44 protein-coding genes (1 of these 44 only partly in view) are annotated in these 57,671 nt (G+C 58.9%); 16 read left to right on the forward strand and 28 right to left on the reverse strand.

Annotation, left to right across the window (positions count from 1 at the left end; all coding sequences use genetic code 11):
- Nucleotides 1-496 precede the first annotated feature (496 nt).
- Complete coding sequence (locus tag BLP99_RS15720) at nt 497-1,210, reverse strand: NYN domain-containing protein (RefSeq protein ID WP_007987547.1); 714 nt, start codon at nt 1,208-1,210, stop codon at nt 497-499.
- A 173-nt stretch (nt 1,211-1,383) separates the two neighbouring features.
- Between BLP99_RS15720 and BLP99_RS15725 the strand changes: the two genes are divergently transcribed.
- A complete protein-coding gene (locus tag BLP99_RS15725; RefSeq protein WP_092180827.1) occupies nt 1,384-2,772 on the forward strand; it encodes a hypothetical protein in 1,389 nt (462 codons plus the stop codon).
- A 745-nt stretch (nt 2,773-3,517) separates the two neighbouring features.
- Here the strand turns inward: BLP99_RS15725 and BLP99_RS15730 are convergent.
- Together BLP99_RS15730 and BLP99_RS15735 are read right to left on the reverse strand one after the other, a co-directional pair.
- Nucleotides 3,518-4,741, reverse strand: a complete 1,224-nt coding sequence (locus BLP99_RS15730; protein ID WP_092180830.1) for a hypothetical protein — start codon at nt 4,739-4,741, stop codon at nt 3,518-3,520.
- Between the two features lie 134 nt (nt 4,742-4,875).
- A complete protein-coding gene (locus BLP99_RS15735; protein ID WP_092180833.1) occupies nt 4,876-5,982 on the reverse strand; it encodes a DUF2971 domain-containing protein in 1,107 nt (368 codons plus the stop codon).
- A 706-nt stretch (nt 5,983-6,688) separates the two neighbouring features.
- Here BLP99_RS15735 and BLP99_RS15745 point away from each other — a divergent pair.
- The 5 genes from BLP99_RS15745 to BLP99_RS15760 all read left to right on the forward strand — a co-directional run bounded on the left by BLP99_RS15745 (nt 6,689) and on the right by BLP99_RS15760 (nt 12,754).
- A complete protein-coding gene (locus tag BLP99_RS15745) occupies nt 6,689-7,780 on the forward strand; it encodes a hypothetical protein (protein WP_256327863.1) in 1,092 nt (363 codons plus the stop codon).
- A 259-nt stretch (nt 7,781-8,039) separates the two neighbouring features.
- Nucleotides 8,040-10,106: an ATP-dependent nuclease gene (locus BLP99_RS15750; RefSeq protein ID WP_256327864.1), complete on the forward strand. Its 2,067-nt coding sequence runs from the start codon at nt 8,040-8,042 to the stop codon at nt 10,104-10,106.
- A complete protein-coding gene (locus BLP99_RS26630; RefSeq protein ID WP_256327865.1) occupies nt 10,103-10,528 on the forward strand; it encodes a UvrD-helicase domain-containing protein in 426 nt (141 codons plus the stop codon). Before BLP99_RS15750 ends, BLP99_RS26630 begins: the two co-directional genes overlap by 4 nt.
- Before the next feature lie 72 nt (nt 10,529-10,600).
- A complete protein-coding gene (locus BLP99_RS15755; protein WP_256327866.1) occupies nt 10,601-12,091 on the forward strand; it encodes a UvrD-helicase domain-containing protein in 1,491 nt (496 codons plus the stop codon).
- Nucleotides 12,092-12,304: 213 nt separating this feature from the next.
- Nucleotides 12,305-12,754, forward strand: coding sequence for an antitoxin Xre/MbcA/ParS toxin-binding domain-containing protein (locus tag BLP99_RS15760; RefSeq protein ID WP_092180841.1), 450 nt, complete (start codon nt 12,305-12,307; stop codon nt 12,752-12,754).
- Between the two features lie 601 nt (nt 12,755-13,355).
- Here the strand turns inward: BLP99_RS15760 and BLP99_RS15770 are convergent.
- The 4 genes from BLP99_RS15770 to BLP99_RS15785 form a co-directional block, all read right to left on the reverse strand.
- Nucleotides 13,356-15,470 carry a hypothetical protein gene (locus BLP99_RS15770; RefSeq protein WP_092180933.1) on the reverse strand — a complete coding sequence of 705 codons (2,115 nt, stop codon included), beginning with the start codon at nt 15,468-15,470 and terminating at the stop codon, nt 13,356-13,358.
- Nucleotides 15,457-16,974 (reverse strand): tyrosine-type recombinase/integrase, encoded by a 1,518-nt coding sequence (locus tag BLP99_RS26425; RefSeq protein WP_176776511.1) that lies wholly within the window; start codon nt 16,972-16,974, stop codon nt 15,457-15,459. The genes BLP99_RS15770 and BLP99_RS26425 overlap by 14 nt, the downstream gene beginning before the upstream one ends.
- Before the next feature lie 11 nt (nt 16,975-16,985).
- The gene (locus BLP99_RS15780) at nt 16,986-18,236 is read right to left on the reverse strand and encodes a tyrosine-type recombinase/integrase (RefSeq protein ID WP_092180847.1); all 1,251 of its coding nucleotides are present in this window, start codon (nt 18,234-18,236) and stop codon (nt 16,986-16,988) included.
- Between the two features lie 621 nt (nt 18,237-18,857).
- Entirely contained in the window at nt 18,858-19,742 is an 885-nt protein-coding gene (locus BLP99_RS15785; RefSeq protein ID WP_256327869.1) for a pirin family protein, read from the reverse strand.
- Nucleotides 19,743-19,878: 136 nt separating this feature from the next.
- Here BLP99_RS15785 and BLP99_RS15790 point away from each other — a divergent pair, with 136 nt between their 5' ends.
- On the forward strand, nt 19,879-20,778 hold the full coding sequence (locus tag BLP99_RS15790) for a LysR family transcriptional regulator (RefSeq protein WP_072391912.1): 900 nt from the start codon (nt 19,879-19,881) through the stop codon (nt 20,776-20,778).
- An 11-nt stretch (nt 20,779-20,789) separates the two neighbouring features.
- Here the strand turns inward: BLP99_RS15790 and BLP99_RS15795 are convergent, their stop codons facing one another.
- Nucleotides 20,790-21,722, reverse strand: coding sequence for a LysR substrate-binding domain-containing protein (locus BLP99_RS15795; RefSeq protein ID WP_092180850.1), 933 nt, complete (start codon nt 21,720-21,722; stop codon nt 20,790-20,792).
- A gap of 453 nt (nt 21,723-22,175) precedes the next feature.
- Between BLP99_RS15795 and BLP99_RS15800 the strand changes: the two genes are divergently transcribed.
- Nucleotides 22,176-23,081, forward strand: a complete 906-nt coding sequence (locus tag BLP99_RS15800) for an MBL fold metallo-hydrolase (protein ID WP_092180853.1) — start codon at nt 22,176-22,178, stop codon at nt 23,079-23,081.
- A 54-nt stretch (nt 23,082-23,135) separates the two neighbouring features.
- Here BLP99_RS15800 and BLP99_RS15805 read toward each other — a convergent pair whose 3' ends face one another.
- Complete coding sequence (locus BLP99_RS15805; protein WP_092180856.1) at nt 23,136-23,924, reverse strand: EAL domain-containing protein; 789 nt, start codon at nt 23,922-23,924, stop codon at nt 23,136-23,138.
- 173 nt (nt 23,925-24,097) lie between these two features.
- On the opposite strand from BLP99_RS15805, the gene BLP99_RS15810 reads away from it, so the two are divergent.
- Both BLP99_RS15810 and BLP99_RS15815 read left to right on the forward strand, forming a co-directional pair.
- Entirely contained in the window at nt 24,098-24,559 is a 462-nt protein-coding gene (locus BLP99_RS15810) for a YqaA family protein (RefSeq protein WP_092180942.1), read from the forward strand.
- 330 nt (nt 24,560-24,889) lie between these two features.
- On the forward strand, nt 24,890-29,077 hold the full coding sequence (locus BLP99_RS15815) for a DUF5801 repeats-in-toxin domain-containing protein (protein WP_371128604.1): 4,188 nt from the start codon (nt 24,890-24,892) through the stop codon (nt 29,075-29,077).
- Nucleotides 29,078-29,138: 61 nt separating this feature from the next.
- Here BLP99_RS15815 and BLP99_RS15820 read toward each other — a convergent pair whose 3' ends face one another.
- The 9 genes from BLP99_RS15820 to BLP99_RS15860 all read right to left on the reverse strand — a co-directional run bounded on the left by BLP99_RS15820 (nt 29,139) and on the right by BLP99_RS15860 (nt 42,580).
- On the reverse strand, nt 29,139-29,858 hold the full coding sequence (locus BLP99_RS15820) for a response regulator transcription factor (RefSeq protein ID WP_072391894.1): 720 nt from the start codon (nt 29,856-29,858) through the stop codon (nt 29,139-29,141).
- 431 nt (nt 29,859-30,289) lie between these two features.
- Nucleotides 30,290-31,675: a TolC family protein gene (locus BLP99_RS15825; RefSeq protein WP_092180860.1), complete on the reverse strand. Its 1,386-nt coding sequence runs from the start codon at nt 31,673-31,675 to the stop codon at nt 30,290-30,292.
- Between the two features lie 3 nt (nt 31,676-31,678).
- Nucleotides 31,679-33,004: an HlyD family type I secretion periplasmic adaptor subunit gene (locus BLP99_RS15830; RefSeq protein ID WP_092180863.1), complete on the reverse strand. Its 1,326-nt coding sequence runs from the start codon at nt 33,002-33,004 to the stop codon at nt 31,679-31,681.
- The gene (locus BLP99_RS15835; protein ID WP_092180866.1) at nt 32,973-34,757 is read right to left on the reverse strand and encodes a type I secretion system permease/ATPase; all 1,785 of its coding nucleotides are present in this window, start codon (nt 34,755-34,757) and stop codon (nt 32,973-32,975) included. Before BLP99_RS15835 ends, BLP99_RS15830 begins: the two co-directional genes overlap by 32 nt.
- Before the next feature lie 252 nt (nt 34,758-35,009).
- Entirely contained in the window at nt 35,010-37,451 is a 2,442-nt protein-coding gene (locus BLP99_RS15840) for an efflux RND transporter permease subunit (RefSeq protein ID WP_072391881.1), read from the reverse strand.
- Nucleotides 37,452-37,494: 43 nt separating this feature from the next.
- A complete protein-coding gene (locus BLP99_RS15845; protein ID WP_176776512.1) occupies nt 37,495-38,532 on the reverse strand; it encodes a WD40/YVTN/BNR-like repeat-containing protein in 1,038 nt (345 codons plus the stop codon).
- A gap of 136 nt (nt 38,533-38,668) precedes the next feature.
- Nucleotides 38,669-40,030 carry a DUF1329 domain-containing protein gene (locus tag BLP99_RS15850; RefSeq protein ID WP_072458908.1) on the reverse strand — a complete coding sequence of 454 codons (1,362 nt, stop codon included), beginning with the start codon at nt 40,028-40,030 and terminating at the stop codon, nt 38,669-38,671.
- Nucleotides 40,031-40,048: 18 nt separating this feature from the next.
- Entirely contained in the window at nt 40,049-41,707 is a 1,659-nt protein-coding gene (locus BLP99_RS15855; RefSeq protein ID WP_092180872.1) for a DUF1302 domain-containing protein, read from the reverse strand.
- A 105-nt stretch (nt 41,708-41,812) separates the two neighbouring features.
- Nucleotides 41,813-42,580: a coniferyl-alcohol dehydrogenase gene (locus BLP99_RS15860; protein ID WP_072431245.1), complete on the reverse strand. Its 768-nt coding sequence runs from the start codon at nt 42,578-42,580 to the stop codon at nt 41,813-41,815.
- 272 nt (nt 42,581-42,852) lie between these two features.
- Here BLP99_RS15860 and BLP99_RS15865 point away from each other — a divergent pair, with 272 nt between their 5' ends.
- The gene (locus tag BLP99_RS15865; protein WP_092180875.1) at nt 42,853-44,688 is read left to right on the forward strand and encodes a sigma-54-dependent Fis family transcriptional regulator; all 1,836 of its coding nucleotides are present in this window, start codon (nt 42,853-42,855) and stop codon (nt 44,686-44,688) included.
- An 18-nt stretch (nt 44,689-44,706) separates the two neighbouring features.
- Here the strand turns inward: BLP99_RS15865 and BLP99_RS15870 are convergent, their stop codons facing one another.
- The 5 genes from BLP99_RS15870 to BLP99_RS15890 all read right to left on the reverse strand — a co-directional run bounded on the left by BLP99_RS15870 (nt 44,707) and on the right by BLP99_RS15890 (nt 49,358).
- Nucleotides 44,707-45,378 (reverse strand): TetR/AcrR family transcriptional regulator, encoded by a 672-nt coding sequence (locus BLP99_RS15870; protein WP_072431246.1) that lies wholly within the window; start codon nt 45,376-45,378, stop codon nt 44,707-44,709.
- Nucleotides 45,371-46,300, reverse strand: coding sequence for an alpha/beta hydrolase (locus tag BLP99_RS15875; protein WP_092180878.1), 930 nt, complete (start codon nt 46,298-46,300; stop codon nt 45,371-45,373). Before BLP99_RS15875 ends, BLP99_RS15870 begins: the two co-directional genes overlap by 8 nt.
- Nucleotides 46,301-46,320: 20 nt before the next feature.
- Entirely contained in the window at nt 46,321-47,763 is a 1,443-nt protein-coding gene (locus BLP99_RS15880; protein WP_072431247.1) for a coniferyl aldehyde dehydrogenase, read from the reverse strand.
- A gap of 308 nt (nt 47,764-48,071) precedes the next feature.
- Nucleotides 48,072-48,803 (reverse strand): tRNA (adenine(22)-N(1))-methyltransferase, encoded by a 732-nt coding sequence (locus BLP99_RS15885; protein WP_083526349.1) that lies wholly within the window; start codon nt 48,801-48,803, stop codon nt 48,072-48,074.
- A gap of 213 nt (nt 48,804-49,016) precedes the next feature.
- Complete coding sequence (locus BLP99_RS15890; RefSeq protein ID WP_092180881.1) at nt 49,017-49,358, reverse strand: YajG family lipoprotein; 342 nt, start codon at nt 49,356-49,358, stop codon at nt 49,017-49,019.
- Between the two features lie 247 nt (nt 49,359-49,605).
- Between BLP99_RS15890 and yghU the strand changes: the two genes are divergently transcribed.
- Entirely contained in the window at nt 49,606-50,445 is an 840-nt protein-coding gene (gene yghU / locus BLP99_RS15895; RefSeq protein ID WP_072391854.1) for a glutathione-dependent disulfide-bond oxidoreductase, read from the forward strand.
- Between the two features lie 112 nt (nt 50,446-50,557).
- Here the strand turns inward: yghU and BLP99_RS15900 are convergent, their stop codons facing one another.
- From BLP99_RS15900 to BLP99_RS15920, 5 genes are all read right to left on the reverse strand, one after another.
- Nucleotides 50,558-50,965 carry a VOC family protein gene (locus tag BLP99_RS15900; protein WP_072391851.1) on the reverse strand — a complete coding sequence of 136 codons (408 nt, stop codon included), beginning with the start codon at nt 50,963-50,965 and terminating at the stop codon, nt 50,558-50,560.
- Nucleotides 50,966-50,988: 23 nt separating this feature from the next.
- Nucleotides 50,989-51,414 (reverse strand): YciI family protein, encoded by a 426-nt coding sequence (locus tag BLP99_RS15905; protein ID WP_072391848.1) that lies wholly within the window; start codon nt 51,412-51,414, stop codon nt 50,989-50,991.
- A gap of 188 nt (nt 51,415-51,602) precedes the next feature.
- A complete protein-coding gene (locus BLP99_RS15910) occupies nt 51,603-52,043 on the reverse strand; it encodes an HIT family protein (protein ID WP_072391845.1) in 441 nt (146 codons plus the stop codon).
- Nucleotides 52,044-52,295: 252 nt separating this feature from the next.
- Nucleotides 52,296-52,793 carry a lipocalin-like domain-containing protein gene (locus BLP99_RS15915; protein WP_092180884.1) on the reverse strand — a complete coding sequence of 166 codons (498 nt, stop codon included), beginning with the start codon at nt 52,791-52,793 and terminating at the stop codon, nt 52,296-52,298.
- The gene (locus tag BLP99_RS15920) at nt 52,790-53,614 is read right to left on the reverse strand and encodes an SDR family oxidoreductase (protein ID WP_072391838.1); all 825 of its coding nucleotides are present in this window, start codon (nt 53,612-53,614) and stop codon (nt 52,790-52,792) included. The genes BLP99_RS15915 and BLP99_RS15920 overlap by 4 nt, the downstream gene beginning before the upstream one ends.
- A gap of 96 nt (nt 53,615-53,710) precedes the next feature.
- On the opposite strand from BLP99_RS15920, the gene BLP99_RS15925 reads away from it, so the two are divergent.
- The 4 genes from BLP99_RS15925 to BLP99_RS15940 form a co-directional block, all read left to right on the forward strand.
- Nucleotides 53,711-54,607 (forward strand): LysR family transcriptional regulator, encoded by an 897-nt coding sequence (locus BLP99_RS15925; RefSeq protein ID WP_072391835.1) that lies wholly within the window; start codon nt 53,711-53,713, stop codon nt 54,605-54,607.
- A gap of 260 nt (nt 54,608-54,867) precedes the next feature.
- Nucleotides 54,868-57,045 carry a type VI secretion system Vgr family protein gene (locus tag BLP99_RS15930; protein WP_072431251.1) on the forward strand — a complete coding sequence of 726 codons (2,178 nt, stop codon included), beginning with the start codon at nt 54,868-54,870 and terminating at the stop codon, nt 57,043-57,045.
- 16 nt (nt 57,046-57,061) lie between these two features.
- Nucleotides 57,062-57,520, forward strand: a complete 459-nt coding sequence (locus tag BLP99_RS15935; RefSeq protein WP_072391829.1) for a DUF6484 domain-containing protein — start codon at nt 57,062-57,064, stop codon at nt 57,518-57,520.
- A 12-nt stretch (nt 57,521-57,532) separates the two neighbouring features.
- Nucleotides 57,533-57,671, forward strand: the 5' end (the start) of a protein-coding gene (locus BLP99_RS15940) for a DUF2169 family type VI secretion system accessory protein (protein ID WP_072458905.1). Its footprint extends 977 nt past the window's final position; only the first 139 of its 1,116 coding nucleotides appear in the window; it begins with the start codon at nt 57,533-57,535; the stop codon falls past the right edge of the window.

Here is a 57,671-nt window from a genome sequence, read left to right on the forward strand (position 1 = left end):
TCCTGCGGTGGCTTTCAGCGTCCTCCTGGACAATGCTCCTGCCTCCGTAGCTCTCAATGATCTCTAAAACATCATGCAGTAGTTCAGGCGCACCGTCCTTATAGGTGAGGAGGGTGGTCAACTCCGTGTTTTTGTTGATTGCTCCTGCCGTGAGGTTCGCACTGCCAATCAAGACCTCCCAACTGTCGTCTGTCCAGAAAGCAAACACTTTGGGGTGGCCCCCCCCGAGGTTGCAGAACGAATCTGACTTGGTCGAACTCTACAAATTCATCAAGAACATCGGGGTGGGTCTGGTAGAAATGTGTGCCTATCACTCCGGTAGCTATCTTGGACTTTGCCTTCACCAACGCTGTGAACACGTCCGTTCCGGTAGACGCCCATGCGGTGCCGAAGCTGATATGGTCGTAACTGTTGATCAGTCTCAGCAGATTGGATTTGAGTGCTGTGTTGGTGGAGATCAGTTTCACTGGGCGGTATTCCGATATGGAGACTGAGGCTATTGATTATTCAGCCGAACGTGGATGTGAGTGATTTCCCCATCCGGTATTTCTTTTATTTCGATGTAGTCCTGAGCACGTACAAGCGCCCCCAGCTTGGCGAAGCCATAGTTCCGGGCATCGAAAGAGGTATGATTTTTGGAGATGTAGCCACCTACTGCTCCCAGCGGCGCCCAGCCGTGATCTCGAGCCTTTTCTTCAATGGCTTGGCTGAGGATCTCTTTAAGGTCAGGGAGGTTATCCATGGCCAACGGTGCTTCATCTTGGGCAGGTTTTTTCAACACTTCGAAGAAAATGAATTTGTCGCAGGCGCCGATGAATGCCTCCGGCGTTTTGCGTTCGCCGAGCCCGTAGACTTTCTTGCCCGCCTCCCGCAGCCGGGTTGCCAGGCGCGTGAAATCACTGTCGCTTGAGACGATGCAGAACCCATCCACGTTGCCGGCATACAGCAGATCCATGGCGTCGATGATGAAGGCTGAGTCGGTGGAGTTTTTTCCTTGGGTGTATGCGAACTGCTGCATTGGTTGGATGGCGTGCTTGTGCAGATGGTTCTTCCAGCCAACCAAGTTTTGAGTTGTCCAGTCGCCGTAAGCACGTTTGATCGTAGCGGTACCGTATTTCGCTACTTCCTCCAGGAGCTCTTTGACGACGGACGAGCTCGCGTTATCAGCATCGATGAGTACGGCGAGACGAAGAGAGTCAGGTAAGGCCAAGGTGATTTCCTTTTCGAATGATGGCTTGTTGCCAGATATTAGATGCAGAATCGCCGAGGCGTCTACTTAGATCTTGCCGTCTCTTTGGCGGATACCTCGGAGTTGAAGTCCTACTGAACAAAAACGTCTAGACTAAGCGGCATCAAAGGAGCACAAGATCAGGGGGCACTGAAATGGATGAGTCAAACCAGCTGAAAATCAGCCTCGATCAGCTAACTCGTGTCGAATTTGCCATTGACGACAAAGTGGCAAAGTCTTTGTTCATTCGATTTCCCCGCGAACGGCGTGGCTTGGAACTGGCCGCAACTCTCCTTGCAAACATCAACGCGGACAGAGATAAACTCGATGTTGTGCTGGGTCTTCAACAGGTACTCATCTTCAAAATTGCAGAATGTGACATCCGTATTGCTCGCCTTCAGAAAGCCCAGCAACGCATCCCACGCATCTTGGCAAAGCCAGAGTTTCGATCGGGCGGCCAAGCGATCAAGGCTCGCTCCAGCATGCTCAAGAGACTCCGAAAGGGCATCATGGGGAGGATTAAGGAAGTCCGTCATCTAGCCTTTTTATGGCGATGCTTCGGTGATGGGATCGCCTCCGTGTATCAGAGCCAGCACGCCCTAAGGCACCTATTGTACGACGATCAGTACGCGGTCAAGCCGACTGCCGGTGCTCTCTATGGTAAGGAGGGTTTCGGGCACGAATATGCAATGCTCCAGAAAGGGATAGGGATGGGTGTTCCCGTCGTCATGTCCGATTTGACCAATATCATTCGACACGGCGACCTCTGCGCGCTAGCAGGCCCGGATCCATTCCCCCTAGAGCTGAAATCATCAAGGCTCACAGGGAGCAGGGTTGCCAGACAGGCTGAGCAATTAAATCTGATTACCAACTTCTATAAAAAAGACGAGGCCAAAGACTTCCGGGGAATGAAGCGAGTCATTCGCACAGAGGGTGTCATTGATGAGGTTGATCACAGAGAGTTCCTCAACGTAGGTATGCACCAGGCGTTAGTTTCTGGATTCTGGAGTGAGTCACCTGAGCCGGGGCTCCGCTATATCTGTTACCACACGGCCTTGGAAGAAAATCCAGAACGGGTCATGAAAGAGATCGACATTTGGAGTACGCCCTCAACATGGGTGATGCCATTGGGGCCCGATATCTCCTGGCTTCCAGCATACCCATTCACGTTGTCCATGCTGCCGCAGAACGCAGTCTTATTCATGCAGGAAGCCATCGCGGTTGTTGTCCTGACCGATCTGGAAATCACCAAACGGTTATTCAGAGACCAAGGGGTTCACTGCGTCTGGCTCATGGATGGCACCCACGCTATGCAAATCTGCGTCGATCCGAACGATCTTATGAAGGGCGCCTATAGAATTAGTGAGTGCTTGTTTCAGCGTGTCTCCACCGAGTTTTTGTCGATTTCATGGTTTGTAAGGGAGCGATCCCGCATATTTAATATTGATCAACTGGCAGAGGTCGAACTTAGCGACCTTGATCCGGGTGAAATAATTTCCGAGCCGATACCGGGTTGGGCGGAGGCTCGTGATTTTTACGGGTAGAAAAACGCTTCCGGAAAAGGACAGTATCAGCAAAACCGAGCGTGTGGCGGATATGGTTTGTCCCTGAGCTGGTGGCTCACGGCACCTTCCAAAGCCTCAATTCTGAGGCTCAGAGATCTCTAGGGAAGCGGACCTGTTCAAACGGTAAAACTTTTCACTTCAAAGAAGTTGTCATAGTCGATTGCTTGGAAAGGGATGGGGCACTTGATATGGGCAGCCATCGCACTTGACATTATAAGCACCTTGGCAAAAGGCCCATTATCCTTATTGCTGTTGAGAGAGCCAACGGCAAGGTAGAGTATGGCCTTTACGATATTAAACAGGTCGCAAGGTCTAGTATTCTGAAAGGGATTTTAATGGCGCTGGGGCAGTTCTTGGCAGAATAATTATTGACACAGTTATGTTCTGGAGCTGTTGTTTATCCCCGGCGCGCTCTATTATGCATACCGAGACGTCTTAAGATTCCAGGGGTACTGCGCCGGACGATATTGGTAAATGACCTGGCAGCCCATGGTATCGTTGTCCGATAGCTAGTACTGTGATCGTTAGTCGTTCCGTACTCATGGGCCACGCTCATTTTTAATCGTGGGACATCACCCTGGATCGCAAGGGAGCAGGGCGCTTCCGGAGCCTGATCGAGTTCACCAGTGCTATTACATAGTCCAGCCTGTGAGCCCGATCGTGTGGGTTTGAGAAAGCGCTACGCTGGGCTGTAGACGGTTGTGGTGCCAATCCTAGCTAGTGCTCAATAAGAATTCAAAGTACCGTCCTTTTCGATGCACTTTACAGCAAGCCAGCGTATGACTGGAGAAATCCTTCTTAGTGATTGGGATTCAGCAGTGTAAGGCTCGAACGTTGGCGTTAGTTGCCCTTTACGGGTCTTCTTTGAATGTACTACTGCGCATCGAATTTCGTAAAGCCAGCGAGCTAGGTCTTTACCTGCGCCTGCGGTGGCATCATACTTACTAATTTTGATGCCTGAAGATGTTGGCAGGTCAGATTTGATGAAGGTGTTTTCTTCAACGCCTAGGCTCCCAATGAATCCGATGATTTCCTGATCTGTGAGTAGCAGTTTCACTACGCATTCTAACTGGAGTTTTTCTGAACGAGCATCTTCTCCAAGGATACGAGGGGCTTCTTCAAAATAGTATTCCAGTACGTTGTAGAACCCCACAAAGCTCTTAAGTGCGTTTAATTCATGCAAGCCTGAAAAGTAGTGTGACAGCATGACGGGGTTGTGGAACTTTGTCGCAACAATACGCTCAACTGGGAGAGAGTGGTCACCGCGCCAACCTAAGGAAGCCGATTTTGCCTGCTCAGATATTTGACTAAGGGATATATTGGCAAGCGCCATGGCTGAGTCATAGTCAAGTAAGCTCAATTCAGGTTTTACCACCCTCATTTTCCCCATGCAACCATCGCGGCCGGCGCTCGGCATTATTATTGCCATTACCTTTTTCTCTAGCACGCCAGTAACTTTATCTATGTAGCTGTACAAGCAATCTTTAATGTAATTTCGCCCTATGTCCCAATCTTGAAGGTCCACCGAATCCTCTGGATTAATAGCTTCGATAGAGTGCACAGCCTCGTCATTTAAAACGTCTGCAACAAAAACTTTTGTCAGTCCGCGATCTGCAAGTAAGTAGTGGTCGTGCGCATCATCCTGCCAGAATTTGCCTTCTAAAACCTTAAAGCTCATGCGAGATTCAGGGTGATTTTTGCTATATTCGAAGAGGTAATTGTCAATCAGGAATTCTATTTTCTCATCAGATAATACGTCTTGTTCAGTCTCAAATCGAACCTTGGCAACGGAGTCTAAGTGATCCAAATAATAAAATGCTTGTGCGGTAAGAGCGGGCTCACCATGTACGACGGGGTGAATGATTGCAGGAGTAGTCAGCCCTGTGCATACAACGACCTTGCTTAGCCCAATTCCGTTTTCAAGTTGAAGTAATCTATTAATAGCCACAAATGAGTCCTCAGGAGATACCTATCTAGGCCTGCACGGTATTTTGCCAGGCCCAACGTAGCGATTATCCGTTTCAGTTAAGAGCGCGCACCTGACTGATTGGCCGTGCCTAGTTTACAACCTAGGTATGAGCATCATTTGGAGGGTTGAGCGATGTTAAGAGTCTTTAATCGATTACTAAGCTCTACATCGCTTAGCGTACTCCATCCATCTGCAGGACGATTGCAGAGGTAATCGGCACCATCTGTGACCTCAACCGTACCCCTGCTAGTTAGTTCTGTATTAAATGCCAAGAACTTCTCGCACCCAGCATGCAACCTATTATGCCTTAATCCAGATAGAATTTTATTTTTATACTCTGCGTTGCATCGAGGGCCAAAAATCACTCCTTTGATAGTTGTGTAATCGTGATGAAAAACCCTTTGCATTGGTGACTCTGGGACTTCCTCCCTCATAGCCAGAAAGCGTGGATGATCAGTTTTGGTAATTAGGAGTCTAGATTCCTCTTCGTAGTCCCAAAATGAATTTTTCTGGATAAGTGAAAAGATTTTTGCCGCTACGCCATCCATAGCGCTTTTAAGGATCGGGATAGCTTTCTCAGAGTCCAGATAGCTTACTGGCAGGAGTTTATGCGCTTCCCATTTCTTTGAGCTTGGATGAGCCTGAAGATCAATTTTTCCATCGTGATCGTCATAAATTAGTGCGCACCCTTTAAAACCATCTGCGTAATGAGCCCACATCTTCGGCTCAAGCGCCTGCTTGGAAAATGAAACACTATAAAATGTGTTATTATGCCCACCACTCAGCAAAGCCGTTAAGGTTAATATGCAGATTTTAGCACGTGCTTCATCCGAATTTTCTTGAATGAATGCAAATTTTGAGTTTTTATCGCCGCCCTGCCAAAGAGCGGAAATAAAGATTTTAGCGAGCTCACTCTCTTTTGCTCTTATAACTTCCAAGATTGATGCGGTTGACTTGAAGCTCACATCCTTGAAAAGGCTTGCCAGTTGGGTAATAAGTTTTAAATCCCGAACATCAACATGATGGCTCATGTTCCAAGCGTCGTCAGCTTGCGGGCGCTGTAAAAGTTTGGACCAGAGCTCTATATCATCTTCGAAATAGTAAACGCCCATAAGATCATTGGGGTCATTCAGCTCATGGCTTGCGGAAAAGTACAATTCGTTATAGCGAATTGCGCTCTCTAGGCGAGCGCCAAGCCTGAAATATTTAAATACGGCCATATTCAAATCCTTTGAAAACACATGTGCAAGCTTTGTAGCGAAGAATCATTATGCCATCATAGGTTATGATTGTCTTCTGACCACCGCTTTGGGAATCCTACCTTAGGTTCAGGGAATGGGACTGTTGGTAAGTACAGCGCCTAGTCAGCGAAGCCCAGATGGCCAATGATAGGTACAATTGCGTATCGATCAGTCATGAATACTCGGGAAGTTCCTGTGGGGCGTTTCACCCTCAAAGAATGGCCCCGTTGGCCTGTTTAGAGCAGTGCGGATTTCTAATTGACCAAGGAAGGCCGAATGGAGTACATCGAAATGCATGGCGACAATCGGTGCGATTGGAACTACCTGCGGAGTTGACGTATCCATTTACTTCCTGTCTTGAATAAGGTGTCGGGCTGGTCAGAGCAAGTGATCAACAGGTTGCGGAGCGTCTCGAGCCTGCATGGCCGCGAACAGCTCGTCGAGGAGTTGGAGCCGATGGGCTTTGGTCTGCGATGATACTTGCCCCCCATACACACCTGCGGAGGCATGCGGATCGGCAGGCTCCCATCGAAAGCAATCCCCAGCTAATCAGCTTGCAAATCAATATGCCACCAGCGCATCTTCAAGTCGCTAGTTTGTGCTCTAACCATGCGTGCGGGGGGATATGGCGGTAGTTTTCTTTCTACCTTGGGCATCAGTCTCCGAGGAGCTTCGGATCGCAGACATGCGCCTGACCCCTTACGAAAGGGGACAGCGTCCCGGTGAGCTGTTGGGCATCCCGCAGGCAGCTTTCGACGGTGTCCTTGGGAACTACGGCGACCGGGGATTCGGCTCCCAGCCCTCCCTGCCGATCCATCAAGCGACGCTCATCATCTGGGACGATGACATACTAGGTCTGGACGCAGCGGATGACCAGCTGCAGCAGAGATTGGTTCAGGGCTCCTATTTCGCATTCTCCGCATTGGCTGGCCGGACGCTGTGCTCATCGTCTGGTTACTACAACGCGGACACACTCCAGATCGTGGCGCAGCGATTTGATGTCGGTTCACCGACTCACTCCTGTATCACCACTCGCCGGCGTGACGGCGGAACGCAGAACATGTTGGCAGGGAGTGCGGGGCTTAAATTCATTCGGCCGTACCACGTCGACAACCGCGCGCGCATTTCGCTCGACATTCCACTGTTGGAAGCACTGCTCAGGCTACCTGACGGAGAATTGAAGCAACGCGTCGATGGAGCGATCGTGGCTTTCCTCAGAGCCAACACCGATGCACCGTCCATGGATGAGCGATCGGAGCTAATTCTGATGAGGGTTGCAATGGACACGCTGCTGGGCGTTCCTCATGACAAGGCCGCCTTCCGCAGGGCCGTCAACGAACACTTCGACGAGCTCCCGAGCCCGCCGATTTGGCATAAGGGGCATTTGGACGAGTCCTGGTGGCGCAAACACTGGGACAGCAACGTCAGTCGTCCGGTCGACGCCTGGGTTCATGATTTCAGTGCTGCTCGTAACGCCGCTGCTCATGGCCCCATCAATGGTCAGAAGGGAAGCATCTGGCCTCGCCATAATCACCTCATTTTCTCTACCTGGCTGTTGCCCCTGATCGTCAAGAAACTGCTCGCCCAAGCAGGGCTTTACGAGTTCACTGCCGAGGACAAGGTCGCACGGGCCGGCTTTGAAGTATTCCTGGCCCACGATCTGCTGGCGTTCACCGACAACGATGAGAACAAAGTTTGGTGGCAAATAGCTGAGTCCGAGCTGTTTTTACCGCTCTTCGCGGAGTGGTTGCGCCGGGCCTGTGAGCCAAGCGACTGAGATTGGCGCGGTATGACCTGTGCGATCTGTCACACAAGTTCTGATGTCGCGACTTTGCTTGAGGCGGAAAACTATACAGCTGCTACCAAAGGCTGGCTTTTGCTCACTTTCAGCCGGTCAGGTAGAAATCGGCCGAATCGTGTAGCTCACACAGGCTTTTCATGGCATATAGCTAGCGCATCCAGGGATGGGGTGGCGCCAGTCAGATTTGCTCTGGACGAGATCGCTCCCTGCAATAAACCAAGATGGGAGCAGCTCTGTGTACCTTTCTGCTTTGAGGATCGAGAATTTCCGCCAGTTCGGCCATGCCAATCGTGCACTGGATATCCAGTTCAATGAAGGGGTGACTGCTCTCGTTGGTGAAAATGATGCCGGTAAAACCGCCGTAATCGATGCAATCCGTTACGTTTTGCAAACCCGGGATGCGGAATATCTTCGCCTGCAGATTGAGGACTTTCACATCGCAAACGATGGCTCACAGGCGGAGACCATCACCCTAAGATGTACCTTGGAAGGACTGAGTCTTCCTGAACTCGGTGCTTTTGCTGAGTACGTGACCTACAAAGATCGCGTGGGGCGGCTGTACGTTCACTGGTCAGCCCGCCGCGTTGTCGCCTCTGCCTCAACCCGCAAATGGGTCGATATCTCGGTTCGTTCGGGTGCAAATGGAGAAGGCCCGTCTCTGGACATGGGTGTACGGCAACTGCTGGCCACCGCATACCTGAAACCGCTGCGCGACGCAGAGCGAGAGATGTCCCCGGGCAGAAACTCCCGGCTGTCCCAGGTACTGAGTAGTTTCCCCAATATTGACGCCGGCAGTTCATTCGACCTCGCGGCGCTTCCGGCTGACCTCGCTGACGCTGAAGCTCTCAGCATTGCCGGCATGGGCGATTTTCTTCGCCATCTGGTGAACAGCCACGCCACCATTGTCTCCGCCCAGAAGGAGATCAACGACAAGTACCTACGCCCGCTATCGCTCGCTGGCCAGCCCCTGACGAGCCGCATCGGTTTCGGGGAGGCCGGAACGGATCCCGCCAAGCTCAAGCAGATCCTGGAGCGCCTGGAGTTGGGGCTGTTGGATCACGCCACAGGTGAAGCCCGTGGTGTTTACGGGCTGGGCTCGAACAATGTGCTGTTCATGGCCTGCGAACTACTGCTGCTGGGTAAGGAGCCTGACGGACTTCCGTTGCTCCTCATCGAAGAGCCAGAAGCGCATCTGCACCCGCAGCGTCAGCTCCAATTGATGGAGTTTCTTGAGGCCGCGGCCCAGCCATCTACAGGCTTGAGGCCAGTTCAAGTCATCCTGACCACGCACAGCCCCAACCTGAGTTCGAAAATCCCCTTGCAGAACCTGGTGCTAATGCAGCGGCAACAGGCCTTCTCGCTCGCAGAGGAACAGACCTGCTTGGCAGCTGATGATTATCGCTTTCTCAGTCGTTTCCTAGACGTGACCAAGGCGGGCCTGTTTTTCGCCAAGGGCTTGCTCGTCGTAGAAGGCGATGCGGAAGCCATTCTGCTGCCTTCGCTTGCGCGACGGCTGGGCAGGGATCTCACCAAACACGGCGTATCGATCATCAACGTAGGCGGTGTGGGGCTGCGGCGTTACTCAAAGATCCTGCAGCGCAAGGATACTTCCAAGGGCGAGATCACCGTGCCCACGGCATGTATCACCGACATGGACGTGATGCCGGACTGCGCGCCCGAGATTCGGGGCCTAAAGGGGGTGAAGGGTACAGAGTGGCCAGACATCGCCAAACGGCGCTGGCGCGCCATGAAAGACTTTGGATCCACCCCTGCGGATGTTGAAAAGGGCCTCAATGAACATCGCGAAAAGCGCGCCGAAAGTGATGGGCAATGTGTGCGAACGTTCGTGGCCGACCACTGGACGCTCGAATACGACCTGGCGTTCAATGGGCTCTCGAAGGAAGTCCATCATGCCGCGTTCTTGGCCATCCATGAGGAGAAGATCGATGGCGGCACGGAAACCAAGGCCAGCCTGCTGAAGAAAGCGCAGACAGCATTCAATAAGATCCAGGCCTCCCATGCCACCGAGGAAGCCCGTTGCTCAGCGATCTACAAGCTGTTCAACAGGGGGTCAAAAGCAATCGCGGCCCAGCACCTGATCGACTTTATTGACCAGCGCTTCGATGACCACACCCTGGACGCCACCAAGCTGCGGGGCCTGCTGCCCACCTATGTTGTCCACGCGATTGAATATGCGACCAGGGGCTCTGCCTTGACCGCCACCGGTCCGGTTCACCCGACGATGCTACCCGCCGCGCCAACCCCAGGGGCTGCGGATCCGCTGGAAGAGGGCGCCAAATGACGCTCAGCCAACTGGTTGCCCCCATTACCGACGCCGATGTGGACTGGGTCATCGAGTTGATGGGGCTGGAGGCGCTGGACGAGCCCCGTCGCAACTTCTTGAAGTCCATGGACACCCTGGACGTGGCGGCGTGTCCCGGTAGTGGGAAGACGACCCTAGTCGTCGCGAAGCTCGCCATCCTAGCCCGTCACTGGAATAGCCGCATCCAGGGGATCTGCGTGCTCTCGCACACCAATGCCGCACGGGAGGAGATAGAGAAGCGCCTCGGCGGCACGGAAGTGGGGCAGCGGCTGCTGCGCTTTCCTCACTACATCGACACCATCCATGGCTTCACCGGCCGATTCCTGGCCTCGCCTTGGTTACGCTCGAAAGGAATTGCACTGCAGGCCGTTGACGATGAGGCCACCCATAAAGCACGCTGAAGGGAACTGACGTACCGCGAACATTTAGGTGCACAAGCCGCCTTCGAGAAAAAATTCAAAAGCCTTCACAGCTTGCGGATCCGGTCTGCCGAATTCGACCAGCCGCTCGGTGAAGAGGACATTGGGTTTGCACCACATACGGCGACCTACAAGAGTGTGGTGAAATCGCTCAGTGGCGCAGCCAAGGCCGGCTACTTCTGCTTCGACGAGTTGTTCGTTCTGGGCCACGCCTTACTCGATCAGGAGGAGGGAGTGGGTGCCGCATTACGCCTGCGCTTCCCATGCGTCCTGATCGATGAGATGCAGGACACTCAGCCTGACCAGGCTGGCGTGCTTCAGCGGGTTTTCCCCCACGATGATCCGGACGTTAGGGTCATTCGCGTCGGCGATCCAAACCAGGAAATCTTCGAAAAAAAGACGCCGTTGCTAGATCCCTTTCCCGATCAGGGGCGTCAGTTGGAGATTGCCAGCAGCTTCCGCTTTGATCAGGCCATTGCATCGATTGCCAACCCATTTGCCTATGTCCCCATCACAAATGGTTTGATAGGCCTTCGTGCCCCGCGTGCCCCAGACACTGTCCCTAACACGATCATCGTTTTCCCAGACAAGGATGCGACCGGGGTGCTGGACGAATTCGGCAAGCTGGTGCTGAAACATTTACCAGCGGATACGCGCAAGGCTGGTGTGTTCGCCGTCGGCGCCGTGCACCGGCTTGAGAACTTCAAAGCGAACCAGTACCCAAAGGCCCTGGAGCATTACTGGCCAGCCTATCGGTCTGATACGACCAAGTCTTCGTTCAAGCCCCGCACGTTCGCGGAAGGCGCCCATATCGCCCGGCGTTATGCGATGAAGGAGCCCACAGCGTATTCGGCCGTTGAACTGCTGGCCTCGTGCCTGATCAACCTCGGCGAGTTGGCGTTTCCAAACAGCTCAGTGCGACTGAGAGGCCGACACAAAACCTCAGTGGAGGAAAAGCTCACGACTAGGATCAAAACCTTCGCCCAGTACCGCGAGTGTCTCCAGCAGATCCTGTTCGTATCGTCTGAAATCACGCAGCAGGATTGGATCGCGGTCATATCCCCGAAACTCTTGCTGCTGGCAGCCGTGCTCTATGACTCCGAGGGTGTGACGGTTGACCTCCCGGGCCGCCAATACCTTGTCTGGGAGTCTGCCCCAGCAGCCACTGAGGTCGGAGAGAGCGGAGGATCCCTGGTCAACACCTACCGATTCCAGGATGGGGCCGACGGCGTCGATATCCGGATGTCATCTATCCATTCGGAAAAGGGTAAGACCCACGCTGCGACGTTGATTCTGGAGACTTTCCGGAACAGCCACTTCATTCAGAAGCTCATGCCGTGTCTTGAGGGAAAAAAAGCAGGTACCAAACGTCCCCAAGAGAGCACTAAGAAGGACATGATGCTGATGTACGTGGGGATGACCCGGCCGATTCATATGCTGTGCCTGGCCATACGTCAGAGCTCACTGGGGGAGGGAGCCGCAGGCGAAAAGCGGCGGGCAGCGCTCAAGAATGCCGGGTGGTCGATTTTAGAGCTGACTGCTTAAAACCATGTGTCCAAGCACGGCTGATTGCTAACCCTGGGGGCAAGGGCGCAGGTATTCGACAACCGGGCTTTGCAGATCCCTCTAGAGGATAGAACTCAAGTGCCTCAAGGGCTACGGATGAAACACTTTGGGTGATTGATGCAGATGTCAACTTCTTGCATCAAACCGTGACCGTCACGCATCATGTGGTATAGCGATCTCAGGAGATTCGCCATGCGAGCTGAAATTCTTCGTGGCTCTGGATACTCAGCGTACCGTGTGCGCCTTGAAACCTTGCTAGATATTTCTGTCTTGGCCAGTGATATGGATATTCACAACTGTATTACACAGGGTTTTCCTGCAGCCCGACTGGTGAAGTTGACTGAAGACGGAACGGTGTCGCAGATCGAACGCGACCAAATTATCCGACCGCGAACGCTAAAGAGTCGCATCAACCGCGATCAGCTCCTGACAGTTGAGGAGAGTGATCGCTTCTTTCGCGTCGCGCATATCCACGCTATGGCCGATGCGGTGTTTGGTGAGTACGACAAAGCCAAGCTTTGGCTCTCAAAGCCCAAGGTGCGATTCGACGGCCTGGCTCCAGTGCAGATGCTGAATAGTCAGCAAGGCACAAGCCAGGTTGAAGATATGCTGCTGCAACTCGCAGAGGGCTTCATGCTGTGACCCTACAATCAGGTCAGCGGGTGGAGGCATCTAAGTAAGGCCTGCCTGGTTGGATGGCTAAAGCGGTAGGGCGTGGAATGGTAGCCGAGTAACCCATACCGTAATGTATAGTCGTTAGAAACCTGTGCCAGCTTGTCCTAGGGCAACTCAGCTGATCATGCCGTAATCTGTAGTCGATGACCTGGCTAGGTAGATTTATGAGTGTTCCTCAGCGGTGCCATTATCGACTCGACATCCAGCCCGCTAAGTAGGCAATTGTGCGCTATTGCCGAAAGGGCTTCAAAAAGCTGGTCTCGCTGTCTCACCAGAACTGCATTTTCCGTCTTAAGACTTGCAATACGCTCCTCAAGGCTCCTGCGTCGACGGGCACCGTCTGGGTCTCTCCCGCTTTCCCTCAGTTGTGCGATTCGCGCAGACTCGATTCTGCTTCCACGGTCACCTCCTAGCGTAGCTCGGCTTGTCAGGCCCAGCCGGCGCTGCACCTCGGGTCGGGAAATGGGAGCGAGCTCCACTCCTGAGCTAATCATCTGGGCGAGGAGGGCGTCTATTGCCTCATCTAGAGTGCCGCCCCGCAATATCTGTCGTCTCGCCATAGTCGCCTCTAGTCATCTGAAACCGAACTGTGTCGTTTGTCCGTATCTGCAACTGTCACAGGATGCCCATCTGGAAACACGCGTTGCACACCTACATTGGTATCGCGTGCAAGGACGGATTTTAAATTGTTGAGCTTGTCTTCCTGGTCTGCCAGCCATACATCGCTGCCTGCCTCTCCGGCACCGGCATCGCGCATAACGGTAATTGCGGTCGTCAGATTCTCGGCTTGTTTCTCAAGGTTGGTCCGCTCCGATGGTGTGCCCATCAGATGCAGATGCGAGCAGCCATTCCAACACTGAAGATGCTTAGGGCAGGGCGCTTGGGAGAAGTCGTGAATGCAACCTCCAAAGGGTGTCACGTGCAGCGCCGTTGCGTGTACGGTGAGGAATGCTTCTGCAGTGTTCGTGCCTTTATCTGATAGCAACGCATGGTAACTGTCGGTCAACGCACCCTGAATTTCCCCCTTCCTTATCCCGGCATGAAAAAAGTCGATGCGCTCCTGATAGCTGTTGAAAGCTAGAAATCCATGATGGGCTTCCGTATCTTCTTCAATGCTGGTGTGCTGATAAAATTTATTCTGTTCTAGCCGTTTTCGCCCCAAGGCCAAGGCTTGCTGAACATTGCTCATGCCAGTGAGATGATAGATGGTGTTACGCCAATGACGGGGCTGATGGCTCGTCAGGCGAATCGGAGCTCCATCCGCTTCGACCAATGAGCGACGCGCAAAGATCGATGGGTAACGAGGGTCTGCACCAAGAGCTCGGTTGATATCTCCTAGTGTTACCCTTCTTGGGACAGCGCGAAATACGTTTTCCTCACGCCCCCCAAAACGAAACTGGCCATCGAAGGCAATGGCGAGTACCTCGCTGGTTTTGAGCACTACGCGGATCTTACCTCGAACATTTTCTGTGAGCGCCGCATGGCCGGTGAGTTTTGGGGCAATCAAACGCTCAATTTCACCAGCAACGTATCGTCTTGGTTTTATTTTTTGGTGCCGATGAACAGGTTCTTCGGCGTAAGGATGTATACCGTTTCGAGACAAATAAAGATGAAGGTTTCTACCGTATTCTTGTTCGTTGCTAAAGCCTAGCCACTCCATCACTTGAGTGTCTGAAATAATTTTTTCAGATGGATACGACCAGATTCGTCCTGAATTGTTTTCTTGCCATTCAGCAACTTTTCGCTGCTCTACAGTTAGTGCTTTCAATCGTTCAACCGCACGTCTGGCTAAATGGACATCGCTCTCAGCGAACCAATGAACACGGGACTGAAAGTGTTTCTCTGCAAAGTACCGAATTCCGCATTCAACGAGTGGGTTGCGATGGGCATCCAGCACCAACTCTCCCGATGTTCCTTTTATGGGACGTTCAACCCAGCAGTCATAGGGGATAACTGACACTTCGTTCCCACGCTGCCCCGTTGCGATCAATAAATCAATCACTCGCAGTAGAATCTCCTCACCGTCACTGACGGGATGATTTGTACACAGCGCATAGGCTTCCATCGCCTCGCGCGAAGGCAATTTATTGTCAGACTTGCGCTGCTTTACGGCACGATCAGGGTCATGCAGTGAAATATAATCGTGGCGAGCTTTCTCAGGCCGTGCTTCATGTTCAAAATGGATAGCAATTTGGGTTATTTGCAATTTATCAATTAAGTCAGCGATCACTTTTAGGTGCGAAATTGCATCGTAAAAATTTTTGTAGCCACTTGCACGAAGAAATTCTACGACACGGTCAAAATCGCCACGCGTCAATTGGCTCGGGTCTGACTCACTTCGTTCGAATAATGCATTGTACAAGCGGCGGGCAGCGATATTGTAGGCAGCCACCATCGAAAACTTTAATCCTCGGGTACGCTGCAGGTGCACGATTACGGCCTTGCTGAAGTCCTGAAAGAGCAAGGGGAGAGGTGCTTTCGGTGGCACGGGGTAGCCGTTTTGCTCGAGCGACTGCCGGTGCGTTTCGAAAGTAATCGTTGGAGGCTTTAATCGGTGTGGTAGCCAGTTCTCGACTGCCCACCGAGTGGATTCCCAAGATGCTTCAACAGGCAGGGTCTGGAAAATGGTTCGTTCCTGTTTTACGAATGCCTCAAGGCTCCGCCTGGCTCTAGAGTCTTTCATCATCTGCATCCCGCATGTGCTGCCTGCAACGTTCAATAGTTGCCGTCACCGCCAGAATGGTGGCCTGATGTTGCGCTAGTGGTCGATTCTGGCTTAGCTCACCGGCTTGCTCCGCCAAATCGATGAAGCGTTGAGCCTCTTGCTGCAGCGCTTCCTTCACCTGTTCATGGCGGCCATCGGCAAAGGGTTGAAATTTCTTGCAGGTATAGCAGGCATAGACAGGGTTGTAGGGGCAGTGCGCGTGGATGGGGAGGGCGCATGCCCCGATATCTCCGATGTATTGCATGTCGACAACGCCACGAACCTCCCTTTCGGTCGTCGTATTTTCGCGCTGCACAATTTCCCCGGTCAGGAGACTGTGCATGATGCGCTGATAGGTCGGACTCTTACCGAGGGCTCTCTCCTTGATGCGAGCGATATTAGGGGTGGCAGTTATATAAGCACGCGCTGCGACCGTGCTGTTGTGGCCAAGCAACTCGGCGATTATATTTGCTGGCGTCCCTTGATCCGCCAAACCTTGCCCAAGGTGGTGACGCAGTAACATGGTCACTTGGTTCGGTCGCTCTATACCGGCTTCGCGCAATTCGCGTTTGAGGCGATCACCGATCCCGATTACTGATAGTCGCTTTCCAGAAGAAGTGACAAGTAATGCTTTGCAGGCGTTGCCAAAGCGGTGCTGGAGCACTGAGATATGTTGTTCGATTTTCTCGCCCAACCGAGCGGTAATCTTGCGAGGTCGCCGTTCCGGTCGACGCTGGCCTACTTTCTTGGCCATCGGTAGCCAGAGGGTGTAATACTTGTCGTGGTCAGGGGGCTCAATGACTTCGAAATCGGTAATATCCAGTGAATGGAACTGAATTGCACGGGGTGCCAATTCGAATCCTAGGTGAAGAATTATATTAAGCTGAAAATCCTCCCAGTCGCCCCCTGCATCATCTCGATCAATTCGTTTAAGCAGATGTATTTCTTCGTCACACTCCAATCCGGATTGTGAAAGAAATATTCGGGAGTAAGGATCCACATGATCAGCCTTAATTTCTTTAATTAATAGGTAGGTTGCCCTATCAAAACCAGTAACCCCTCGATTTATCGCCCATCGATAGAATGTCCGGAAGAATATTAAGCTTTCCCTGAATTGCTTCCAGGTATTGATCGTCGATATTAGGTCTTGCTGCGTCCAAGGAAATTTCAGTGAAATATCACTCTCTGCTAGGCGACCAAATACCTCTGAGGCCTTAAACGCTGTCTTCGGTGCGTATTTCTCCAGCGCATATGCCATAAAGGCCTTGGAAATTTCCATTAGCTCCGGGTGCAGCTTGAGCGCAGACCAATCAACTTTCATCGCAATGCCGCCGTCGTACCAAGTCCAGACGCTTGAACGGGTATCTACATACCGCGGCTGATCATCGGTACGGGTTCGAATGGCGATCCGCGGCGGGCCTTGAAACTTGTAGGCATCCGATAGAGAGGAGGGCGCAATATTCTTACCAGCTGATTCATCCACAGCGAAACCCTTTAATCGTCTAAACGCTTCCAGGCCGCAGACGTCCGTTGGGCGTTGTGAACGCAGGCCGACTCGGCGAGATAGCGGCGTGCATAGCGACGCGGCATAACTGATGTGTCGGACCAGCCGCAGATACGCCGAAGCTCATCCATAGCCCGTTCCAGTTCATAGCCACGCTTCTCAACCAAGTAGGCTAAGAAGCGGTCGGCGAAGGTGTGGCGAAAGTCATGAGCGGAAAGTGTAGGCAGCAGTCCCGGGTAAGCCAGGTCGATGGTCAGAAACAGCCGATCAAGTACGCTGGATAAGGCTCTGATCGACAGCGGACGACCTCGGTCGGAGATGAATAGATAGCGGAATGGCATCTTCATTGGCTTACCGCCGCGTATGGGCCTCCGCTCATACTGTATATAGCGTTCATAGACCTCACACAGATCAGAGGAAATACCTATCGTGCGGCTGTTTGTCTTCAGGGCCGGTTCTTCGGCTCGAGGGTCGTCAGGATCCTGCTCACGATCAAGGATGCTGACATAAGCATGCTGGGAACCCTGATTAATATCGGTGGTGTACAGCTTCAGAAGTTCCCCTCGGCGCACGCCAGTCTCCAGCAGCAACTCGATCATTAGCCAATTGCGCAACTGCAACCGGCTCGGGAATGGATTATTTGGAGCACCTGGCCGGATCAGCTCCCGGATAATTTGGAGCTGCGCATCGGTCAGACTGCGGTAGCGCGTCTGGTTGGGGCGGAGATCAACAGTATGGCTCTCGAAGCGCCGCTCGATGGCCTCGGCGACATCAACAAACGCAGCGTCGATATCGATCAACGTGCTGGAACCTTGCCGGATGCGCGGGATGTAGCGAGTGGCGCACCAGGATAGATAGCGCTTCAGCTTATGCAGGTACTGATCACGCGTGCGCAAATCGATTGGGGGATGTGACGAGTCAACAACGCCGATTCGACCCACCAGATTGTCGGCCTGGCGGCTACTGATGAGCCAAACGGAATAGCCGTCCAACAAGGCCAGGATAGGCTCGAAGCGGCAGGCCAAGATCGTCTCGTCAGCATCCACTCCACGGCTCGCAGCGTAGAGATAGAAAGCCTGGATGGCTCGTACGTGGGCAACTGCGGTGTTGTAGGCAGAGTACCTGTACTTGAGCTGGACATAGAGGAATGGGACGAGCACAGGTAACGGTGCGGCAGCACCATCCTGCACAAGCAGTGGCACTCGTTGCCCTGAAGAAAAACGACACTGGATCAGCTTCAATGGAAAGCTCCTCACGCAGGTCGACTATGAACATCTCGAGCATAGCCCGTTTGTAAGCATCGAAGCTAAAAGGGGATCTGTGGAATCAGTACGTTATGAAACTCATGAACATTTATGACATGGCATGTGGTTTAACATAATATACATTATGCGTAACTATTTATTTCAGAGCCGGACCGCAACACCCGGTTTGAAACCCATCCCGTGAACAACCTCTGTAGCGTTTGTCTGGACCTCGGAAACATAACCCAGGAACCCAGGAACCCAGGAACCCAGGAACCCAGGAAGAGTTTCCTGGAAACCGCGCTCCTTGTGACAAGCGATCACGCTGACCAGTGTCCACCGTTACGGATAACGGTCTCTGGTGAACACATCGCGGTAACGCTCGAACGAATCTTCCGCTGCCCAGTGCCGCCGTTCTACAGATCTGCAGGCGCGGTATGAAGCCACTTCAACAGGTCGTGACCGTCAAGCTGTACTTGCGACTTGCCGATTGACTGAAGATGCTGGTGGGCCGCTCTGGGTGCATCAACGTCAGGATCTACCTTGGATGCTGAGATCGGGCACGGACATGAAACTCTTCAGCTGGATCTCCATACCGATCATTGAGCGACGCTTCTTTTACTTGAAGATCGGAACCGAGCCCGACCGGTTCCGAAGCTGTTCCTGCTCCCGCAGCCTAAGACCGATTTCGGCGATTTTCTGCTCGCCGGCGCGCAATGCCTCGGGGCTGGTGTGGACCGAGTAGTAACCGAGATGAAGATCGATCGGGTGCGCAATGGCTGAGCCAATGACAAACACCGCATCGCCCTCTCCCGCCGTGATGCGTATCGAAGCGCTGCCTGGCTCGAACACCACCATCTCTCCCGCTTCGACAACATCCGGCGATGTCAGTTGTCCACGGGCGACGCTCAGCCACAAGGCGTCATGGCCTGCTGGTGGGGTGTATTCCCAGCTGGTGCCTTCTGAGAGAGTAACCAGCAGGTAGTTGATACCCTCGGGGGCCCGAACCGGACTTCGGCCCCCCGCATAGTGGCCGAGAATGACCCGGGCTGGGCCCGCTTCAGGCATCGCAGCGGCCTCCAGGTATTGGCTGTCGACGGCCGCGTTCTCCAGGTCTGGAGGTAACGCGATCCATAGCTGAAAGCCCTGGACGCGTTCAGAAGTGCCGGCGCTCATCTCTTTGCCATGCCAGACACCGCCGCCGGCTCGCATCCATTCGACGCCGCCATAGGCGATTTCGCCGCTGCCGGACTCAGGATCATCAAAGTGCAGATTGCCTTCGGTGATGACCGTGACCGTGGCGATTCCTGAATGAGGGTGCATGGCCATCTGGCCGAGAAACGACCTGTCGCCTTCGAACAAGTCGAGGAATACGAAGGGTTTGATCAACTGGCCCAAGTCCGACGGGCTCATGAGCCGGACAATCGGCCCATGCTTGTGCCCCCGGGTGCGGTGAGTGATCCGACGGGAAACCATTGCATTGCCAAGCGCTGAAATACCCATGACAACTCCTCGAAGAATGATCGGTCCGCCCGTCCAAAGCCTGGCGGCGGCGTATGTGCAGTGATCATAAGGAATCGGCATTAAGCTGATTAGAGCCTACAATTGCTTTTCACTCGGCCATTTTTGGAGTAATCGAATGTTCGATCTGAACGACGTGGCCATTTTTATCCAGGTCGTCGAATCCGGAAGTTTCGCCGGCGGCGCACGGCGCATGGGCGTTCCGCCCAACACGTTGAGCCGGCGGATCAAGCAGTTGGAGGACACGATGGGCGTGCGGCTGTTACACCGTTCGACCCGCAAACTGGCACTGACCGATGCGGGCCGGGCGTTGTTCGAACAAAGTGCCTCCCAGATCGGAGAGCTGCTGGAAGTGAGCCGACGCTTTGCCGACCGCAGCCAGGAACCTGCGGGACGGGTGCGTGTGGCCGTGACGGCAGATTTCTTCGACGTGTTCCGCATGGAGTTCGTTGCCGGTTTCCTGGCTCAATATCCCAGGATCCAGCTGGATTTCCTGCTGAGTGACCATCGTGTCGACCTGATTGCCGAAGGCATCGACCTAGCGTTCAGATCGGGAATGCTGCCTGATTCCAGCCTGGTCGCACGCAAGATATTCATTGGTAGCCGCATGCTTGCCGCCAGCGCAGGTTATCTGGAGCAGCATGGATCGCCTTCGCATGTTTCCGAACTGAACCAGCACCTGTGCATTTTCCCTTCCAGCCCCTCAGGTCAAGCCACGTGGCGCTTTTCCGGGCCGGGCGGCGCCGCGGACATCGTGGTGACCGGGCGAGTCTGCGCAAACACCGCTCAGGCGCAATTGAAGGCGGCGGTCGCGGGCCTGGGCATCTGTTTCTTGCCGGGGCCCATCCTGCATGCCAGCTTGAGGAACGGAGCGCTCGTCGAAGTGCTTCCCGAGTTTCGCCAACAAGACATCGACCTGTACGTGGTCTATCCGAGTCGACGCCAGATTCCGTTGGCGGTAAGCACGTTTGCCGATCAGGCCGTCACTCATTTGCTCGAAGAAATGGCCTTCCAATAGCGGCTGGATGATCAGGCCACGGCCAAGGACAAGCAATACTCGGGCTGCCGCTCAAGATGTCGGGCGAAGCAGGAGCGCAGCCAGCGTTCTCGAGGATCGGCATGGCTGGTGCCCCGCCATGCCATTGCCAGATCGGGACTTGAAAGCTGCAGCGGCGGGTATTCAGCGCGCAGTCCATGGATCCGGGCCATCGCCTGAGCCGCGTAGTCGGGTACGACCGCAAGCATGTCGCTATCGACCAGCAGCGCGGGCAAGGCGCTGAACTGCGGGACCGCCAGCACGACACGGCGCCGACGGCCATGGCAAGCCAGGGCACGGTCCACATGATCGGTTACCTTTCCCAGGGCAGATACTGTCACATGGGGGCGCCGGCAGAACTCATCGAGGCTCATGGGACCTGCCGAGTCGGCGCATAGCAGCATCGGCTGCACCGGGCGCAGACTCCGGCAGTGAGCCCGGGCCGGTAGTTCCTGGGCTTGGCCGACACCCAGGGAAATGTCCCCGGCAATCAGCAACTGCGGCAATTGCCACGAATCCACCCGGCGTACCACCAGGGTAATGTTGGGGGCCTCAGCTCGAAGATGCTGCATCAACTGAGGCAGCAGTGCGTACTCCACTTCGTCACACAGCCCGACGTGAAAAGTCTCCTCGCTGGTGCGCGGATCGAAGGTCTGCGCGCAGCTCAGGGCCAGGGCAACACTCTCCAGCGCGGGCCCCAGATGGACATGAATTTCCTCGGCCCGCGCGGTGGGCTCCATCAGCCGTCCGGTCCGGATGAACAACGGGTCATCGAACATTGTCCGGAGCCGGTTCAGCGCGCTGCTGACAGTGGCCTGGCCGAGGAAAAGACGCTCTCCTGTCCGGGTGACATTGCGTTCGCGCATCATGGTTTCGAAGATCACCAATAAGTTGATATTGGCATGTCGCAGGTCATATCTGTTCATCTTATCCGCCGCCTGAGGAAGTTGATGTTCAACAGCCCTTATTTCGTCCCTCTATCGATGGGACTTTCGAGACGACCTGAGTATTTCAAGCGAGTACCTGCCAGTCACTTGTACATGGGTTCAACGGGGTCGTCCGTTGGGTATCCAGAATAATACTTGTGTATTGCCTCGCTCGTTTCCAGCCGAGGGCTCGGGCTCCGTCTGAGCCGAAGCAGTTCGGCGCCTGACACTTCTGCGGACGATACTTTCGTATGGTTCTGTCCAACGCATGAGTGATCGCCCTACACCCATGTAGAACTGTGCCTGGAAGTTTTCCTATCTAGCATTCACTCACGGCAGCCCACTGCAACTCCATAACGCATATCGCGGTTAACGGTGAGCAGCCTGTCGTGCCGAAATGCTCGAAAGGATCAATAGCCCTATCCCTCTAGATGAACTAACAGGAGAACGACCATGAGCACTTACCTGAACAGTTTCGCCCCCGACAGTGCCTTGCCGACTCAGGAGTTGGTGCCCTCGCGCTATGCCCTGCGCCTGGGTGAGATCGATGTGCTGGTGGTCAGCGATGGCGTGCTGCCGCTGCCGACCGAAACCATGTCCACCAATGCCGATCCGAGCGAGCGTGAAGCCTGGTTCAAAGAAATGTACCTGGGGCCGGACATGTTCGATTGGGCGCTGAACGTGCTGGTTGTGCGTAGCGGCGAACAACTCATCCTGGTCGATGCCGGCCTGGGCAACCAGTTCCCCGGTTTTCCCCGCGCGGGACAGTTTCCCAAACGCTTGAAGGATGCCGGCATCGAGCTGTCTGCCATCACCGATATCGTGATCACCCATATGCACATGGACCATATCGGTGGGCTGCTGGTCGATACGGTGAAGCAAGGCTTGAGCCCGAATGTGCGTATTCATGTCACGGCCACGGAAGTCGATTTCTGGAAGATTCCCGACTTCAGCCTGACCGAAATGCCTCAACCGGTGCCGGACGTCCTGCGCCGGACTGCCAACCAGTTCATTGCGCACTATCAGGATCGCCTGCAGACCTTCGAAGACGAGCACGAAATAGCCCCGGGCGTGGTCGCGAAACTCACCGGCGGACACACGCCAGGCCATTGCATCGTCTATGTGAATTCCGGCGGCGAACGCCTGACCTTTGCCGGCGACGCCCTATTCCCGGTGGCTTTCGATCATCCTGAATGGCACAACGGTTTCGAGCACGATCCGCAGGAGTCGGTCCACGTGCGTGTACGTCTGTTGCGAGAGGCAGCGGCAAGCGGAGAGCTGTTCGTTGCGACTCACCTGCCCTTCCCCTCGGTTGGCGGCACTGCATTCCGTTGGATTGCAGCCTACTGGGACTACTGAGAATCGACAGGTAGCTGACATTTGATCCTGTCGAACTGGCTCCCACTCACCTTTTCAATCGAAGACGCAGGTGGGAAGCCGCCCTACTTCAGGCCGCGCATACAGGTAGCCTTGCATCAGCTCGACCCCCAGGTTCAGGAGCTCGGCACTTTCTCCACGGGTCTCGATACCTTCAGCTATCACGGTGATCCCCAAGCGTTTCGCCACCAGGATGATGCCCTCGACGATGGCTTGCTTGACCGGGTCCTGATCGATGGTGCGGGTCAAGGCCATGTCGATCTTCATGACGTTGGGCTGGAACATGGCCAACAGATTGAGACCTGAATAGCCGGAACCGAAATCGTCGATCGCCGTGGTGAAACCCTGGCGTTCGTATTCCGTGAAGATGGACCTGAGGTGTTCCGGGTCGTCCACCCTTTCGCCTTCGGTCACTTCGAACATGAGCCGTTCGGGCGGGAAACTGGCCTGGCGGGCGGCTTCCAGCGTAGCGCGTATACAAGTCTCGGCCCGATACACCGCATTGGGCAGGAAGTTGATGCTCAACAGGCAGTCGGGAATATCGAGGATACCCAGCCTGGCCGCTTCCTCGATGGCCTTGACCCGGCACGCCTGGTCGAACCGATAGCGGTTACCGTCATTGACCAATCCCAGGATATGTGACGCCGATTCGCCATTGATGCCCCTCACCAAGGCTTCATAGGCAAACGTGGTGCCTGTGCGGACATTGAAGATAGGCTGGAAAGCCATGGTGAAATCAAACCCGAGTGCCACGTGGTCGCGGCATTCAGCACAACCGATGGATTTGAAGGGTCGAGAGGAAAATTGCTCGGTCATGATCATCATCCGTCGCGGTCACGGGACGTCCCTGCAGTTGCAAAGAACACTAGCCAACGCTTAGTGAATCGGCAAAGACCGGGTATTCTGAAATTTTGATCAGGATATGTGCCCAGTGTTCCAGCAATCGTGCCCATCCCCCTCCAACAGCGTCCATGGCAGGATCGGGCTCAATGCCTGAGCTGATGGCGTTATCCGGTTACTTCGGGCTGTTCTTCGCCGCCATGGGAGCCGCCACGCTGTTGCCCATGCAGTCGGAAGCGGTACTGGTCGGGTTGCTGTTGACCGGTCAATACGCGACCTGGGCACTGCTGGTGGTGGCCATCACCGGCAACGTGTTCGGTTCGGTGCTCAATTGGCTGTTGGGCCGCTCTATCGAGCATTACCGGCATAAACGCTGGTTCCCGGTCAGCGAAGCCAGGCTGGAGAAAGCCCAGCGTGCCTATCAGCGCTACGGGCGCTGGTCGCTGTTGCTCAGCTGGGTACCGATCATCGGTGATCCAATTACCATGATTGCTGGAGTCCTGCGCGAACCCTTCTGGAGCTTCGTATTGATCGTTACGCTGGCCAAGGCCAGCCGCTATCTTCTGCTCGCTGCGTTGACGCTTGGCTGGCTCGGGGTGGGTTACTCGATAAGTGTCTGACTCGGCTGCACAAAAATACGGGTTGAGGGGTGGCCAGGGCAGGCGTTTCATGTCGCTGCGCAAGGGCGCAATCCATAACGGCTCATCGGTATACAACCGCAAATGTATCAATGTGAGATGAGGCTAGCGTTTTCAAACCATCCCTGGCCGACCCAGCCGAGACTGATCGCTCCCCTCGGGGTACAGGCGCTTCTCTCCATCTGTCGCTCCCACCACGCGGGTTGTGCGCCTGAATAGTCCGAAACTCCCAGTCGGGCTGGGAGTATCGGTCGATGCGCAATCCGCGGCGCTTTCCCATAGTGACGAGCAATGGTCAACGGTCAGGCCTCGATGACCGCACTAGCTCTGGAGCACATCATGACTATTGGCGAGCAGAAATCCTTGTTCACCCCCACGGCAGCCACCGACCTGGAAGTCGTGGCCACCGGTGCCGACGTTACCCTGGACGAAACGGCCGGCCTGCAGAACGGCACCGCGACACCAGGCACTGCGGGCGATGCCGACGACAACGACATCCTGCTGACGTCCCTGCCCTCTGCCTTTGCCAGTCGCCTGACCGCCCTCGGTGCCGGCACCGCTACGGGCGCAGCGCTGAGTGGCTATACCGGCGCAGCCGGCAATAGCGGCAGCAATGCGTTCACGCTTTCCGCCGACCCTGGTGCGATCATTACCGATATCGGCTTCGTCGACAGTTCCGGGGTACCCCTGGACGGTGTCGACAGCGGTCTGTTCACCCTGGATGGCATCAGCATCCTGCTCTACACGGACACTGACAACAACATCGTCCTCGGCCGCGCCGGAGGCTCGGACGGTGCGATTGTATTTGCCGCCTACATCGAGGAAACCGGCTCGCCTGTCTCTGGTGGCAAGATCTGGACCGTGGAATACGCCGCGTTGAGCCATCCGGACACCACCAACCCCGATGACCCGCTCAGCCTGCAGGACAAAGTCTTCATCGGCGCCAGCCAGGACCTTGAGTTCAGCCTGGCCAATGCACCTTCCGGGCAGAATCTGTTCCTGATGTTCACCGCTGCGAACCCGACGACGGAGGTGGTCGACGGTGTTACCCGTATCACCGAGCCCACCATCATTGCCACCGGGAAGAACCCCGCCGACCAGTCCAGCGGCGTCAACATCACCACCGGCGACACCGTCAATACAAGCCAGGCCGGCGGACCAACCACCTTCGGTACCAACAACCAGATGATCGTGGAACAGGAAGGCATTCGATTTACCTTTGTCACCGGGGCCAGGCAGGATGTGACCATACCCAACCTGGACCAGAACGAAGCGGACCTTGAATCCAACATCGATTTCACCGAGATGTTCGATGCCAAGACCGCGAGCTTTGACGTGGTGCAATTGCAAAGCGGCAAAAGTGCCGTGATCACCGTCAGCGCTTTCGACACTGCTGTCGAAGCGGGCGCGGACTTTATCAACGGCTATGCGGGGGATGACCCCGTTGCGATCACCAACGTGCGCGTCATCAATATCAGTACCGGTCTGGTGATCGCAGATTCGGACGGCTCGGTGACTGATCCAACCCTCCTGATCAGCTTCGTGGATGGCGTTGCGACCATCAGCGGTGTGAAGGCCGGTTATCAGATCGAATACAGCACCACAGCGGATCACAACCGTGTGCTGATCGAAAATGGCGCGGCCGTGGATGCCAAAGGCAATAACCACGCCGATTTCGATATTGGCGGCTTCACCCTGCTCCAGGCCTCTGTCGCCAAGGCCGAGATAGGCTCGCAGATCATTTTCGAAGACGACGGTCCAAGCATCACTACCACCGGCACGGAACCTACGTTGACCGTAGACGAGACGGTGCTGGCGACTGACGCGACCCAGAGCTTCGCCGCCAACTTCACCTCGGCGTTCGGTGCCGATGGCGCTGGCACGAAGGCCTATTCACTGGGAGTGGTCGCCGGTGCCTGCGGATTGACCGACACGGCCACGGGTGAAGCGGTGAACCTGTCGCTCAACGGTACAGTGGTGGAAGGCCGTACCGCCGGCACCAACCTGCTGGTATTCACCGTCAGCGTGGATGCCGATGGCAGCGTTACCCTGGATCAGCTTCGAGCAGTGGTCCATCCGGATGCCACCGATCCGAATGATTCAACGAGCCTGACTTCGGACGAGCTGGTCACACTGACGGCAACCACAATCGACAGGGACGGCGACAGTGTCCAGGCAACGCTGAACATCGGGCAGAACCTGGTATTCAGGGATGATGGTCCCAGCATCAGCACCACCGGTACGGAACCTGCACTGACAGTGGACGAAACGGACCTGACCAGTGACGCGACCCAAGGCTTTGCCGCCAATTTCACCTCTGCTTTCGGGGCTGACGGCGCCGGCACCCTCACCTACGCGCTGGGAGTGGTCGCCGGCGCTTCGGGGCTGACCGACACCGCCACGGGCGAAGCGGTGAACCTGTCGCTCAATGGCACGGTGGTGGAGGGTCGTACGGCCGGCACCAACCTGCTGGTATTCACCGCCAGCGTGGATACCAATGGCAGCGTTACCCTGGATCAGCTTCGTGCAGTGGTTCACCCGGATGCCACCAATCCCGACGATTCGACGAGCCTGGCATCGGACAATCTGGTCACCCTGACGGCAACCGTGACCGACAAGGAAGGCGACACGGCCCAGGCGATCCTGGATATCGGCCATGACCTGGTGTTCAAGGACGACGGCCCCAGCATCAGCACCACCGGTACGGAACCCACCCTGACGGTGGACGAGACCGACCTGACGAGCGACGCGACCGAGGGTTTCGCGGCCAACTTCACCTCAGCGTTCGGCGCCGATGGCGCCGGCACCCTGAGCTATGCGCTGGGCGTGGTCGCCGGCGCCTCGGGGCTGACCGACAGCGCCTCGGGCGAAGCGGTGAACCTATCGCTCAACGGCACGGTGGTGGAAGGTCGTACGGCTGGCACCAACCTGCTGGTCTTTACCGTCAGTGTGGCCAGCAACGGCAACGTTACGCTGGATCAGCTCCGGGCGATCATTCATCCGGATGCAACCAATCCTGATGACTCGACGAGCCTGAGCGCGGATAACCTGGTGACGTTGACCGCGACCAAGACAGACAAGGATGGGGACATGGCCCAGGCGACGCTCAATATCGGGCAGAACCTGATATTCAAGGACGACGGCCCATCGCTCGCCTTCGGCAACCTGATCGGGACCGGCAGCGTACTGCCGCAATACGGTTACTGGGACCGGTCCGCCGGGGCCGATGGACTGGGCGCGGCCGGGTTGGATATTTCCCTGCTCAACGGCCAGTTCACCCTGGTCCGGCCAGACAACACGACCACCACCGGAACCGGGACACTGACGGAACAGGCGCCCTCGCCGGACATCGACGGTGCGTATCATTTTTCCGGCACCCTGACCGGTGACTTCGACAACAACGCCGACACAGCGCACACCAGCGTCGATTACACGCTGACGGCTTATGCCAATGGCAGCTACGCACTCGATCTGGTGCAAGGCTTCAGTTCGACCATCGTGCGCAGCAGCGCCGACGGCTCCCTCGATGCCGGCGGCCCGGACCCCGTGCGCACATTGTTGATCCCGGAAACCAACGACCCGACCATTCCTTCGGCCTCGGAGGAAATCGTGTTCTTCTCCGCGAAGGCGCTTGCCTCCACCACAGACATCCTGGCGGGTATCGGCCTTGGCGCTCCCGACCCCACCGAGGCGGCCCTGCAGACCAATCCCCTGCCCTCGTACATCGACCCGACGGCGATGAACGTCAGCACCTCCGGGATCGGCGTGGGCAACAATCTCCTCCAGGGCGATAACCTGGCGGCGATCGGCGCCGCCGATGAAAGCTTCGTCATCAACCCGGAAAGCCTGCTGACCGGCATGAAGATCTTCATCGACAACTCCGTGGCGGGCTATAACACGGCCACCGAAGACCTGTACTTCAGGATCTTCTACGAGGATGGCACTTTCTCCAATCTCACGGAGGTGAACACCCTGACTGCGGAAGCCGGCGGCCAGGTGTCTTTCCTGGTCGAACGTGAAGGCACGGCGATGATCGATGCCGTCCAGCTCACCATGGCCCGGGGCGCGATCAAGATTCCAGTGATCCAGTTCATCCAGGAATCCGAGAGCCTGGCCAGCGACATCCAGCTGACGTTCAACGCAACGTTGACCGACAAGGATGGGGATAGCGCCACCAGCACCTTCGACGCCAACCTGTTCGCCGACGAAGCGGACGACGCCACGTTCGATTACCTGCTGGCAGGCACGGGCGGTGAGCGAGATGCCTTCAACGTCGACCTGACATTCACCGAAAACCTGTACCAGCTCACCGGCTTCGATACCGCAGGCCAGCGAGACAGCCTGGTACTCAACGGTGACCAGGGCGCGGTGGTACAACTGATCGACAACACGGGAGCCGACAGCATCGTGACGGTGGCCGAGTCGGGCGGACAGGTGACTACCATTACCCTGGTGGGCGTCGACCTGCTGAGTACCGACATCGTGCTTGGGAGTGCCTGATAACCGAAGGTGCTTGACCCGATGCGAGGGCGGCCTGGAAGCCACCCTCGCACGATGAGCATCAATCCAGCTCCACCCAGGTCGACTCGGGTGGTGCCTGGTTGCTGGTGAGCCCGTGTTTGAGGGCATACATCAGCAGGTCGATGCGATTGATGAGATTGAGCTTCTGATAGATGTTGCTCAGATGATTGTGCACGGTGTGTTCGCTGATGCCCAAACGCTCGGCGATGCTGATGTATTTGGCGGAAGGATCACCCACGATGGCGAGAATCAGCTCTCTTTCGCGCAGGGTCAGCCGCGCCTGCTTGGCCTGCTCCAGGTTGCACTTCAACGGTATGTGCCCACTGGCGGCATAACCTGAAAGCCCATCGGCCCACGCCCGGTCCATACCGACATCGCGGTGATGAACCTGGATGATGGCCCGGATGATGGATTCCGTCGGATCCTCCGCCAATACAATCCCGCGGGCCCCTGCCTCGATCGCCTGGGCAGCGGGCACCGCCTCGTAAAGTCCCTTGAGCACCAGGACTTTCATTTCGGCGCTGCGAGTGAGCTCCGCGACGACCTCCAGCGGATCCAGGGCGTCCGGAAAGAAGCTGAAGAAGATCACGTTGGGTCGCAATTGATCGGCCAGGTCCAGCGCATTGGTGTAGGTGGAGGCCTGGCCGCTCACTTCCATCTGGGGCTTCCTGGCATTGATCAGATCGTGAAGCCCCATCAGTACCAGGGGACGACAGTCGATCAGCATCACACGAATCGGTTTCTTATGGTCCGACGTCATATTCCTGGCCCCCCTGAAGCACCGACGAGAGCCTCCATCCTTGACACTTGTTGTGAGGGTGGATAATCCATGAAGCCGGATAAACCCACTGAGGCGGAATAAACAGGAATAATTATCAACAGCTTACACATGATAATGTGCTCCCTCGAGCCTGTTTGCTGAGTCTAGGCCAGCTGGCGCCTGTCAGTCGCAACTGGCAGGGCCGCTGCATCGAGCGCAGATCCGCCGTTTCGCTGCGCATGGCCAGTCAATAAAAAATATCCATTGAAATCATCCAGCTACCTCTTTTTCCTGTGACGATATCGCTGATCTGGAAAAGCGCACTTCGTCAATTAACCGACCAGCGGCGCGAAATTGGAAGTGACAGCCGCAGGCTCGTCAATTTGCCGTCGACTCCGCGCAGCGCGGCACGTTGCTGAACGCCGGCGCCTTCACCTGGCGGCATCGATACGTTTCTCGCCCGGACCGTTACCGGGGCCCAGCCAGACATTGACGTTTGCGATGCTGTCGGCTGGTGGTTTTCCTGCCCAGCGATTGAGGATCAGCACATTGCTGAGAAAATCGTATTGCGTCTTGAGCAGGTCGCGTCGAGCGCGGAACTCGTTGCGCACGCTGGCCAGCACATCGACGGAATTGATCATCCCGTAGCTCAGCGCTTTTTCCGCCGCGACCCGGGACAGCTGGGCGGAACTCAGGGCCAGGCGATTCGCGGCGATTTTCTCGCCATTGGAGCTGGCCGTCAGATAGGCACTGGTGATTTCCTTGACCACCCGGCGCCGGACGGCTTCCAGTTCCTGTTCGGCAACCTGCTGGTCCTGATAGAGCCCACGGACCCTCGCCGAAGTCGAACCACCGCTGTACAGCGGCACCTGGATGCCGATTCCAGCGACATAGCTGTCAGTACGCGGAGCAAGGGAATTGTTGTAGCCCTCGTTGGTCTGCAGGGCGCTCAGGTTCAGGCTCAGGGTCGGGTAATGCCCGCCCTTGCCGCTGCGCAAGGCAGCGCCGGCGGCTTCGACACCGCTCTCGTTGGCCTTGAGGGCCGGGTTGAGCGCGATGCCGTCGCGGACCCAGGCTTCCAGGCTCTGGGTCGAAACCTGCAAATCAATGTCGTCGCGGATCCGGTTGAGCCTCTCCTTCACGGGGCGCCCGACGATTTCCGCCAATGCCTCGCGGCTGATGCTGGCCTGGTTGCGGGCATCGAGCTCCTGAGCTGCCAACAAGTCCACCCTGGCCTTGAGATCAAGCTGGTCGGTGACCAGGGCCAACTGCTTCTCGTACAGGGCATTGACCCGATCCAGGCTGCTCTGGGTGGTTCGACGTTCCGCCCGCACCAACTCCAGCTCATCTTCGGCCGCCAGCGCCAGGAAATAACGCCGCGCCAGCTCCACCGCCGCCTCGGCCTGGGTATCCAGCGCCTGGGATTCGGACTGTCGCGCCAGGCTCTGGAATTTGCGGTAGTTCTCCCACGCCGTTTTGTTGTAGAGGTACTGACGCAGCACCAGGTTGTAGCTTTCACTGTCGTAGCTGCGCTGCACCAGGTCGCTGTCCTGATGGATTCGATTGGTCCCGGCGTTGAACGAAAGTTGCGGCAACAGCGCTCCCATGGCTTCGCGCTGGTGTTCCTGGCCTGCCTGTGCCCGTGCATGGGAAGCCAGTATCTGCGGATCTTCCAGGCGCGCTTCGCGATACAGCTGCATCAGGTCGGTGGAAAATGTCGAGGCACTGACCCCGGTCGAGATGGTCTCGGAGGCCTGTGCCAGGACGGCATTCGTGGCGAGCATCAACCCGCCCAACAAAACGGCTGCACGGTCCATGCCTCACTCCTCGATCATCGATTGAGACAAGGCCGCCCGGGCTGGCTGCATCAAGTACTGCAGCAGCGTGCGTTCGCCGGTGATGATCAATACATCCGCCGGCATCCCCGGCAGCAGCTTGCGTTCCCCCAGGGTCCGAGCGCCGTTGGCAGTCACCCGCACGCGTGCCAGGTAATAGGCAGTACCGGTCTTTTCCTGGGTCAGTCGGTCAGCCGATACGCTGCTGACCTCCCCTTCGATGACGGGCGTCGTGGCACTGTCGAACGCGCCAAAACGGATGTCTGCACGTTTGCCGATGGCAATGCGATCGATGTCCACCGGCGCGACCTGGGCCTCGATCACCAGCTCGGAAACCGAAGGCACGATGTCCAGCAACGGCGTGGCCGGACTCACCACCCCACCAATGGTGTGCACCGTCATGCCGATCACCATGCCCGCATCGGGGGCGCGGATGACGATACGGCTGAGGCGGTCTTCCAGGGCCGAGGTCTTTTCCTGCAGGTCGTACATGCGCCCCTGGACTTCGGCCAACTGCTTGACCACATCGGCGTTGAAGTCCTTGTCGATCTGCAGGATCTGCAACTGGGTTTCGTTGATCTGCAGGCGGGTCCTGTTGATGCTGGAACGGTGATCGGCGAGCTCCGACCTGAGCAGCCCCAGCTTGCGCTCCTGCTCGACCAGGCGCTGCTTGTCGACGAATCCTTGCTTGAGCAGGTCGCCCAGCTCGGTGATTTCACCGCCATAGGAGCGTTCCAGATGCGCCTTGGCGGCGATCATCGATTCCAGGCCCTTGACCTGTTGCTGCAGCTGGCCGATACGCTCACGCAATACCGCGACCTGCCCCGCCCGTGCTCCTCGGCGGGCATTGAACACCTGGGTCTCGCCTTGGCGTGCCTCCTCAGCACGCAGGCTGGCCGGGCCGGAAGCCTCGCCAAAGTCGATGGTCGCGAGTTCGTCGCGTTCGGCCCTGAGCCTTGCCTCCATGGCCTTGGTCGCGACCAGTTGGTTTCGGCTGATCTCGTATTCGAAGCGCAACTGGGCGTCGTCGAGAATGATCAAGGGGTCGTCACGCTGGACGATGTCACCGTCATGGGCCAGCAGCGTCTTGACGATGCCACCTTCCAGGTGCTGGACCGTCTTGCGGTAGGACTGCACGGTGACCACCCCCGGCGCGTAAGCGGCGCCATCGATAGGCGCGACTGCCGCCCAGGTGCCGAACAGGCCAAAGGTCACGCCGACAATCGCAATGCCCAGGCGGCGGATCTTTCGATCGGAGGTCGGTAGTTCGGTAGGGCTTTCAATTCGACGGTCTGGCGTCGCAGGGTTCATCGGTATCACCCCTGCCGGTATCGACACACGTGATGCCGGCGCTGGCGGGCATGGCGGGCTTCTGTGCCCGCTGTTGCTGCGCTTTGAGTTCGGCCAGCACATCCTCGCGTGCCCCATACAGACTGATCATTCCGGCGTTCATCACCAGGAGCCGGTTGAGTTGCGACACGATATTGGTGCGGTGCGTGATGACGAACAGCGTCGCGCCGGTCTGCTTGAGCTGCTGCAAGGCAGCCGCCAGGGCACGGTCACCGACGTCATCCAGGTTGGAATTGGGCTCGTCGAGCACGATCAGGCGCGGGCGGCCATAGAGCGCTCGGGCCAGACCGATGCGCTGGCGCTGCCCTGCCGACAGCATCACACCTTCACTGCCGATGACGGTGTCGTAGCCATCGGGCAGTTGCAGGATCATCTCGTGGACACCGGCGGTCCTGGCGGCCAGGATGACCTCCGCCGGATCCACCGCGGAGAAGCGTGCGATGTTCTCCGCGATACTGCCCTCGAACAATTCGATGTCCTGGGGCAAGTAGCCGATATGGGGGCCGAGATCATGCTTGTTCCAGGCACTGATGTCCGCGCCATCGAGCCGGACCACCCCATGTTGGGCGACCCACACCCCGATGAGCGCCCGGGCCAGGGTCGACTTGCCCGCGGCACTGGGGCCGATGATGCCGACCATGCAACCGGCCGGCACGCTGAAGCTGATGTTCTTGATGATCGGGGTCCTGGAGCCGGGCGCTGTCACCACCAGGTTCTCCACCTGCACATGTCCCTGGGGCGCCGGCAAGGGCATGCATTCGGGTTGGGCTTGTTGTTTGCGCAGGATGTCGTTCAGGCGACCATACTGCGACCGCGCGGCGGTGAAACCCTTCCAGCTGCCGATGATCAGGTCGATGGGAGCCAGGGCCCGCCCCAGCAGCACGGAGCCGGCGAACACCATGCCGGCACCCACCTGGTGATCCACCGCCAGGTACGCACCCACTCCCAGTACCAGCGATTGCACCAGCAGCCGGAAGGTCCGGGACAGCGTGCTGATGGCCGCGCCTCGATTGCTCGCCAGCGCCTGCAGCAACAGCACGCTCCGTTGCCGACGCCCCCATCGGTCCATCAGGGTTTCAAGCATGCCCATGGACTCGATGACTTCGGCGTTACGCAGGTTCTTCGTGGTGTCGAGCGTGGCGCCGATGTGCTCCTTGTTGGCCTGGGCCAGCACCGGCCCGGTGAGTTTTTCGTTGATGAACGCGAGCATCAGCAACAACAGGGCACTGCCCGTGGCGACCCAGCCAAACCAGGGATGGAAGACAAACATCACGGCGATATAGATCGGTAGCCAGGGCGCGTCGAAGAAAGCGAACAGGCCATTGCCGGAAAGAAACTGCCGCAAGCCTGTCAGGTCGTTGAGGGACTGAGCCGAGGCGTCCATGCCACCGCTGTCCAGCGCCCGTCTGAAGCTGGCCTTGTAGACCTGGCGACTGAGCAGTACATCCAGCCGGGTACTGACGTGGACCATGATGCGCGAACGTATCCACTCCAAAGACCCCAGGGTCACCACCAGCCCGGTCATGATCAGCGTCAGCATGGCCAGGGTGGTGAGACTGCCGCTGGTCATCACTCGACCGTAGACCTGGAGCATGTAGAAGGTCGGAACGAGCATGAGTGCATTGATGAAAAGGCTGAAGAAGCCTACAGAAATGAAGCTGTCCCTGCAGGCCTCCAACGCTTTCCCGAGACTGTTTTCAGATGCGCTTCGCATTGGACCCCCCTGCTCGGGGCGACTCTTTTCTGGAGCTTAGATCAAGCCAGGCGAAGCCGTGGTTTTCCTTTTGCAATTCAATGAAAAAGCTCATCTGAAAAGCGGTCTGCCAAAAATATGGCAGCGAAATCCCGGCGTCCGAAGTACGTCCGCAAGCTGCCAATGACCATCCCCTCAGGAGGCGTGGTGACGGTCGGGCGTCGCGAAGGCGAGCATCGACAATCCATCAGGATCAGGACCCGCCCCTGGATGTCAGTTGCCCCCCTCCCCGATCGGCTGCAGCGCCCCGGAGGGCTCAGGCTTTTTTGCGAAGAGTCGCTGGGGCAACAGGAAGTAAGCCAGCGCCGGCAGCAGGATCAGGGCGCCGAGCATGTTCACCAGGAACATGAACGCCAGCAGGATGCCCATGTCGGCCTGGAACTTGATCGGCGACCAGGCCCAGGTTGCCACGGCGATGGCCAGGGTGATGCCGGTCAGCAGCACCACCTTGCCGGTGAACAGCAATGCCCGGTAGTACGCCTCGGACAACGAGGCGCCGGCGCGCATGTGCACCAGGATGATGCTCAGCACGTAGAGTGCGTAGTCGACGCCAATCCCCACGCCCAGGGCGATCACCGGCAAGGTGGCCACCTTGACGCCCATGCCGAGTCCGACCATCAGCGCCTCGCAGAGAATCGACGTGAGCACCAATGGCAGCACCGCGGCGAGTACCGCGCGCCAGGAGCGGAAGGTTACCCAGCAAAGCAGGACAACGGCGCCATAGACCCAGAACAGCATCTCGCGCATGGCCTTCTTGACCACGATGTTGGTGGCGGCCTCGATCCCGGCGCTGCCGGCGGCGAGCATGAACTTGACGTCCGGCAACTGCTGCCGGGCGATGAAGGCTTCGCTGGTTTCCACCACCCGTTGCAAGGTGTCGGCCTTATGGTCGGCCAGGTACACGTAGAGCGAGAGCAGCGAACAGCCCTGGTTGAACAGTTCTCGGGGCGCCCGGGTCTGTACCGCGCCAAGGGCGCCGTCGTTGGGAATCAACTCGTACCACTTGAAGTTGCCCTCGTTATAGCCGGCGGCGGCGATCTTGCTCAGGGCGGCCATGGAGTTGGTGGACTCCACGCCCGGCAGTTGTTCCAGTTGCCAGGCCAGGGAATCGACGGCAGCCAGGGTCGGATAGCGGGTGCACTGGTCTTCCGGAGTTTTCACCATCACCACGAAAATGTCCGAACTGGCCGCATAGTTTTGCGTCATGAAGGCCGCATCGCGGTTATAGCGTGAGTCCGGCCGCAGTTCCGGCGCGCCGGGATCCAGGTCGCCCACCTTCAATTGCAGGCTGACGGCGAACCCGCCCACTGCCAGCGCCAGGCCAACCAGGCAGGCCGCGCACGCCCAGGAACGCTGGGTGAACAGATCGAGAAAGCGCCAGAACGGATGCCTGACGCTCGCAGCCAACTCGGCCGTTTCCGTGCGCAGGCTGCGTGCCGCCGCCTTGGCACCGACCCCGACATAACTGAGCAGAATCGGCAGCAGGATCAGGTTGGTGAAGATCAGCACCGCCACACCGATACTGGCGGTGATCGCCAGGTCCTGGATCACCTGGATCTTGATCACGATCAGCACGGCGAAGCCCACGGCATCGCAGAGCAACGCGGTCATGCCAGCGGCGAACAGACGACGGAAGGTGTAGCGCGCGGCAATCACCCGGTGGGTGCCACGACCGATGTCCTGCATGATGCCATTCATTTTCTGCGCGCCATGGCTCATGCCGATGGCGAATACCAGGAAGGGAACCAGCGCCGAATAGGGATCCAGGTCGTAACCGAGGCTGGCGAGCAGGCCGATCTGCCAAAGCACAGCCACCAGCGAGCAGAGCACCACCAATGCCGTGCTGCGCGCACAACGGGTGTACCAATAGAGCACCGCCACCGTCACCAGCACCGCCACCACGAAGAACAGCAGCACCTGGGTCAGGCCGGCGATCAGGTCGCCGATGATCTTGGTGAACCCTGTTATATGGATCTGGATCCGCGCGCTCTGGTACTTGTCGCGCAACGCTTCCAACTGCCGGGAGAACTCGCCGGCGTCCAGCGCCTTGCCGGTCGCCGGGTTGATCTCCAGCAACGGCACGAAGATCACGCTGGACTGAAAGTTGGCCGCCACCAGTTGGCCGATCTCGCCGGAACGGGCGACGTTGGTGCGCACCTCGTCCAGGCTGGCCGGCGAGCCGTCGTAGCTGTCCGGGATCACCGTGCCGCCATCCAGTCCCTCTTCGGTCACGGCGGTCCAGCGGGTGGTCGGTGTCCACAATGACTTCATATAGGGCTTGTCGACACCGGGCAGCAGATAGATTTCGTCGTTGAGCCGGGCCAGGGTGTCGAGGTAGTCCTTGTCGAAGATACTGCCGTCCTTGACCTCCACGGCGATGCGGATCGAATTGCCCAGACCGCTCAGTTCGCTGCGTTGTTCGAGGAAATGGGCGACATAGGGATGGGACGTCGGGATGGTCTTCTCGAAACTGGCATTCAACCCGATCTTGCTGGCCTGGTAACCCAGTACCAGGGTCGCCAGCAGGCAGAGCAGGATGACCCAGGGCCGGTGATTGAAGATCGCCCGCTCGCCCAGGTTGCCGGAGCGCGGGTCGAAGTCCTCCAGGCGGGCGGTCACCACTTGCTGTTCGAGGGCGGGATTATGGTCGTTCACGTCAGGCTCCGAATACGGCCACGAGGGCTCAGGCGAGTTGTGTTCAGCGTTGCGCCGGGGAAAGGTCGGGATCGAGGCGGGTCACGCCGCCCAGGCCGACGCAGATCAGGCTGCCGTCCGGAGCCGCCACCAGACCGGCGACCGAAGTGCCGGCCGCAGCGGCCAGGGGCCGGAAACGACTGCCGCCACCGGGGCTGAGCAGCAGGTCACCGCCCTGGCTCGCCAGGACCGATGCGCCATCACCCAGGCGGGTCGAGGCGGACAAGGCCGACTCCAGGCCGGTGTCCATGCGTCGCCAGCTAGCCCCCTGGTCGCCCGACCAATACGCATTGCCTCGCAGCCCGAATACCAGCAACTCGCCGTTGGCGCTGCCCTGCACGCCGAAGAAACTGCCGGGGTAAGGTGACTCCAGGGAGTGGAAGCTGGCCCCGTCGTCCGTAGAACGCAGCAGCAGGCCTCGCTCACCGACAATGAACAACGCGCGACCGGCCGCCCGGATGCCGTACAGGTTCAGCCCTTCGGGGTTGTCGACCTGTTGCATCCAGGGCTGCCAGTTCTGCCCTCCGTCCTGGGTCCGCAGGATGAGGCCATAGGCACCCACCACATAGCCATTGCGCGCGTCGCTGAAGTACAGGTCGAGGAACGGCTTGTCCGGACCGTCCGCCACCAGCCGTTCGGCGTCCTTCAACCGCTGGGCGTCTTGCCGTTGGCGGGCCAGAAACAGCGCTTGCTGCGCGGCTTCGATGCCGTCCAACTGCCTGGTCCAGGTTTCACCGCCGTCGCGGCTGTGCAGCACCACCCCCATGTGGCCGACCGCCCAGCCCTGCTGCGGATCGACGAACTGCACCGCCGTCAGGCTGACGCTGACCGGCACCTCGGCCTGGCGCCAGCGCTTGCCGGAGTCGTCGGAGAGCAGGACGATCCCCCGCTCCCCCACCGCCACCAACCGTTCGCCCGCGCGGGTCACCGCCAGGAGCACGGCACGGGGTGCTTTGGCGCTACGCATGGCCGGTTGATCCAGCAACACGGGTGTGGGACTGGCCAGCGTCCAGCCCGATACCAACAGCAAGGTCAGCATCATGCTCAACAACCGGGCCGCCGACCGCCCTCGCCTCAGTGAAAATGTCCCGATCATGTCCGCTCCCGTCACTGCATGAAAATTATCCAGCCCCCAGCCAGGCGCACCGCTGCCCAGGCAGTGGCGCGCCTTGCAATGCCTAGCGCGAACTGTCGTTGGCCATGGCATCGGGGGTGAAGAACGAAGCCGACGGACGCGGATAACTCTGGTACTGCACATCCAGGTCGTTGGCCGAGGAGTTCAGGAAGTAGGCGCCGGTTTCCAGGTTGTAACTGCCCCATTGCATCTGCGCGGTCAGTGCCGGCATCTCGGGGGCCAGCAGGGTCAGCGAGTAGTTATGCCGTCCCAGCTTGCCCTGGGCGTCGTAACCGTCGACCAGCAGCACTTGCCAGGAATCCTCATCCACGTAGTAGGTGCGCTTGGGCACGACGTGACGCTTGCCTTCGCGCAGGGTGGCGCTCACGACCCAGACCCGATGTTTCTCCCAGCGCACCAGGTCGGGATTGAGGAAGCCCGGCTTGACCAGGTCGTCACTCCTGGCCGCTGCGCAGCGGTTGTTGTTGTACGGCACCAGCAGTTCTTTCTTGCCTTCCAGCTTCAGGTCGTAACGGTCGGTCGGGCCGAAGATCATGAAGGCTTCGTCGAAGAAACCGACGCCGGAGGTGACGAAGTCCGGAGTGTCATAGGCGATGTTCGGTGCGCGCCGTACCCGGCGCTGGCCGACCAGGTACTGCCAGGCAGCACGTTTTCCAGGATCCATGTCCCAGTGGGTCATCAGGCCTTCGCCCGCCTTTGAAGAGGGCAATTCCGTGGACAGCTTGCCGATCCGGAATTTGCCGGCGAACGTTTCGAGGCTGCCTTCCTTGAAGTAGTACGGATCCTGGTACCAGAAACGGGCCCGGGTAGCCTGGATCTTCTTGCCGCCGGCGGTCATCAGCCAGGTGTCGAACGGCGCATAGAAGGTGTCGGCGCCCTGCCAGGACAATCGATAGTTCCACAGGGCCTCGGTACCGTTCTGCGGCAGCGGGAACGGAATCCCGCCGTAGGCACCGCTGACTTTCTCGGTTTCCACATCAACGGTGGCCCGGGTCGCGTTCTGCAGGGTGTTGTCATATACCCACTGCGGGGCGGCGGCACTGCGGTGGGTCGGATAGACGTCCAGGCGATAGCCCGGGTATTTCTGCATCAGGGCCTTGGTGCCCTCGGCCAACAGGTCGGAGTATTGCGCCATGTTCGCGGCGCTGACCGAATACAGCGGTTTCTCGGAGGCAAATGGATCGGCGCGTTTGTCGCCGTTCTTGTAACCGGCGGGCACCTGGGTGTAGCCGCCTGTCCATGCCGGGATGCTGCCGTCCTTGTTGCCTGCACGCTCGGCGCCCATGGGGGTGAGGTCTTTGTTCAGTCGTGCCGCCTGCTCGGGGGACACCGCCGCGTGCACGAAACCAGTGCTCGACAAGGCAATGACCAGGGCCGCAATACGCAAGGAAAATAGGCTTTGCATGGAAAATGAAACCTCTTATTAGAATGTGGTTTTCACGTACACGGACACGAAATCGCGGTCGGCCAGGGACTGCGCGTAGCTGAAGTTGCCGTCCTCGCGCAGCCCGGCGCCGGTCTTGCCGAAGAAGTTCACGTAGTTGACGCCGAAGTCCCAGCGCTGCAGGTAGGTGGCCTTCAGCCCGATACTCCAGTCACCGGCGTGGGTATTGCCGAAGCCGGACTTGCTCACTGCCGATGAATGTCCATCGAGCACCACGCCAAAGCCCATGGGAACGCTCACGTCCAGCGCATCCGCCACCTGGAAGTAGGCAGGCTCGGCCAGCACCCGCAGCGCGGTGGCATCGCGGGTGGTGTTGGAGTCCAGGGCCGCGCGGTTTTCAGTGACACTGAGGGTCCGGTTCCAGGCCAGCTCGGCGAGGACCGAACCTCCGTCCCACAGCGCGTTGGGTGGCAGCAGGTAGATGGTCGACAGATTGACGTGGGCGGTCTTGCCTTTGGCGTAAAGCGCATCGCCACTGTTGTCCGCCGCGGTCCCGGGCGTCACCACTTGCAGGTTGCTGACCAGGGGCGCGTCCCAACGCACCGAGGTCTCGCCGGCGAAGTTGAACGGGCCATACGCGGTCGAGAAGCTGACGCCCACGGTCTTGATGTCTTCGGCATAGACCTGGCGATAGGCGCCCAGGATCGGCAACCCGGTGGCAGCCGCCGCCGCGCCGTCGAGGTAGGCATAGAGCGCGCTCGGGGCCTTGTCATGATACTGGGCGGCATAGAAACCCAGTTCCAGTTCGGTGCCGTCGGGCTTGTAGCGCAGTTGCATGCCGCCCTGCCCCGAGTTCCGCGCCTCGATATCGGACGCATGCACGGTGGTATTGCCGAACACCTGGGTCCAGTCCCCGGAGCCTTCGCCGATACCGTCGTTGTCGCTCAGATAGCTGCCGGCACCCGGCAGATTGGAACGCTCCCACTCGAACTGGTAGTACGCCCCCACCGACAACTGCGGATTGATCTGCAATTGCCCGGACACCTGGTTGACCGGGCGCAGGATTTCCTTGAACTGGGTTCCCGGAACACTGAGCAACTTGACGACGTCGGTGGGGCCCTGGGCGGCGGCGATACCGTTGCCACCGTAGAACAGGCTCTCGCCGTAGATCAGGCTATGGCGCCCCAGGCGCAGCGTTCCCTGGCTCGAATCGCCGACATTGCCTCGCAGGAAGACAAAGGCATCGAGCAACTCGGCGTCGCGCCCGTGCAGTTCGCGGGTATCGTCGAGAAAATGCGGGTTGGCGCTGTCGTCGGTGTCCTGGTTATAGATGTCGTCGTACCAGGCCGCCCCACTGATCCGCAGGCCATAGTTTTCCCGGCTCAGGTCCATTTCACTGAACAGGTCCAGGCGATTGGAGACCAGGCCACGGCTGAAATTGCGATCGCCCTGGCTCTGGATCGAAGGATACAGGCCGCCCGCCGTCGGTGCGTTGATCAGCTTGTCGTCGGCACCGTGCAGGCGCCAGGCCTGGCTGTACTTGATGGTGTTGTCCCAACGCAGGCGCCATTCACTGTCGCCCAGATCTATCTGCGCCGCCTGGGACTGGGAAGCCAGGCTGGCCAGGCAGGCCGACAGCGCCAGGGCGGAACGCTTGAAACCCGGGTTGTAACGAAAGTTGCTCCGAGAGTTGCGCATGGTGTTCCTCATTGTTCTTGTTGTGGGAAACAGGTTCTTGGATCGACCTCTGGCCGGCACCACCGGCAAGGGCTGCACGTCAAAACGCGGCAAGCGGTACCTCGTTCAGATGTAGGTGGAGGCCAGCCCGCCATCGACAGGCAGGTTGACGCCGTTGATCCAGCGCGACTCATCGGCGCACAGGAAGGCGATGACGGCCGCCACCTCATCGGCGTAGGCCGGACGTTTCATGCGGTGGGCATCGGCCGCGACGCGCTCCTGGCCGAGCATGCTGACGAAGTCACCGAGGATCGGCGTGAACACCGGGCCGGGGGCCACGCTGTTCATGCGCACCGAGGTCTGCATGAACCAGGGCTGGGCCTGCAGGTAGGTCCAGACGATCAGGGCTTCCTTGAAATACTGGTAGCAGCTGTCAACCGGCACCGGATGTCGAGCCAGCCAGGCCTCGCCTTCGCCATACCCCTCGGTGCGCGCCAGGGCCCTGTGCAGTTCCAGCCGTTGTGGCCACTGGGCGCCGAGGATCGAGGCGACGTTGACGATGCTGCCCCCGGCACCGATGCGTGGCAGCATCGCCGTGCACAGATAACGCAGGCCCAGATAATTGACCTGGGCGACCAGATGCGGATCGGCAGTTCCCGGCACCCCGGCGATATTGCACAGGCCATCGAGAGCCTGCGGCAATTGGCGCACGGCGGCATCGATGGCTGTGGGATGGCTGAGATCGGCCTGGATGAAACCGTCCAGGCTCAGGTTGGGCTCATTGCGATCCATGCCGATCACAATGGCTCCGTGGGCACGCAGGGTTCGGGCTGTTTCGGCGCCTATGCCGGAGGAGACTCCGGTCACGACGATCCTCTTGTTGGTCAGCTTCATACGGGTTTCCCGATTCGCGCTTGTGCTGTGCCAGGGGGGCGCCAACCAAGCCATGTTGTTATTGCCGAATTAGTTAAACTCGGTAACTAGTTGTAGCAAGCGATATGCCATCTAACGGAAATGACACAGCGACCGCTCAAGCACGGGACATTCAGCGAATCAGGGGAATGACAGCGGAGAAACCGAAGCGGAACAGGACCAGGAAAAGTGATGATTTCATCAAATTCATGCTGCACTATGCAGATTATGATTATTCCTATTAAGGATTGGCGATGGCAGACAAGCTGATTTCCCTGGCGGAACTTTCTCGCGGAGCCCAGCAAAAACCGGTGCGCGGGGCCAGCGAGCAACTGCCCCCCGGCGCCGCGCCTACCCTGCAGGACCTGACGGAGTGCCTGCTGTTCAGCCCCGGCGATGGCCGCATCTGGCTCAATGGTGCACGCATGCTGTTGATGCACAACAGCGGCATCGGTGCATTGCGCCGGGAACTGATCGAAAGCATGGGCCTGGCCCGGGCCCGCGGCATCATGCTGCGCACCGGCTACCACTGCGGCGCCCGGGACGCAGCGCTGATCAAGGAGCGTTTCCCCGAAGCCGATACCCTCGCCCTGTTCGCCGCCGGCCCGGTGATCCACGCCATCGAAGGGGCCGTCAAGGTCGAACCGGTACACTTCGAATTCGACATGAACCTGGGGACCTATTACGGCGAGTTCCTCTGGCATCACTCCAGTGAGGACGATGAACACATCGCCCAATACGGCATCGGCACCGAGCCGGCCTGCTGGATGCAGACCGGCTACGCCACGGGCTACACCTCGGCGATGGTGGGCCGGTTGATCGTCTACCGCGAGGTCGAATGCCGTTCCACCGGCTCGAATATCTGCCGCCTGATCGGCAAGCCCGCCGAAGAATGGGAAGACGCGGAACAGGACCTGGCCGATCTCAGCGCCGAACCCTTCGTCAGCAGCAGCGGACGCAGCACGACACCCCGCGACGCCGCCGGCAGCGGCACCCTGCCGGCGAACCCGCAAGCCGATTCGGGGCCGGCCCAGGACGGCGACATGGTGGGCATCTCCTCTTCCTTCAACGCCGCCTGTCACATGCTGCGCAGGGTCGCGCCTACCCAGGCGACCGTGCTGTTCACCGGTGAGTCCGGGGTCGGCAAGGAAATGTTCGCGCGGATGCTGCACCGCATCAGTCCGCGCCATGACGCCCCGTTCGTGGCCATCAACTGCGCGGCCATTCCGGAAAACCTGATGGAGTCGGAACTGTTCGGAGTCGAGCGCGGCGCCTTCACCGGTGCGACCCAGTCACGCGCCGGCCGCTTCGAGCGCGCCAACGGCGGCACGCTGTTCCTCGACGAAATCGGTACCCTCAGCCTGGTGGCCCAGGGCAAGTTATTGCGCGCCCTGCAGGAAGGCGAAGTCGAGCGGGTCGGCGGCAGCCGCACCCTCAAGGTCGATGTGCGAGTGGTGGCCGCTACCAACGTCGATCTGCGTGCCGCGGCGCAGCGAGGGGAATTTCGCGAGGACCTGTTCTTTCGCCTGAATGTGTTTCCCATCCACTTGCCGCCACTACGCGAGCGCAAGGAAGACATCCCGTTGCTGATGACGCACTTCCTGCATCGTTTCACGCGCCTGCATGGTCGCCAGATCAGTGGTTTCACGCCGCGCACCGCCGACACCCTGCTGGCCTACGACTTTCCAGGCAACATCCGGGAATTGCAAAACCTGGTCGAGCGCGGTGTGATCAGTGCGCCGGATGGCGGTGCGATCGACCTGGCCCACCTGTTCACCAGCGGTGAACGCCTGGCCCAGCCGATGTTTTCCATCGGCACCCGCGGCCAGTTGGCAGCGGCGCCGAACGACTCGCCCTCGTCTCAGCGCCCTATCCCAGCGCCCGTGCCTGCCGATGCAGGTATTGAGGCGATCCAGGCCTTGTTCGGTGGCAAGGACCTTAGCCGACTGTCATTGCAGGAAATCGAAGACACGATGATCGACCATTGCCTGAAAGAGGTGAAAGGCAACGTCTCGGAAGCGGCCCGCCGCCTCGGCCTGACCCGAGCCCAACTGTCTTATCGTCTGTCCCGGCGCCCAGGCGGCAATTGAGCTTGCCGCGGGATTGGCCTACGCCTTCGATAAGGGTGAGTGCTGGATGAAACAACGGCCGAACATGTCGAGGGCGACGTCGACCCGCTGGCTGATCTGCTCGTCGCTCCAGTGCTGCTGGATGCCCAGGGTGAACAGCTTGAGGGGCTGTGAAATCAACAAGGCGTCGATCAATTCGATCGCAGGTTCCACATCACGGGCCGCCAGCAGTCCCTTGCCGGCGGCCTTGCCCAACCAGCCCCGCAACAGGCTCAGGCAGCGCTCGGCGCCCTCCTGGTACCAGATCCTGGCGATACCTGGCGCGTTCTCACGTCCCTGGGCCGCCATCAGATAAAGGCCCAGCGCCAACGGCGACAACGTCAGGCGTGCCCACAGCGTCAGGTACATGCGCAACTCACTGAGCAGGTCCTCGGCGCAATCGATGCCGCTTTCCAGCAGCAGTTCGAGGGTCGACAAATCCCGGGCCACCAGTTGCGACAACAGCGCTTCCTTGCTTTCCACCAGCAGGTAGACGGTCTTTTTCGAGACTCCGGCGGCACGGGCGATGGCGTCCATGGTGACATTGGCAAAATTGCCATTGCCGACCGCCTCCGCCGCCGCATCCAGCAGCAGGCTCATCTGCTCCTGGCGACTGCGAACAGGCGGTCGGCCTCGACCGCGCCTGACGGTCTGCAAGGTGCTTTCAGGCATAAGCGCTCTCGTTCTCCTGCACTGCCCTGCCATGAAACGCCTCGCGCAGGGCATCCTCTATCGACTGCCAGGCCTCATGGGCCGAAGCGTCCGGTCCCAGATGGGTGAACATATGGTCGCAACCTTGGAACATCTTCGCGTTCACCGAGACACCGGCCTGACGCAACTTTTGCGCATAGGCGTCACCCTCGGCGCGCAGGATATCGTACTCGGCCGTGATCAGGGTCGTGGCGGGCATGCCCTTCAACGCCTCGACCGTTGCCAGCAATGGCGACGCCAGAGGGTCCTGGGCCTGGGCTGGATCGCTCAGGTAGCAGCTGTTGAAGAAACGCACCAGGCCCGCGCCAAGCAGCGGCTTGTCCAGGGGCGAATGCTTGAGTGACGGGGCCTGGAGCAAATCCAGGACCGGATAATCGATGATTTGATGCACCACCCGCAGCCCTTGGTGCCCCCGCGCCAGATTGGCCACGCCGGTGGCCAGGTTGCCGCCAGCGCTGTGCCCGCCGACAGCGATACGCTGGGGGTCGATGCCCAGGTCCGCAGCCTGTTCGGCCAGCCATTCGAGCACCCTGAAACTCTGGCGCAGGCCGGCGGGAAACGGATGTTCGGGCGCCAGGACGTAATCCAGGTTCACCACCAGGCACCCAAGGTTATGGGCCAGTCGGCGGCAGTAACTGTCGTCATGTTCGGGCACGCCGGCCACGAAACCGCCGCCGTGCAGGTTCAGATACACCGGTAAAGGGCTTGTGTACGTAACAACCGGCCAATAGAACAATGCCCGTGCCGGCCCCCAGGCCGTCGGGATATCGACTTCGTCCACGCTGCGCAGCGGATGCTGCGCCGGATCGTACGTGAACCTGGCTTTCATGCGCTTGGCCAGGGCACGCAGCAGCTTGGCCTTGAAGCTTTTCAATACGCTCATGATCAGGCTCCCTTCGCGGCTCACTCGGCCGTCAGCAATTGATCCAGCAATCCGTGAATCATTGCGCCGTAGGGTGCGCGCATCGCCAGGTTCGACTCACCGATCGGGCTCTGTACCACCACCGCCTTGGCATGGCTGAAGGTACGGAATCCGTAGACGCCATGATAGGCGCCCATGCCGGAATGGCCGACACCACCGAAAGGCAGCGCCTCGAACAGCACATGGCTCATGACATCATTGATCACCACCGCGCCTGATGTGGTGCGCTTGAGCACCTGCTGGCGCTCGTCGGCATCCTCGCCGAAGTAATACGCCGCCAGGGGGCGTGGACGACTATTGACGTAGTCGATTGCGCTGGCGAAGTCGCGGTAGGTCTTGATCGGCAATAACGGCCCAAAAATCTCGTCGTGCAGGACCTGCATGTGCTCGCTGGGATCGAGTACCAAAGTCGGGGCGATCTTGCGAATCTCGCGATCGGCCAGGTCTTCCTGGGCCGGATTCATCTCGATCAGCCGAGCCCCCTTGGCCCTGGCGTCGGCGAGATAACCGTGCAAGCGGTCGAAGTTGCGCGGGTTGATGATAGAGGTGTAGTCCGGATTGTCCCGCAACGTCGGGTACAGGGTGGCTACAAATCGCAGCGCCTCTTCGACGAAGTCTTCGAGCCACTCTTGCGGCAACAGCACATAGTCCGGCGCCAGGCAGATCTGGCCGGCGTTGAAGGTCTTCACCGTCAGCACTCGCTGGACCGCCATAGCCAGATCGGCGCTGCGCGAGACCAGCACGGGCGATTTGCCGCCCAGCTCCAGGGTCACCGGCACCAGGTTCTCCGAGGCGGCCCGCATGATGTGCCGAGCCACTGACGTACCGCCGGTGAAGATCAGGTGATCGAACGGTTGTGCACTGAACAGCGCCCCGACCTCAGCGTCGCCCAGTACCGTGCTCAATTCGTTCTCGTGGAAATAGCGGCCCACCAGCTCACCGATCAGCGCCGAGGTGCGCGGGGTCAGCTCCGAGGGCTTGAGCATGGCGCGGTTGCCGGCGGCGAAAATGCTCGCCAACGGCCCGAAGGCCAGCACGATGGGGAAATTCCACGGACTGATCACCCCGACCACGCCCAGTGGCTGGTACTCGACCCGGGCCTGGCATCCGGGAAACGGGGCCGGATGGGATTGCGGCTGCATCCATTGAGCCAGGTATTCACGGCAGTGCTTGAGGCTGGCCACCGAACCGGCGATATCGGACAACAGGGTTTGCTCGCGGCTGCGATTGCCGAAGTCCGCAGACACCGCAGCGACGATGGCCTCACGGTTGTCCAGCAACAAGGCAATCGCCCGGTCGAGGCGATCACGGCGCAATTCCAGGCTCGCCGGCCCCTCGTCCAGGTGAGCTTGCTTCATTCGTGCGAGTGCTGCCGACAGTTGTTCGGCACAAGACGTCGTGGCGGATTGGCTGGTGATGCTCATGGTGTGGGTGCCTGCTGATTGATTGTTATTAGACAGTACTAAATACCGGGCGAGCGGACGCCGCTGTCGGCTCGCGGGCCGAGTATGACAAAAAAATCAACAAAGGAAACCCTTCAGTTTCTTTATTTGACGACACCTGTGAACGTGCCTTATAGCCAATGAAAACAGGAATATCGAGAAGAAATGACAGGTACGTTGCCCGTTCTGGCGACGCACCTGATATGAAATAGAAGCAAGGAGAAAAGCTGCACCTTCAATGCATATAATTAATTTATATAACTATTTTTTCTTGCATCAAACGGGCGGTCTCAACCGGTGAAATGCCCAGGATGAGCCTTCTCGCAAGCGTTCAAAAGCACGCTGATCCAGCGGATCTGCCGGGTGAGGTCCTGGACCTTCTCCTCGGGCATGGTTTGTCGCGCGCGGGTGAAACCCGCCAGGGTGCGCTGCTTGCGGCGCAGCGCGCGCTGCCACTTGTCCAGGAATGCCGGCGTACGCGCCTGCATCAGCAAGGGGCCAAAATACAATTCTTCATCGGTATAGATCACCGGTCCGGTACGATCGGCGACGATGATTTCGTAGTCGAAACGATTTTCCCGCAAGGCTTCCTCACACAGGATCCGGTAGTCGTTTCGCATCAGCCACTGGCGCAGCGGTTGTTCGCCGCCGTTGGGTTGCAGGATCAGCCGCTCCTGGCCGTTAAGGCGTGCCTTGCCGTCCTCGAGAATGTCGCGGATGGTCTCGCCGCCCATGCCGCAGAGGCTGATCGCGCTGATCCCGTCCTGCGCTTCGATGGCTGCCAGGCCATCGGCCAGGCGCACGCAGATTCGCGTCTGCAGGTCATTCTCGTGCACGGTGCGCATGGCCGCGCGATACGGCGTCAGTGCCACTTCACCGGCCACCGCCGCGACGATAGCGCCACGACGCATCAACGCTACCGGCAGGTAGCCGTGGTCCGAGCCGATATCGGCCAGGCGTGCGCCGGCCGGCACATGCGCGGCCACCCGTTCCAGGCGCGTGGACAATGTCTGCTCGTTCAACCCACCGCTCCTTTGCGTGATCGTCGGCCCGGTTGACCGGATCGGGGGGCGCAATTGTGTCGGGCAATGCAGCGCATTTCAAATCCAACTGACGGAGTCGGGCTACCGGCCCGAGCAGGCAAAAAAAAACCCCGTTACCGAGGCCGGTACGGGGCTAAGGGAATTGGTTGGTTGCGGCCAACCAAAGGAGCACAGACAAAACGTTCGGGCCGGTCAGATGCAATCCTGTGCGGCGCGTTCAAAACTCGATGGCAGCAGGCTCGAAGCCAGCAGCCGGCGTTCGTAGATGAATACCTTGCCGCCATTTCCAGCCTTGTAGGCTTCCAGCACGTTGTCCGCCGCGACCTTGCTCGGCACTACGATCCGGTAGCTGCGCTGGGTTTGCGAAACGGTCGGGTTCAAGGTGCTGCTCTGCAGCTTGGGCACGACGCAATCTGCGTATTCGGCCGGTGTCTTCTCGGTCGTCAAGGTCAGGGACGGATCGTTCGGTGCGGACGCACAACCGGCGAGCAACAGTGAGGCCATCGCCATGGCGGGCATGAATAAAGAGCGCATCGGGCTTTCCTGGAAATGAAGTCTGGTTCGTTATGCGATGGAGGCGATTGTCCTTGGATCGACAACGAAGCAGAACTTGCTTTTCTTGATGGTCACTATCACTTCAAGCAATAGTTATGGCGTAGACCTTCCCGGCCGACTGCTATTCAATCGTGACGTTGGCTCGGGCACGGTCATGGACCGTGGCTGAGTCGTCCATATTTGCGGCCTGCCGTGATCGCCGCTAGCAAACGATGAGGTCCGTCCCATGAATGAAACGTCCTACACACCTCCGAAAGTCTGGACACACGAAGCCCCCTCAGGCGGTCACTTCGCCAATATCAATCGACCCGTCGCAGGGCCCACCCATGAGAAGACCCTGCCCGTCGGCAAGCATCCGTTGCAGCTTTATTCCCTGGCCACGCCCAACGGCGTGAAAGTGACCATCCTGCTGGAGGAGCTGCTGGCACTTGGGCATACCGGCGCGGAGTACGACGCCTGGCTGATTCGCATCAACGAGGGCGACCAGTTCTCCAGCGGCTTCGTCCAGATCAACCCCAACTCGAAGATCCCGGCCCTGCTGGACCGTAGCGTCGAGCCGTCGATCCGTGTCTTCGAATCGGGCTCGATCCTTCTTTACCTGGCGCAGAAGTTCTCGGCGTTCCTGCCCACCGACCTGGCCGGGCGCACCGAAACCCTGAACTGGCTGTTCTGGCAAATGGGCTCGGCGCCCTACCTGGGCGGAGGCTTCGGCCATTTCTATGCCTATGCACCGGAGAAACTCGAGTACCCCATCAACCGCTTCACCATGGAAGCCAAGCGCCAACTGGATGTGCTGGATCGTCGCCTTGCCGAAAGTCGTTACCTGGCCGGCAATGATTACACCATCGCCGATATCGCGGTCTGGCCGTGGTATGGCCAACTGGTGCGCAACAATGTTTATTCGGCTGCCGAGTTCCTCAGTGCCCACGAATACACCCATGTGCAGCGCTGGGCGGAAGAGATCGCCAAGCGGCCGGCGGTGATCCGGGGACAACGGGTCAACAGGACCTGGGGCGATGAGGCGAGCCAGGTGCCGGAGCGGCATGACGCACGGGATCTGGGCTGACCTGCCTCGCAGGTCCGGGGGCACGTCCCCCGGACCGAGAGCGGTCAACGCTTAGGCTGTACGAAAACTCTTGAGACGAAGGTCAGGCAAGGCTGTGTTCAACGCAGCGTTTTCAGCTCTGCCCCTCGCAGTTGACCATCCAGGCAATCCCGAAACGATCTTCGAACATGGCGAAACGCTCCGCCCAGAAGGTCTTCGCCAACGGCATCTGTACGTTGCCACCCGCGCTCAAGCCATGGAACAGGCGCTCGGCCTCGGCAACGCTGTCGACATTGAGGGATATCGATACACCCTGGGGTTTTTGAAAGGGCTGGCCCGGTGGGCAATCGGAAGCCATGATGCTGAAATCGCCCACCGTCAGGCAGGCATGCAGGATCATGTCCGGGTCCTTGGGCACGCCCGCCTCCTGCGGCGCGTCGGCGAAAGACATGGAAAACACCTCGCCGCCCAGCACCTCCTTGTACAAGGCAAAAGCTTCCTTACAGTGACCATTGAAACCCAGGTAGGGAATGATTTTCATGGCGTAACTCCTGTTGTCGGTTTTCACGATTGACGGGACACCCGGGCTCGCAAGCGTTCTTCCTGCTCGCGCAACTCAGGTGTAAAGGTCTCGCCAAAATCCTCGGCTTCGAAGATCTGGCGTATTTCGATTTCGCTGTCGCTGATCATTGGGTTCGGGCAACGCTTGACCCAATCGATCGCCTCTTGCAACGACTGGACCTGGAAAATCCAGAAGCCGGCAATCAGCTCCCCGGTGTGGGCAAAGGGTCCGTCGACCACCGTCCGGTCCTGCCCGGAAAACCGCACGCGCACCCCCTTGGCGCTGGGGTGCAGACCTTCGGCGGCGAGCAGGACGCCTGCCTTGACCAGTTCCTCATTGTAGGCCCCCATGGCCGTCAGCAAGGCTTCGCTGGGCAGTTGCCCGGCTTCCGATTCCGGGCTGGCTTTTACGATCACCATAAATCGCATGGTCTTATCTCCTGGTGGCAGATAAGCCGTCCTTGTGGCGGCTCCATGGATAATCGAACGGCAACGGATGGAATCGACAGCGATGAAGTTTATTTTTCTGGCAATCGCTGCGATGGGCGATCGTGGCAGCCCGGACCTCGAGGGATCCGGAGCATGTTCCATTGATGGCAGCCATGGGGCCAGAGCTGTCAGGCCTTGCGAATCCGCTCCACCAGCCGCGCCTGGAGCGCCCTGAGTTCTTCGGCCTCGGCCTTGCCCCTGCCGTGTTCGCCCGCCTGCAGGCCTTCCCAGCGAGGGATGATGTGCATGTGAATGTGATAGACCGTCTGCCCGGCCACCGCACCGTTGAATTGCGCGATCTGGACGCCATCGGGCTGCAGCTCGTCGACGATGATTCGCGTCAGGTACTGCACGGCCGACATCATCGCGCTCAGCACGGTGGGTTCGACCTCCAGGATGTTGCGGGCCCGGGACGCCTTGGGAATGACCAGGACGTGGCCGGTGGACTGGGGAAAGATGTCCAGGAAAGCCAGGACCTGGTCGTCTTCGTAGATTTTGTAGCACGGCGCGTCGCCGCGAAGGATCAGGGCAAAGATGTTCTGTGGATCGTATTGACCGTGGAGGCTCATGCTCGCTCCTTCAATGAGCTGGGGGGTGGCATCGGCATCGGCCGACCGGAAAATGGCTGGGCTGCCCGAGGCTTCGGCGCAGGGGCAACGTCCTACTGTAGTTCGATATCCCGGCGATAGTCGGATTACCGCAGAGGCCCGTTGACTATAACCGAGAAACAGCAGATCCAGCCCCCATGACCGCCTCGGCCGATCCATGCCCGCAGTGGCCTGTGTGGCCAATTCGAGTACTCGGATTAACCGTACAGGCCTCTAGCGAACCCGCACGAACTCGGCGCTCACCCGCCCGCCGTCCGGGCGTGTAAAGCTTTCGAACATCCGCTCGCCTTCCACCTTGAGTTGCAGCTCCTGTTTCGTGCGAACGCTGCCGACCCAATTCGGGAACGTGGAGCCCTCCACACGGTTGCCCGAAAAAAGCCCCTGGGCGTCCACGGTATAGGTGCCGAAGAAACCGATGCTCGAGGCCATGGCGCGCCGGTTCTCCTCATCCTTGCCATTGCCGCGTACGTCTGATTCAAAGCGTGGGGCCTGGCCATTGGTGAGCACCTCGACAAAGTGCATGTCGGCGGTGAAGACCAGCATGCCCTGGGGATGCTCGCCATAGGGCCGTTCGATGCGACCGTCGCGTTCCAGCGTGGCGGACACCATGCGCCACGTGCCGGCGATTTCGTTGGGGCCAGCCGGCCACAGGCGTTCACTGGCACCAACGGCCCCGGCCGCGACGAGCAGAAGCGCAGGCAGCCACTTCATGGCTTGTCCGCCGTCAGGGTCAGGGCTCTTTGCGCCATCAGGTCGTCCAGCCGAGCGGTCAGTGCCTGATGGATGTGCTCGAATGCCGTGCTGCCCAGCGCAATGCGGCGCCTGGGCCGGGCCGAATCCGCCACCTGGATGATCGCCTCGACCGTGCGCTCGACGTCTCCCTTCACTTCGAACGTTCCGCCGGACAAGGCCCGTCGCATCTCGCCAGCCGGCGTCGCATCGTAGACAGGGAGCGGCGTCGCGTGATCCAGGCCCTGGCCGAAGCCGGTCTCGGTCGGCCCCGGTTCGGCAATGACGACGTCGATGCCAAACGGGGCGACCTCTTGCGCGACCGCATCAAGAAAGCCTTCGATGCCCCACTTGGTGGCGTGGTACAGGCTGAAGTTGGGATAGGCCACCTGACCGCCCTCGGAGGACACCTGCACGATCCGCCCGCCGCCTTGGGCCCGCAGATGAGGCAGCGCCGCGCGCACCAGCTGGATCGAGGCGCTCAGGTTGGTGGCGATCTGGCGCTCGATCTGCGCATCACTGGCCTCCTCCGCGGCGCCGAACAACCCGTAGCCCGCGTTGCTGACCACCGTGTCGATGCGCCCGAAAGCCTGGAAGGCGTCGTCCAGCGCTCGACGCAAGGCGTGCGTGTCGGTGATATCGAAAAGCGCGACACGCAGCCGGTCTGCCGCCATCCGCTGGAGCGCTTCGAAGGCAGTGGCCCGTCGCCCGCAAGCCACCACCCGGTCGCCTCGCTCCAGCAGCTTGCGGGTCATGGCCCAGCCAATCCCGGACGACGCACCTGTGATCAACCATGTCTTCATCGGTAGCTCCTCTTGGGGTTTGTCCCGAGTATATGAAGCCGGATCGCCTACAATAAGCCTCACCAATACGAACGAGCTGGTTAGAAATATTCACCAATGGCCGATATCAGTCTTTCCGATCTCAAGGTTTTCGCTCACGTGGCGCACCATCGCGGTTTTCAGAAGGCCGCCGACGCGCTGGGCGTATCTCGGTCCTCCCTCAGCCATGCCATCAAGGGACTCGAGCGGCGTCTTGGCGTACGCCTTCTGCATCGCACCACCCGCAGCGTGGCTGTGACCGAGGCAGGCGAACAATTGCTGTTGCGCTTGAACCCGCTGTTGCGGGAACTGGACGACGTGCTGGATGCGGTCAGCCATGGTCAGGACGAACTGGTCGGCACCCTGCGTATCAACGCCAGCAAGGGCGGCGCGCGATGGTTGCTCAAGCACGTGGTCCCGTCGTTCCAGCAGCGTTACCCTCGTGTCGCGCTTGACCTGGTGGCCGAAGGGCAACTGGTGGATATCGTGGCCGAAGGTTTCGACGCCGGCGTGCGCCTGGCTGAATCCGTTCCCAAGGACATGATCGCGGTGCCCTTCGGCGGCGACGTCCGGTTCGTGGCGGTCGCTGCGCCGGGTTATATCCAGGCGTTTGGCCTGCCCGTGACGCCGAACGACTTGATGGCCCACCGTTGCATTCGCCAACGCCTGCCCAGCGGGAAGCGCTATCGCTGGGAGTTTGAACAGGGCAATCGGCAACTCGCACTGGACGTGCCCGGCACGCTGTGCCTGGACGACAACGACCTGATGGTCGAGGCGGCTTGCGCTGGCTTGGGGATCGCCTTCGTTCCGGAGCCCTTCGCCCGCCCGGCCTTGAATGACGGCGCGCTGGCCCTGCTCCTGGACGACTGGACGCCTGCCTCACCCGGCCTGTGTCTCTATTACGCCGATTTCCGCCATGTGCCCGCGCCACTGCGAGCATTCATCGAAGTGGTACGCGAGGCAACGCAGCATTAGCCATGCGCCGATACCCATGCACGCTATGAACCGGGAGCATGCCAGGCATGCTGCCATCTGGATTCATTCCAATTCGAAATAACCCCTATAACTAAAGAAACTGATCAATAACCGCCTGTCGCCTATCTTGAAACACACTTCAGTGCTGTCGCCTTGGTCAGGAACATTGGAACCAAGCCAGGTGATCGCGGACGAGCGCTATCCGCAGGATACGGATCGAGCCGTACGTCCACGCTGATTGGGGTGAATGACGAGGCGATATGGAGATCACGCAAAACAACCGGCTGGTGCAGGTCGACAGTCCCCTCGGCGGCGATGTCCTGCTGCTCAGGAGCATGGAAGGCAGTGAAGAGTTGGGGCGTTGTTTCCACTATGAGCTGGATCTGACGTCCGATGATCGGGCGATCACGTTCGATCAGTTACTGGGCAAGCCCATGGGCCTGACCCTGGAACTGTATGACGGGGCCAAGCGCTACTTCCATGGCATTGTCTGCAGCTGCCGCCAACTGGCCGGCCATGGCCAGTTCGCCGGTTACCGGGTCAGCCTGCGACCCTGGTTCTGGTTGCTCACGCGCACCTCGGACTGTCGGATCTTCCAGAACAAGACGGTGCCGGACATCATCAAGCAGGTGTTGCGCGACCTCGGTTTCTCCGACTTCGAAGACAGCCTCAGCGGCAGCTATCGTGAGTGGGAATACTGCGTTCAGTACCGCGAGACCAGCTTCGATTTCGTCAGTCGACTGATGGAACAGGAGGGTATCTATTACTACTTCCGCCATGAGAAGGCCCGTCACGTCCTGGTGATGGCCGATGCCTATGGCGCCCACTCCACGGTGCCGGATTACGCGTCGGTGCCCTTCTACCCGCCTGACCGGCAGATGCGCGAGCGCGACCATTTCTACGATTGGCAACTGGCGCGGCAAGTGCAACCCGGCTCCCTGGCGCTGAACGACTACGACTTCTCGCGGCCCCGCGCCAGCCTCGAGGTGCGTTCAAGCGTGCCGCGCAGCCATAGCAACAGCGACTACCCGCTCTACGACTATCCCGGTGAATACCTGCAGAGCAACGACGGCGAGCACTACGCTCGTACCCGTATCGAGGCCATTCACAGCCAGTTCGAGCGGGTGCAGCTGCGTGGCCGCGCCCGCGGGCTCGGCGCCGGTCACTTGTTCAAGCTGAGCGGCTATGAACGAACGGACCAGAATCGCGAGTACCTGGTGGTGGTCGCCCGTTATCAGATCCGCCAGGAACCTTATGAAAGCGGCCAGGCTGACCTGGGCGAACAGTTCACCAGCGAACTGGATTGCATGGACGCCAGCCAGGCCTTCCGCCCTCTTCCCCTGACACCGATGCCCATCGTCCGCGGACCGCAGACGGCCGTGGTGGTCGGTCCCGGTGGCGAGGAGATCTGGACCGACCAGTATGGTCGGGTCAAGGTGCATTTCCATTGGGATCGCCATGACCAGTCCAACGAAAACAGCTCCTGCTGGATCCGGGTGTCCCAGGCCTGGGCCGGCAAGAACTGGGGATCGGTGCAGATTCCGCGGATTGGCCAGGAGGTGATCGTCAGCTTCCTCGAAGGCGACCCGGATCGGCCGATCATCACCGGTCGGGTCTACAACGCCGAGCAGACCGTACCTTACAAGTTGCCGGCCAACGCGACCCAGAGCGGCGTGAAGAGTCGCTCAAGCAAGGAAGGCTCGCCGGCCAACTTCAATGAAATCCGCATGGAAGACAAGAAAGGCGCGGAGCAACTGTTCATCCATGCCGAGAAAGACCAGGACATCGAGGTAGAAAACGACGAAACCCACTGGGTCGGTCATGACCGCAGCAAGACCATCGACAACGACGAAACCGTTCACGTCAAGCACGACCGCACCGAAACGGTGGACAACCACGAAACCATCACCATCGGCGTGGACCGGACCGAGAAGGTCGGCAACAACGAAAAGATCAGCATCGGCGTCAATCGTACCGAGGATGTCGGCAGCAACGAGACCATCACCATTGGCGCGGACCGCACGGAAAGAGTCGGTGCCAACGAAAAGATCTCCATCGCCAGCAATCGCACCGAGGACGTGGGTGGCAACGAGACCATCGGCATCGGCGGCAACCGCAACGAGACAGTCCAGGGCAATGAAGGCATCGAGATCAACGGAAACCAGAGTACCCGGATCGGCCAGAACGAATCACGGGACGTCGACCAGAACCGCAACAGCAATGTCCGGCAGAACGACAGCCTGGACGTCGGCAAGCATTTTTCCCTCACTGCCGGCGATTCCATCACCCTGACCACCGGGGCAGCCAGCATCACCATGAAGAAGGACGGCACCATCCTGATCAAGGGCAAGAATATTACCCTGGATGGCTCCGGCGCCATCAATATCAAGGCCAACAAGAATGTGGTCGTCAAAGGCCAGAAGATTTTGCAGAACTAGCCACGGAGTGGGCGCCATGACCGTCGAATACCACCTCCCCGTTTCCTCGACATCCACCCCGACCCGGGTGGACGGCGTCGTGATTGGCGTGCTGCTGGATGTGCCCATGGCGGACGCTCCGGTGGTGGCCTTCGCCGGCTGCCCCGTTGACACAGGCCTTGCCGCACGCACCACCACCCCACTCACTCGCGATGACATCGGCGCCCAGGTCGCGCTGATGTTCGAAGCCGGGGACGTGGCCCGTCCGCTGGTGGTCGGGCGCATCCAGCGCTTGCAGGAAACCGTGACGCCGGCGATCGCCCATCTGGACGGAGAGCGCCTGGAGTTCAGCGCAGAACGGGAAATCGTCCTGCGCTGCGGCAAGGCCAGCATCACCCTGACCCGCGCGGGCAAAGTGATCATCCGCGGCACCTACCTTTCCAGCCGCTCCAGCGGGGCCAACCGCATCAAGGGCGGCTCGGTGCAGATCAACTAGAGGCCGCAGCCCATGGAATTGCTCAACGCCAGCAAACTGGCTGCTGCCTATACCCTGGGCATGGGGAGCGACGGTCGCGAATCCCTGGTCGTGGTGGCCAAGGGCACTTTCAACCTGCCACTGGATGGCCGCGTCGCGTCCCTGGCGGATG

The organism is Pseudomonas sp. NFACC32-1, from assembly GCF_900101215.1.
Lineage (GTDB): Bacteria > Pseudomonadota > Gammaproteobacteria > Pseudomonadales > Pseudomonadaceae > Aquipseudomonas.

What these genes read in the sequence shown, in the direction of transcription:
- BLP99_RS15725 (WP_092180827.1), top strand. Translation starts at nt 1,384, where the DNA reads ATGGATGAGTCAAACCAGCTGAAAATCAGCCTCGATCAGCTAACTCGT.
- BLP99_RS15735 (WP_092180833.1), bottom strand. Translation starts at nt 5,982, where the DNA reads ATGGCCGTATTTAAATATTTCAGGCTTGGCGCTCGCCTAGAGAGCGCA.
- BLP99_RS15745 (WP_256327863.1), top strand. Translation starts at nt 6,689, where the DNA reads ATGCGCCTGACCCCTTACGAAAGGGGACAGCGTCCCGGTGAGCTGTTG.
- BLP99_RS26630 (WP_256327865.1), top strand. Translation starts at nt 10,103, where the DNA reads ATGACGCTCAGCCAACTGGTTGCCCCCATTACCGACGCCGATGTGGAC.
- BLP99_RS15760 (WP_092180841.1), top strand. Translation starts at nt 12,305, where the DNA reads ATGCGAGCTGAAATTCTTCGTGGCTCTGGATACTCAGCGTACCGTGTG.
- BLP99_RS15770 (WP_092180933.1), bottom strand. Translation starts at nt 15,470, where the DNA reads ATGAAAGACTCTAGAGCCAGGCGGAGCCTTGAGGCATTCGTAAAACAG.
- BLP99_RS15785 (WP_256327869.1), bottom strand. Translation starts at nt 19,742, where the DNA reads ATGGGTATTTCAGCGCTTGGCAATGCAATGGTTTCCCGTCGGATCACT.
- BLP99_RS15790 (WP_072391912.1), top strand. Translation starts at nt 19,879, where the DNA reads ATGTTCGATCTGAACGACGTGGCCATTTTTATCCAGGTCGTCGAATCC.
- BLP99_RS15795 (WP_092180850.1), bottom strand. Translation starts at nt 21,722, where the DNA reads ATGAACAGATATGACCTGCGACATGCCAATATCAACTTATTGGTGATC.
- BLP99_RS15800 (WP_092180853.1), top strand. Translation starts at nt 22,176, where the DNA reads ATGAGCACTTACCTGAACAGTTTCGCCCCCGACAGTGCCTTGCCGACT.
- BLP99_RS15805 (WP_092180856.1), bottom strand. Translation starts at nt 23,924, where the DNA reads ATGATGATCATGACCGAGCAATTTTCCTCTCGACCCTTCAAATCCATC.
- BLP99_RS15815 (WP_371128604.1), top strand. Translation starts at nt 24,890, where the DNA reads ATGACCGCACTAGCTCTGGAGCACATCATGACTATTGGCGAGCAGAAA.
- BLP99_RS15820 (WP_072391894.1), bottom strand. Translation starts at nt 29,858, where the DNA reads ATGACGTCGGACCATAAGAAACCGATTCGTGTGATGCTGATCGACTGT.
- BLP99_RS15825 (WP_092180860.1), bottom strand. Translation starts at nt 31,675, where the DNA reads ATGGACCGTGCAGCCGTTTTGTTGGGCGGGTTGATGCTCGCCACGAAT.
- BLP99_RS15830 (WP_092180863.1), bottom strand. Translation starts at nt 33,004, where the DNA reads ATGAACCCTGCGACGCCAGACCGTCGAATTGAAAGCCCTACCGAACTA.
- BLP99_RS15835 (WP_092180866.1), bottom strand. Translation starts at nt 34,757, where the DNA reads ATGCGAAGCGCATCTGAAAACAGTCTCGGGAAAGCGTTGGAGGCCTGC.
- BLP99_RS15845 (WP_176776512.1), bottom strand. Translation starts at nt 38,532, where the DNA reads ATGATGCTGACCTTGCTGTTGGTATCGGGCTGGACGCTGGCCAGTCCC.
- BLP99_RS15850 (WP_072458908.1), bottom strand. Translation starts at nt 40,030, where the DNA reads ATGCAAAGCCTATTTTCCTTGCGTATTGCGGCCCTGGTCATTGCCTTG.
- BLP99_RS15855 (WP_092180872.1), bottom strand. Translation starts at nt 41,707, where the DNA reads ATGCGCAACTCTCGGAGCAACTTTCGTTACAACCCGGGTTTCAAGCGT.
- BLP99_RS15860 (WP_072431245.1), bottom strand. Translation starts at nt 42,580, where the DNA reads ATGAAGCTGACCAACAAGAGGATCGTCGTGACCGGAGTCTCCTCCGGC.
- BLP99_RS15865 (WP_092180875.1), top strand. Translation starts at nt 42,853, where the DNA reads ATGGCAGACAAGCTGATTTCCCTGGCGGAACTTTCTCGCGGAGCCCAG.
- BLP99_RS15870 (WP_072431246.1), bottom strand. Translation starts at nt 45,378, where the DNA reads ATGCCTGAAAGCACCTTGCAGACCGTCAGGCGCGGTCGAGGCCGACCG.
- BLP99_RS15875 (WP_092180878.1), bottom strand. Translation starts at nt 46,300, where the DNA reads ATGAGCGTATTGAAAAGCTTCAAGGCCAAGCTGCTGCGTGCCCTGGCC.
- BLP99_RS15880 (WP_072431247.1), bottom strand. Translation starts at nt 47,763, where the DNA reads ATGAGCATCACCAGCCAATCCGCCACGACGTCTTGTGCCGAACAACTG.
- BLP99_RS15890 (WP_092180881.1), bottom strand. Translation starts at nt 49,358, where the DNA reads ATGCGCTCTTTATTCATGCCCGCCATGGCGATGGCCTCACTGTTGCTC.
- yghU (WP_072391854.1), top strand. Translation starts at nt 49,606, where the DNA reads ATGAATGAAACGTCCTACACACCTCCGAAAGTCTGGACACACGAAGCC.
- BLP99_RS15900 (WP_072391851.1), bottom strand. Translation starts at nt 50,965, where the DNA reads ATGAAAATCATTCCCTACCTGGGTTTCAATGGTCACTGTAAGGAAGCT.
- BLP99_RS15905 (WP_072391848.1), bottom strand. Translation starts at nt 51,414, where the DNA reads ATGCGATTTATGGTGATCGTAAAAGCCAGCCCGGAATCGGAAGCCGGG.
- BLP99_RS15910 (WP_072391845.1), bottom strand. Translation starts at nt 52,043, where the DNA reads ATGAGCCTCCACGGTCAATACGATCCACAGAACATCTTTGCCCTGATC.
- BLP99_RS15915 (WP_092180884.1), bottom strand. Translation starts at nt 52,793, where the DNA reads ATGAAGTGGCTGCCTGCGCTTCTGCTCGTCGCGGCCGGGGCCGTTGGT.
- BLP99_RS15920 (WP_072391838.1), bottom strand. Translation starts at nt 53,614, where the DNA reads ATGAAGACATGGTTGATCACAGGTGCGTCGTCCGGGATTGGCTGGGCC.
- BLP99_RS15925 (WP_072391835.1), top strand. Translation starts at nt 53,711, where the DNA reads ATGGCCGATATCAGTCTTTCCGATCTCAAGGTTTTCGCTCACGTGGCG.
- BLP99_RS15930 (WP_072431251.1), top strand. Translation starts at nt 54,868, where the DNA reads ATGGAGATCACGCAAAACAACCGGCTGGTGCAGGTCGACAGTCCCCTC.
- BLP99_RS15935 (WP_072391829.1), top strand. Translation starts at nt 57,062, where the DNA reads ATGACCGTCGAATACCACCTCCCCGTTTCCTCGACATCCACCCCGACC.